This is a genomic window from Burkholderia sp. ZZQ-2, assembly GCF_050768715.1.
GTDB lineage: Bacteria > Pseudomonadota > Gammaproteobacteria > Burkholderiales > Burkholderiaceae > Burkholderia > Burkholderia cepacia.
This window is the reverse complement of record NZ_LDVA01000249.1, coordinates 1-55609: the sequence shown is the minus strand read 5'-3', so window position 1 is coordinate 55609 and position 55609 is coordinate 1. Positions and strand designations below refer to the sequence as shown.

Below are 55609 nucleotides of genomic sequence, written 5' to 3'. Positions count from 1 at the left end.
ACCTCACGCTCGTTGATGTCGCGCCGGGCGACGACGGCGAGCCCACCTTCACGCGTGTCGGCGTCGGCAACCACCTGATGCTCGGCGGCGACAACATGGACCTCGCGCTCGCGCGCCTGGTCGAGACGCGGCTGACCGAGCCCGGCACGCGGCTGTCGGCCGCGAGCCTGTCGCAGCTCGTCGAGCGCTGCCGTGCGGCGAAGGAGCGGCTGCTCGGCGACGATGCGCCGGCGTCGGTCACCGTCACGCTGCTCGGCGCGGGCAGCAGGCTCGTCGGCGGCGCGCGTTCGGCCGAGCTGACGCGGCAGGAAGTCGAGCAGATCGTCATCGACGGGTTCTTTCCGCAGGTCGAAGCCGGCGAGCTGCCGCGCCGTGCGCGTGCCGCGATCGTCGAATTCGGGCTGCCGTATGCGAGCGACGCGGCCGTCACGCGGCATGTCGCCGCGTTCCTGCAGCGCCATGCGGACGGCCCGGTGCCCGACACGCTGCTGCTCAACGGCGGCGTGTTCCGCGCTGGCGCGCTCGCCGGCCGTCTCGCGCAGACGCTCGGCGCATGGCGCGGCGCGCCGCTCGACGTGCTGCACAACGCGCATCCGGACGTGGCCGTCGCACGCGGCGCGGTCGCGTACGGGCTCGCGCGTGCCGGGCATGCGCCGCGCATCGGCGGCGGGTCCGCGCGCAGCTATTTCCTCGTGCTCGACGACGGCGCGGCCGATTCCGCCGCGCGCGGCGTCTGCCTGCTGCCGCGCGGTGCGGAAGAGGGCCGCGAGATCCGGCTCGACGATCGCACGTTCGCGTTGCAGCTCGGGCAGCCGGTGCGTTTTCACTTGATGTCGACCGTGGCCGAGACCCCGTACCGGCCCGGCGATCTCGTCGACCTCGACGGCGGCGATTTCGTGCGGCTGCCGCCGATCGCGACGGTCGTCGACGCGAAGGCGGGCGGCGACGCACGCGAAACGCCGGTGAAGCTCACCGCGTCGCTGACCGAGGTCGGCACGCTCGAGATGCATTGCATCGCGACCGACGATGCGGCGCGCCGCTGGAAGCTCGAATTCCAGTTGCGCGGCGATGCGCCGGTGCACGGCGACGACGCCGCGCCCGCGCGACATCCGCGGCTCGATCAGGCGATCGAGCTGATCGAGCGCTCGTTCGGCAGCAAGGCAGCAGGTGTCGCGCCGAAAGACACGCGCCGGTTGCGCGCACAACTCGAACAGGTGCTCGGCGCGCGTGAAGCGTGGGACGTCGCGCTCGCGCGCGAGCTGTTCGACGCGCTGCTCGCGCGCGCACGCCGCCGCCGCCGCTCGGCCGATCACGAGCGTGCGTGGCTGAACCTTGCCGGTTATTGCCTGCGTCCGGGTTTCGGTCATCCGCTCGATGCCTGGCGCATCGAGCAGCTGTGGCCGCTGTTCGACGACGGGATCCAGTACGTGACCGACGGGCAGGTGTGGTCGGAGTGGTGGACGCTGTGGCGGCGCGTGGCCGGCGGCCTCGACGACGATGCGCAGACGCAGGTACGCGACGCGATCGCGTTCCTCGAACCGTCCGACGACAAGCGGCGCAAGCTGCCGTTCGATCCGGGCAAGGTCGGCCCGGCCGACATGACGCGGCTGTCCGCGTCGCTCGAACGGCTGCCCGTCGAGCGCAAGGTCGAACTGGCCGAACGCCTGATCGCGCAATTGCAGAAGCCTGCCGAGCGTGCGCTGTGCGCGTGGGCGCTCGGGCGCATCGGTGCGCGCCGGCCGTTTTACGGCAGTGCGCACAGCGTCGTGCCGGCGGAAGTCGCCGGTGGCTGGCTCGATGCGCTGTTCGCGCTCGACTGGAAGCAGGTCGAGCCGGCCGCGTTTGCCGCTGCGCAGATTGCGCGGATGACCGGAGACCGTTCGCGGGATTTGCCGGACGTGACGCGCGACGCGGTAATCAAGCGCCTGTCGGCTGCGAATGCATCGTCGGCGTGGATCGACATGGTGCGTGAAGCGATCGCGTTCGACGAAGCCGACACGGTGCGCGTGTTCGGCGAGACGCTGCCGGCCGGGTTGAAGTTGCTGGCGGGGTGAGCGGCGCGCTGGGGCGACGGTATCGTCCGGATGCCTGAGCATGTCGTCGATGCTCACGGATTCGACGACCTAGAAAAAACGGCTGCCGATGCATCGGCAGCCGTTTTCGTTTGTACGGGGCGTGCGCCGGTCAGACCTGCGCCATCGCTTCACGCAACGATGCGGCCGACTCCACGGCGATCGCGTCCGGCGCAATGGCGCGCCGCGCGAGATGAATTCCCGCGAGCATGCAGCGTACCGACCCGCCGGCCAGCTCGATCGTCGGCACGTCGAGCGGCAGCAGCCGCGCGGAGCGCTCGATTACGGTGCGCTGGTCGCGCGTGAGGCAATCGAACGCGCGCCGCGACAGCGCGAGCACACGCCCGCCCTTGCCCGACAATTCCAGCGTATTGCCCGCGAAATTCGCGATCTGCGAGGGATCGAGCGCGATTACCGCGCGCCCCGTTTCGGTCAGGCGTTGCGCGATTTCGCCGCGACGCCGGCTGTCGGCGATCAGGTCGAGGCCCACCATCGCGAATTCGGTCGCGACGCTCATCATCACGTTCGTGTGATAGATCGCGCGCCCGTCGGCATCGGCCGTGTCGAAGCAGATCGGCTCGAAATTGAAGTGCGTGCAGAAGCGTTCGAGCGCGACCGGATCGGCGCGGCGCGAGCGCGCGGTGTAAGCGATCCGCGCGACGTGGTCGAGCACCATCGCGCCCGTGCCTTCGAGGAACACGTCGTCGTATTCGAGGCCCGAGTAGTCGATCACGTCCTGCACGCGATATTCGGCCTTCAGCATCTCGATCACGTCCGCGCGCCGCTCGCGGCGGCGGTTCGGGCTGTACATCGGATACAGCGCGATATGGCCGCCCGGGTGCGTGGAGAACCAGTTGTTCGGGAATACGGAGTCGGGCGTGTCGCGCTCGCCGTGGTCGTCGAATACATGCACGCGCACGCCCGCATCGGCGAGCGTCTGCGCGGCGGCCGTGACTTCGTCGCGCGCGGCGGCCGATACCGACGGCAGGTCGGGCGCGCCGTTGCCGGCCGTGCGCTGGAAGGCGTTGTCGGCAGCGGTCTGCGGGTTCGGCAGGAAGCGGTGCGGCCGGATCATCACGACGGCGGCCGGCGCCTGGATCGATACGAGATTCATGACAGGCAGGAACGAAGGGCAGAAAACGGGCGGCGCACCGGCCGCCCGGGCATCGCGGTCAGCGCGCGAACGCGGTGACGGCTTCGGTCACGTATGCCGCGTGACCCTGCGCGATCGCGGCCGGGTCGTCGATCAGCGCGAACAGGTTCTTCGGGTCGACGGCCGGCGGAATCAGCGCGATCTCGACGCCCGCGTTGTGCTGCTGCGCGAGCGCATAGAGGTAGCGCAGCGCCGAATAATCCTCGAGCGCGAAGCCGACCGAGTCGAACACCGTGACTTCGTCCGCGCGTTCGCGGCCAGTCGTCTCGCGTTGCAGCACGCGCCACAGCTCGGTGACGGGGAAGTCGGCCGGCATCTGCTGAATCTCGCCCTCGATGCGCGACTGCGGCTCGAATTCGACGAACACGCGGCCCGCATGCAGCACGCCCGCTTCGAGCTCGGTCTTGCCCGGGCAATCGCCGCCCACGGCGTTCAGGTGCATGCCGGGCTCGATCATGTCGGCCGTGACGATCGTCGCGTATGCCTTGTCGGCGGTGACGGTCGTCACGATGTCGGCGCCGCGCACGGCATCGGCGGTCGATGCGGCACGCACGACGCGCAGTGCCGGGTACGCGGCGAGGTTCCGCACGAGCTTGTCGGTCGCGCGCGGATCGACGTCGAACACGCGGATTTCGTCGATGCCGAGCAGCGTATGGAATGCGATCGCCTGGAATTCGCTCTGCGCGCCGTTGCCGATCAGCGCCATCGTGCGCGCGTCGGGGCGGGCGAGTACCTGTGCGGCGAGCACCGACGTGGCGGCCGTGCGCAGCGCGGTGGTGAGCGTGAGTTCGGCGAGCAGCAGCGGATAGCCGGTGTCGACTTCGGCGAGCGCGCCGAACGCCATCACCGTGTGCATCCCGCGCGCGGCGTTGACGGGGTGGCCGTTCACGTACTTGAACGCGAACAGCGATGCGTTCGCGACGGGCATCAGTTCGATCACGCCGTCGCGCGAGTGGCACGCGACGCGCGGCGACTTGTCGAAATCGGCCCAGTGCAGGTAATCGGCGCGCAGCGTGTCGACGAGTTCGCGCAGGAACGTCGTGACGCCGGTTTTGGCGATCAGTCGGGCGGTGGCGGGAACGTCGAGGAAGCGGGTCATGCGTCTGTCTCCATGTTCTCAGTGCCGGTACGGATGTCCCTGGCGTTCTGGTCGACCGGGCGGTGCTTCGGCGCGGCGCGGGCTTGCCGGAAAGCGGCGGCGCGGCGTGTCCGGCCGGTCGATACGTCATTATTTCCGCGAGTCGAGCCAACAAATAGACAGCAAAAGTGGCAGATTTATCGATAGACTTGGCAGAATGCCAGCCATATCCGGCAATTTGACAAGTTTCGCTGGCGCGGAATGCGCAGCCTCCGGCACGCTGGGGGCCGGTTCACGTTCAACAGGATGGTCCACCCATGATCACGCTCGACGATGTCGACCGGCAGCTCATCGCGCTGCTGCGCGACAACGCGCGACTGCCCGTCGTCGCGCTGGCGAAGGCATTGCGCGTCGCGCGCGCGACCGTGCAGAACCGGCTGACGCGGCTGGAGAAAAACGGCGTGATCGTCGGTTATACGGTGCGGCTCAAGCCGGCGGCGGAACGCCACCGGATCCGCGCGCTGATGTCGATCGCCGTGCAGGGCAACCGCGGCGCGGAAGTGGTGAAGGTGCTGCGCGGGCATCCGAACGTGACGTCGATCCACAGCACGAACGGGCGCTGGGATCTCGTCGCCGAGCTGCATGCCGATTCGCTCGAGCACTTCGATCGCGTGCTCGGCGCGATCCGGTTGATCGACGGGATCGCGAATACCGAGACGAGTATCTTGCTGTCGACGCACAAGGCGTGACGCGGGCGGCGCCTGCGTCAGCCCGTGTTCGGGTTGGGTCGGGCGTCAGGTGTCAGGCGAGTGGCGCCGGTTCCGGAAACACCGGCTCGCCTAGCGTCAGCATCAACCGGTTCGCCCACGCGAAGATCGCGACCGCGTGCGACAGGTCGAGAATCTCCTCATGGGTCAGCCCTTCGGCTTCCAGCGCGGCGACATCGCTCGCGTCGACCGTTTCGGGCCGCTCCGTCAGCGCGATCGCATAACGGACGATCGCGCGTTCGCGCGCCGTCGTGCCGGCCGTCGCCGGATCGTCGAATACCTGCTCGATCGCGTCGGTGCGTTTCGCGAGCTGCGCGAAGCGCTGCGCATGCACGGATGCGCAATACACGCAGCCGTTCACGCGCGACACGGCCGTGCTGGCGAGTTCGCGCTCGGCGCGCGACAGCCCGCCGGGGCCGTACATGATCGCGTTGAACACGCCCGAGCGCTGCCGCAGGATCTCGGGCAGGTGGACGAGCAGCAGGTAATAGTCGGACGTCTTCGCTTGCGGGTGGCTCGCGTCGAGCACGGCCAGCTGCTCGGGCGTCGCGGCATCGAGCGAAACGGTGTCGAGCCAGGCGCGCCAGCCGAGCGTGTCGGACGTGAAGCCGTGAGCGGTCGTCGTCATGCGGCCTCCGTTGCAGTACGTGCCTGAAGCGCCTGCGCGGCGACGGCGACGCGGAACTGGTACGCGACGAACGCCACGAGCTGCGACAGCGCGACGATCGCGGGCGTCGTGAGCCCGGCCGACTTCAGCGCGTCGAGATCGGACGGGCGCGCATCGACAGGGGCGAGCGTCAGCAGGCGTGCATGCGCAAGGATCGCGCCGATGCGTCGAGGCAGTGCGTCGAACGCATCGGCGTCCGCGCGTGCGATATCGTCGAGCGTGCCGCCCGCGTCGATCAGCCGTGCACGATAGGTGTCGGTCAATGCCGGCGCCTTCGACTTGTGCGCGACATACCGGGCCGTGTGCAGTCTTTCGATCAACGAAAGATCGGGCAGCGCGGGATCGAACAGGGCAGCCTCGCTCAGCCGCGTATGAAGCAGCACCTTTTCGCGCGCGCGGCGCAGTGCGGCGATCGCGCCGCCGTCGCGCAGGCCGGCCGCCGCATCGATCGTGTCCGGCGCATCGGCCGGCGTGATGGATTCAGTCATATCGTTCGGGATTCCTTGGTCGTCTATGGGGTCGATGGACGCGCGCTCATGCATCGGCGTCGCGCCATTCGTCGCCTTGCAGTTCCGCGTTCGCGTATGCGACGAGCGCGTCGTAGTGGCGATCGCGATCCGCGTCGAACAGCCGGCTCGCGATGCCGCGCGCGAGCCGCTCGGCGCCCGCGCTGATCGCCGGGATATCGCCGGACAGCTTGCCGTGGCTCAGGCTCGCCGCATGGTTGAAGCAATGGATTCGCGTGACGGCCGGGCATGCACCGGGCTCGCGTTCCTGGAACGAGAATGCGGGGCCGAGATCGGGCGATTCCGCGAGTTCGTCGAGCCACAAATCCGGCGCCGGCCGATAGCGATCCTTCCAGCGCCGCACGTGCGAGCCGAACGACGCGAATTCCGCGCGCGTCGTCCAGTCCGAATGAAAGCCCGTCGCGAAGATCAGGAAATCGACGGTGTAGCGCCCGCGCGGTGTCGTCACGTCGAGGCCGTCCGCATGTTCGGCGAGCGTCTCGATCGGGCTGCCCGCATGAAAATGCGCATGTTCGTGGCGCGACACGCGCAGCACGCTGTCGCGCGGCGGCGGTGTCTGCGACGTTAGCGCGTAGTGCATGAAGCGCCACTTCGTCGCGTCGTCGAGATCGGCGTAGCCGTGCACGAGGCCCGGGCTGCCGATGCCCGTCAGCTTGTTGATGCGCGGAATGTCCGCGCGGCGGAAAAACAGGTCGACGCGCGCGGCGCCGGCTTCGAGCGCGGTACCCGCGTTGTCGAACGCGGACGCGCCCGCGCCGACCACGCCGATGCGCTTGCCCGCGAGCGCCGCGAAGTCGATCGGCTCGGACGAATGGGCCCACCGCGCGCGCGGCGCGCGGTGCGCGACGGGCGGCACGTACGGGCCGCCGAGCCCGTCGCGGCCGGTCGCGAGCACCACATGCCGCGCGAGCAGCGTCTGCGCTTCGCCGTTGCCGCGCACGTCGAGCGCGAGCAGGCCGTCGTCGCGCGGGCGCAGCGCGACGAGCGTGGTGTCGTTGCGCACCGGCAGGTCGAGCACGTGCCGGTACCAGCGCAGGTAGTCCATCCATTGCGTGCGCGGAATCTTGTAGAGCGCGTCCCATGCGTCACGGCCGTATTGCGCTTCGAACCAGGCGCGGAACGTCAGCGCGGGCAGGCCGAGCGCGGGGCCCGCGAGCTGCTTCGGCGAGCGCAGCGTGTCCATCCGCGCGAACGTGACCCATGGTCCTTCGTAACCCGCCGGCGCGCGGTCGATCACGCACTGGTTGTCGATGCCGAGCAGGCGCAGTTCGGCGGCAGCCGCGAGCCCGGCCATGCCGCCGCCGACGATCGCGACATCGAGCACGCGTGTGCCGTCGGCCTCGCGCGGCGGCACCCACGACGGCGCGGGCAGGTCGAGCCAGCGCAGGTCTTGAGCGAGCCGGGTTTCGAGTGCGTGGAGTGCATCGGCGGGCATCGTCATGCGGCCTCCGGGCGCGTGCGGCGCGATCGTGCCGTGCGTGGCGGGCTTGCAGGACTTGAAGGACTTGAAGGACGTGACGGGCGCCCGGCACGCAGCCGGTCGCCGCGCAGCAGCGCGTCGTGCGCGGCGGCGTCGTGAAAGATCACGTCGTCGAGCAGTGTGCGCGTCGTCCGGTGCAGCGCGTCGAGCAGCGCATCGACGGCCGCCGTGCGCGCCTTGCCGGCCGGCGTCGCGACGCCGAACGCGAACGGGATGTCGACGTCGAGCGGGCGGGCGACGACGCCGTCCACCGGCAGTGCGACACCGGTGGCCGGATCGACGATGCCGATCCCGATGCCGGCACGCGCCGCCATCACCGCATTCAGCGACGCATTGGTTTCGATGAAGACGCGTGCGTCGACCCGCGCGGCCGCGAATGCCGCATCGATCCGCTGGCGCAGCCGGTGCCGGTTCGCGACCGTCACGATGCGGCGGCGCGCGAGATCGCGCAGCGCGATGCGCGGCTGCGCCGCGAGCGGGTCGCCGGCGGGCAGCACGGCGACGCAGGGCGTCTGCGCGATCCAGTGCACGTCGAGCCCCGCATGCGCCATCGGCAGCGTGACGACGCCGATGTCGGCCGTGCCGGCCAGCACCTCGTGCACGACATGCTCGGCCGATTCGCTGCGCAACTGGTAGTGCGGCGCCTGCGCGCCGTCGGGCAGCGCGGCGAGCGCGGCCGGCACGAGCGTCGCCGCGAGCGAAGGCGTCGCCGCGATGCGCACGGGTTCGGCGGTTTCGTCGCCGAGCGCCCGTGCGCGCGCCTCGATCGCACGCAGGCCGACCAGCGAGCGCTCGACTTCCTCGTAGAGCAGGAAGGCGCGCCGCGTCGGCGTGACGCGCGGGCCGTGCCGGTCGAACAGCGCGTAGCCGAGATCGGCTTCGAGCTCCTGGATCTGCCGCGTGACGGCCGGCTGCGAGCGGCCGAGCAGTTCGCCCGCGCCGGTCACGCTGCCGGCCGACATGACCGCGGAAAACGCTTCGAGTTGATGCAGCTCCATGACACCTTCCGATGATGCGATTTGCGCATTGTAGGAGTGTGAGCATGCGTGATTCATATAATGAATTTTGCTATCGACAGCGCGAAAACTGCGAAGCGCACGATCGTCGCGATGGCCGGAGGGGCGCGCGTGCGCGCCGGTGGCGACGCGTGACGTACAGGAAACGCCAATCGAATCAACGCGATGCGATGCATGCCGGCTCATCGCGCACGGCAGCGCGTGCGGGCGACCGTTCGCGGGCGTCGCCGGTTTCGCGCCGCGCCCGATATCGATATACGCAAAACTTCGTTGGATCGTCCTGAACCGGATGGTTACATGCCCTCACTCTTTTCGACTGACTGAAGCTGGGGGACGCATGAACGTTTCGGGGAACGACGCACGCGGCGCATGGCGGCGCGTGCTGGGCACGGTGGCGGCGCTCGCTGCCGCATGGGGCTTGTCGACGGGCGGCGCGCTCGCGGCGGGCGTATCGGGCGAGCCGGTGGTGGTCGGCGTGAGCGGGCCGCTCACGGGCCAGGACGCGCAATACGGCGAACAATGGAAGCGCGGCTTCGATCTCGCGCTCGACGAGATCAACGGCAGCGGCGGCATCCATGGCCGGCCGCTCGCGATCGACTTCCAGGACAGCCGCAGCGACCCGCGCCAGGCCGTCGCGATCGCGCAGAAGTTCGTCGCCGATCCGCGCATCGCGATCGAGCTGGGCGACTTCTCCAGCGCGACGTCGATGGCCGCATCGCCGATCTACCAGCGCGGGCAACTGATCCAGTTCGGCTTCACGAACTCGCATCCGGACTTCACGAAGGGCGGCGACTATCTGTGGAGCACCGCGCTGAGCCAGGCCGAGGAGCAGCCGCTGCTCGCGCGCTACGCGGTGAAGGAGCTCGGCTTCAAGCGGATCGCGGTGCTGTACCTGAACACCGACTGGGGCCGCACCAGCAAGGACATCTTCGCGAAGGCGGTGGCCGGGCTCGGCGCGCAGGTCGTCGCGGCCGAAGGCTATCAGCCGGCGGAGAAGGATTTCCGTTCGACGCTCGTGCGCATCGGCGAATCGAAGCCCGATTCGATCGTGCTGATCTCGTACTACGCGGACGGCGCGCAGATCGTGCGGCAGGCGCGCACGTCGGGCGTCACGCTGCCGATCGCGGCGGTCGGCTCCGTGTATTCGCCGAAATTCCTCGAGCTGGGCGGCGCGGCCGTCGACGGCGTCTATACGGAATCGAACTTCTTCCCGGCCGAGCCGCGCCCCGAGGTGCAGGCGTTCGTGCGGCGCTATCGCGCGAAATTCCATGCCGATCCCGATTCGTTCGTCGCGCGCGCATACGACGCGCTGATCCTGTCGGCGGAAGTGCTGCGCCGCTACGGCACGACGCGCCAGGCCGCGCACGACGGCTTCGCGAAGATCAGCGACGTGCCGAGCGTGATCTTCGGCAAGGTGCGCTTCGATCCGCAGACGCGCCGCGTCGCGGGCGCGCGCACCGTGTATCTCGTCGTGAAGCAGGGGCAGTGGGCGCTGTGGGACGGCGCGAAACCGCAGCTCGCCGCGCGCTGACCCTGAACCGCATGCACGTGACGGACGCATCGTGATGGCTTCCTGGCTCGACTACACGCTCAACGGCCTCATCGTCGGCAACATCTACGCGTTGCTCGCGGTCGGGCTCGCGTTGATCTTCGGCGTGTCGCATCTGATCAACTTCGCGCACGGCTCGGTGTACATGGTCGGCGCATTCATCGGCTGGCTGTGCCTGACGCGCTTCGGGCTGCCGCTGCCGGTCGCGCTCGCGGCGGTCGTCGTCGGCTGCGGCGCGCTCGGCGTCGCGATCGAGCGGATCGGGTTGCGGCCGCTGCGCCACGCGGCGCGCATCGCGCCGCTGCTCGCGACGATCGGCATCAGCTTCATCCTCGACCAGCTCGCGCAGCTCGCCTTCGGCGCGGACCCGCGCGCGGTGCCGACGCCGCTGCCGGACTGGCATCTGCGCATTGCCGGCGCGACGTTGGGCTCGCTCGACCTGCTGATCGCGGGCATCGGCATCGCGGCGGCCGCGCTGCTGTACGGCTTCCTGCGTTTCACGCGGCTCGGCTGGGCCGTGCGCGCGACCGCGCAGGATCGCGACGCGGCGCTGCAGATGGGCGTGGACGTCGACCGCGTGAACCAGACCGTGTTCGCGATCGCATGCGCGCTCGGCGGCGTGAGCGGGCTGCTGGTCGGCATGTACTACAACAGCATCGATCCGGCGATGGGCTTCCAGGCGACGCTGAAGGGCGTGGTCGCGCTGCTGATCGGCGGGCTCGGCAACGTGCCGGGCGCGATCGCCGGCAGCCTGCTGCTCGGCCTCGTCGAGAGCTACGGCGTCGCGCTGTTCGGCACGAGCTACCGCGACCTGTTCGCGTTCGGGCTGCTGATCGTGTTCCTCGTGTGGCGGCCGAACGGCCTGTTCAGCGCGAACCGCGCGCTGCCGCCCGAACCGATGACGGGCACCTTCCTCGCGGCCGCGAAGGCCGTACGCGTGCCGCGTCCGGTGCTCGTCGCGCTGATTGCATTGGCCGCCGTGCTGCCGTGGCTCGGCGCGTCGCCGTACGTGCTGCAGACGCTGACCAACGCGTGGCTGTACGGGCTGCTCGCGCTGAGCCTCACGCTCGTCGCGGGCACGGTCGGGCAGATCTCGCTCGGCCACGCGGCGCTGCTCGTGATCGGTGCGTATGCGTCGGCGCTGCTGTCGTCGGATCTCGGCTGGTCGCCGGCCGTGACGATCCCGTGCGCGGGTGTCATCACGGCCGTGCTCGGCACGCTGCTCGTCTATCCGGCGTTTCGCCTGCGCGGGCACTACGTGTCGATCGCGACGCTCGGCATCGGCGAAGTGGTGAGCCTCGTGATCCTGAACTGGGATGGCCTCACGCGCGGCCCGCTCGGCATCACCGGCATCGCGCCGCTGCCGTGGGCGAGCACCGCGCGCGCCGTGTACTGGTTCACGTTCGCGGTGCTCGTCGGGTTCGCACTCGTGCAGGTGCGGCTGCTGCGCTCGCATCTCGGCCGCACGCTGCGCGCGGTGCGCGAGGATGACGTCGCCGCGCGTGCGCACGGCATCGCGCCGAACCGCTACAAGGCGATCGCATTCGCGGTCGGCGGCGTCGCGGCCGGTGTGAGCGGCGGCATTGCCGCGCACCTGTACAGCTACATCAATCACCAGACCTTCGATTCGCAGGTGTCGATCCTCGCGCTGACGATGGTGATCCTCGGCGGGCTCGGCAACGTGCTCGGCGGCATCGCGGGCGCGATCGCGCTGATCGGGCTGCCGGAGCTGTTCCGCTGGGCGGCCGATTACCGGATGCTGATCTACGGCCTCGTGCTGCTGCTGCTCGTCCGGTTCCGGCCGCAGGGCCTGCTGGGTACGGTGTGAGGAGGCATGCGATGACCATCAATCGACCCTTGCTCGACGTGCAGGGCCTGACGCGCCGCTTCGACGGCGTGACCGCGCTCGACGGCGCGAGCCTGACGCTCGCCGACGGCGAACTGTTGAGCGTGATCGGCCCGAACGGCGCGGGCAAGTCGACGCTGTTCAACCTGATCGCGGGCGCCGACCGGCCCGACGCCGGCCGCGTGACGTTCGACGGCCGCGACATCACGGGCACCGCGCCCGAACGCCTCGCGGCGCTCGGCATCGCGCGCACGTTCCAGCACGGCCGCGTGTTCGGCAACCTGAGCGTGCTCGACAACGTGCTGATCGGCGCGCATGCGCGGCTGCGTGCGGCGCGGCCGGGCTGGCCTGCACTCGGTGCGGCTGCCGAAGTGCTGCGCGCGCTCGTGCGGCCCGCGTCGGTGCGACGCGAGGAAGCCGCGCTGCGCGACGAGGCGCGCGACATCATCGCCGGGTTCGGCGAACGGCTCACCCCGCGCATCGATCATCCGGCGCACAGCCTGTCGTATGCGAACCGGCGGCGCGTGGAGATCGGCCGCGCGCTGGCGCTGCATCCGCGCTTGCTGCTGCTCGACGAACCGACGGCCGGGATGAACGAGACGGAGACGGCCGAGATGCTGCAACTGATCCAGTCGCTGAAGGCGCGCGGCCTGACGATCCTGCTGATCGAGCACAAGCTCGAACTCGTGATGCGCGTGTCCGACCGCGTGATGGTGCTCGACAACGGCGTGAAGATCGCCGAAGGCGCGCCGCGCGACGTGCGGCACGATCCTCGCGTGATCGAGGCGTACCTCGGCCGCCGCCATGCGGGCGGCACGCCGGCCGACCGCGCGGCGCAGGCAGCCGCATGAGCGCAACTTCTTCCGGATTGCAAACGACCATGACCGATGCGCTGCTGAAACTCGAACACCTCGACACGTTCTACGGGCCGGTGCAGGTGCATTTCGACGTGAACTTCGAAGTCGGCCGAGGGCAGATCGTCAGCCTGCTCGGCGGCAATGCGAGCGGCAAGTCGACCACGATGAAGCTGATTCTCGGGTTGATGCGGCCGAAGCGCGGCGTCGTGCGCTTCGACGGCGACGACGTGACGGCGCTCGCGACGCCGCAGCGCGTGCGGCGCGGGATCGCGGCCGTGCCCGAGGCGCGGCGGCTGTTCGGCGACATGAGCGTGCGCGAGAACCTGCTGATGGGCGCGTACACGCGCGGCGACCGCGCGGCGGTGGCCGAGGACTACGAACGCGTGCTCGACCTGTTTCCCCGGGTGCGCGAGCGGCTGACGCAGCGCGCGGGCACGCTGTCGGGCGGCGAGCAGCAGATGCTGGCGATGGCGCGGGCATTGATGGCGCGGCCGAAGCTGATCTGCATGGACGAGCCGACGATGGGGCTGTCACCGCTCTATGTCGACAAGGTGCTCGAACTGATCGACGCGATCAACAAGCAGGGCGTGACCGTGTTCATGGTCGAGCAGAACGCGAGCCTCGCGCTGGAGATCGCGCATTACGGGTATGTCCTGCAAACGGGGCGCGTCGTGCTCGAAGGGCAGGCCAAGGCGCTGCTCGACGACGAGCGCGTGCGCGATGCGTATCTCGGTGGCGAGGCGGTGGCGGCGTAGCGGGCGAGGCTGATGGCGGTGCCCGGATCCGGCCTCGCGAAAAACTGCGAGGTACACCGAATTGTCAGGTAGATTACGCGCAGTCGCCATTACCGCCACCGGGAGCGCCGCGCCATGTTGACCTACGCCATTCAGAAAACCGGCTACGACTACACTCAACTCGACCCTCAGGGCGCGACCGACTACGCATCGTTCACGCGTGCCTTCGACACGTTCCCGTGGGCGGCGCAGCACGCCGAATGGGACGACACGCAGGAAGGGCCGTTGCCCGCGCTCGTGCTGCAGCACGCCGACGATCAGCGCGAATTGTGGGTGACCGCGCTGAGCGACGCGCATGCGGACGGCTTCCAGTTGAATGCCGTTTCGATGCGGATGAAGAAGGGGCTGTTCGGGATCGGCAAAGGCAAGCTGGAACGGCATGTCGACACGATCGACGTCGACACGCGCGCGGAAGTCGACACATTGTGCCGGCTGTTCTGCGATCGTCGGTATGACGAGCTGGACCAGTTGGTCGCGCGGCATGCGGAGCGGAACCGCCTCGACGACAACGACGACGACTGAGCGCCTGCCGCGCCCGATCCGGCACCGGTCCGTCCGTTCATGCCTGCGCGGCGCCGATCCCCGCCGCACGCGGAAACGTCAGCACCACCGCGAACCCGCCCGCATCGGGAAACGCAAACCCGATGCGCCCGCCGTGCGCCTTCATCACTTCCTGCACGATCGCGAGCCCGAGGCCCGACCCCGTGCGCCGCTCGCTGCCGTCCGGTGCGATCCGCACGAACGGCTGCAGCGCGGCATCCCAATGCTCGCGTGGAATGCCGCGGCCGTTGTCGGTGACGGTCAGCGTCACGGTATCGCCTGCGTTGCCCTTCGTCGCGACCGACACGACGATGTCGTCCGCATGCCCGTGCAGCAGCGCGTTGTGCAGCACGTTCGACAACGCTTCCTGCAGGCTGATCGCGTCGCCGTCGATCCAGGCGAGCGGCGCGTCGCTCGCGAATGCGACGGCGACATCGCGCTCGCCCGCGAGCGGAATCGCGCGGCCGAGCACGTCCTTCGCGAGCGCGACGAGGTCGACCGGCTGCAGCGGTACGGCTTCGGTGCGATGGATCACCATTGCGTGATTGAGCAACTGGCCGGTGAGCCGGCCGACGTCCGAAGAGGTCGCGCGTAGCGCGTCGAGGCGTGCCGCATGGCGCGCGGGATCGGATTCGCCGTCGAGCAGCTCGATCTGCGCGTCGAGTCGCGCGAGCGGCGTGCGCATCTGGTGCGCCGCGTCGGCGATGAAGCGCTGCATCGCGTTGATGCGTTCGGCCAGGCGGTGTATCAATCCGTTGATCGACCCGATGATCGCGTCGATCTCGCTCGGCGTGTCGACGGCCACCGGCCGCAGGTCGGCCGGGTCGCGCGCGGCGATGATCGTGCCGATCTGCGCGAGCGGGCGCAGGCCGCGCCGGATCGCGAGGCCGCTCGCGCCGATCGCGAGCACGCTCATCAGCAGGATCAGCGTCCACACCTTGAGGCTCATGTCGTTCGTGAGCTGCTGGCGCGCGTTGGTGGTTTGCGCGACGGTTACGAACGCCCAGCCCGGCGTGCTCTCTTCGGGCATGTAGCGCGCGATGGTCGCGGTGCGGATCCGGTGCCCCTGGTACAGGCCGTTCGCGAACGCCGGGCCCTGTTTCGCGGCGGCGAGCGTCACGGGGCTCGCGAGATCGTTGTAGCCGGCCACGACGATGCCGCGCGAATCGACGACCTTGTAGTAGACGAGGTCATAGCGTGACAGCGTCGACAGCGCGGCCACCGGCGGATTCAGCGCGAGCACGCCGCCCTGCACGTAGAGGTTTTCCGCGACCTGGATCGACGCGCCGGCAAGCAACTGGTCGTATGCGCGTTCGGCCGCGACGCCCGCGTAGTAGCGCGCGATCGCCGCGAGCGCGAGCGCGCCGGACGCAACCACGAGCGCGATGAAGAGCAGCGTGCGCCCAAACAGCGTCTTCGGGAACCAGTCAGTGCGCCGCAATCTGATACCCCATCCCGCGCGCGGTACGGATCTCGACCGAGCTGCCCTGCAGCTTCCTGCGCACGCGTGTCACGTACTGCTCGACCGCATTCGCGGTCGGCTCGTTGCCGAAGCTGAACAGCTGGTTCAGCAGTTCGTCCTTCGAGAAGATGCGTTGCGGGCGGCTCGCGAGGATTTCGAGCAGCGCGAATTCCTGGCGCGACAGCGACAACGGCTGGCCGTCGAGTTCCGCCAGGCGGCTGCTGCGGTCGATCACGAGGCCGCCGAGCGTCAGCACGTCGTTCGCGTGGCCGCTGTTGCGGCGCAGGAGCGCCTGCACGCGCGCGTCGAGCTCGCGGTAGTCGAACGGCTTCACCAGGTAGTCGTCGGCGCCGAGGCCGAGGCCGCTCACGCGGTCGTCGATCGCCGAGCGTGCGGTGACGAGCAGCACGGGTGTCGTGCTGCCCGACGCGCGCAGGTGTCGCAGCACGGTGAAGCCGTCCATGCCGGGCAGGTTCGCGTCGAGCACGACGAGGTCGAAGCGCTCGACGCGCAGCAGCCCGTTCGCGGTCGCGCCGTCGGTTTCGAGATCGACGGCATGGCCGAGCCGCGCCAGGCGGCTGCGGATCGCCGCGCCGATTTCGGCATCGTCCTCCACGACGAGAATGCGCATGGTGCCGTTTCGCAGATGGGTGGGTTAGGGGTTTTCCCGGGGCCGGGATGTCAGCATTTTCTCAGACTCGGTCGATAACCTGTGTCGAGCCGGATGCAGTACGCAAGGACGGCATTAATACCAGAAATATTCAAGGAGACGGCAACATGCAGCATGTCACGGGCACGACGAACGCGCGGCGCAGCGCGACGCGGGTTTTCGCGTGGCCGTTTGCCGTCCGTCGCACGGCGGCCCGCGCATGACGACGTCGCCGCGCCGCCGCGCGTTGATCGCCGCCGGCATCGGCATGCTGGCCGCGCCGCCGCTCGTGCGCGCGAAGCCGCGCACCGTCCGGATCTCGAAAGGCTTCGGGGTGCTGTACCTGCCGCTGCTCGTGATGGAGAAGCAGCGGCTGTTCGAGCGGCACGCGGCGCGCCACGGCGTGCGCGACGTCGCGGTCGACTGGGTGCTGCTCGACGGCGGCAATTCCGTCAACGACGCGATGATGGCCGGCACGCTCGATTTCGCAGGCGCCGGCGCTCCGGGTTTCATCGAGCTGTGGGCACGGGCGCGCGGCATTCCGAACGTCGAGGTGATCGGCATCAGCGGGCTGTCCACCACGTCGCTGTCGCTGAACGCGAACCGCACGGGCCTCGTGTCGCTGCGCGACTTCACGCCGTCCGACCGGATCGCGGTGCCCGGCATCCGCACGTCGCTGTCGGCGGTCGTGCTGCAGATGGTCGCGAGCCGGCAGCTCGGCGCGACGCATTTCGCGCAGCTCGATTCGATCACCGTGAACCTCCCGCATCCGCAGGCGATGCAGGCACTGATCCGGCGCGAGAACGGCGTGACCGCGCACTTCACGTCGCCGCCGTTCTCGACGCTCGAGCTGCGACAGCCGGGCATTCACCGCGTCGTGAATTCGGTCGACGTGCTCGGCCCGCTGACGCTCGACGTCGTATTCGCGCCGAAGCGGCTCGTCGATACGGACCCCGCGCTGGCCGTCGCGTTTCTCGGCGCGCTCGACGAAGCGAACCGCCTGATCGCGCAGGACCCGCGCGCGGCGGCCGCGCTGTATGCGGCGTCGTCGGGCGTCGGCGTGTCGCACGACGACGTGATGCGGATGCTCGCCGCGCCCGACACGCGTTTCTCGGTACTGCCGAACCAGCTGATGGACTACGTCGAATTCCTGTACCTGGCCGGCACGATCAAGGCGAAGCCGCGTGCATGGCACGAGATGTTCGCGCCGATGCTCGACGACTACCGGTCGCGCTGATGCCGCCGCTTCCTTTCCCCGACATGCCCCGCACCCGCGCGATCGTCGCGCGCGGCGCCGATTCAAACGACATGCAACCGCTGTGCAACCGATTCACGCAAGGAGCCTGAAGTGAATGCTACCGACACCCTGGACCCCGCGTCCGCCGAAGAACAGCGCATCATGTCGAAGATGGCGCGGCGCCTGCTGCCCATCCTCGTCGTGATGTTCCTGATCGCGTTCATCGACCGGCAGAACGTCGGCTTCGCGAAACTGCAGATGGTGCACAGCCTCGGGATGACGGAAGCCGCGTTCGGGCTCGCGTCGTCGCTGTTCTTCATCGGCTACCTGCTGTTCGAGGTGCCGAGCACGCTCGCGCTGCATCGCTACGGCGCGCGCGTGTGGCTCGCGCGGATCATGCTGACGTGGGGGCTGATCACGGTGCTGATGGGCTTCACGACGTCGATGCCCGCTTTCTGCGCGTTGCGCTTCGTGCTCGGCATCGCCGAGGCCGGCTTCTATCCGGGCGTGATCTACTACCTGACGTTGTGGTTTCCCCAGAGCTATCGCGCGAAGGTGCTCGGCATCTTCACGCTCGGCAGCGCGCTCGCGAACATGCTCGGCTCGCTGGTCGGCGGCGTGTTGCTGAGCCTGAACGGCGTGTGGGGGCTCGCGGGCTGGCAGTGGGTGTTCGTGGCGACGGGCATCCCGGCGGTGATCGTCGCGATCGTCGTGTTCCGCGTGCTGCCCGCGTCGGTGCGCGACGCCCGTTTCCTGGACGACCGCGAGAAGCAGATCGTCGAGGCCGCGCTCGAACGCGAGAAACCCGCGCAGGCCGAGCACGGCCAGCCGTGGAAAGCGCTGCTCGACCCGCGCGTGATGCTGTTCGCGGCGACCTACATGCTGATGTCGACGTCGCTGTACGGCGTGACGTACTGGCTGCCGACGCTCGTGAAATCGTTCGGCGTGTCGAGCACGACGAACGGCTTCCTGAGCATGCTGCCGTGGGCGCTTGCCGTGCTGCTGCTGGTGTGGCTGCCGGGGAAACTGCGCCGCGCGAAGAGCATCCTGCGCACGATCGCGATCGTCGCGGCGCTTGGCGCGCTCGGCTTCCTGCTGAGCCTCGTGCTGCCGTCGACGCCGCTGCGCTTCATCGCGCTGGTGCTCGGCGGCGCATGCATCCCGCTGCTGTATCCGTGCTTCTGGTCGATGCCGCCGCGCTACTTCACCGGCGCGCGGGCGGCGGCGAGCGTCGCGGCGATCAACTCGATCGGCAACCTCGGCGGCTTCTTCAGCCAGAACCTGATGCCGTTTGCCGGCAAGGTGACGGGCACCGCGTTCGGGCCGATGATCGTGCCGATCGTGTGTCTCGCGCTGCTCGGAATCGGCGCGCTGGTCGCGTGGACCCGCTCGGAGCGGGGGATGGTGGCGATGCGGGCGTGAGGTGTGCGGCGCGGCCGGATTGTGGTCCCGGACACGTTGGTTAGGCCAAATGGCCGACTGCACGTGTAAAAGAGGGTTTGCTACCATGGATTACATATGTGATCCATGGAGTGTGCGATGAAAACCGCGATCATGCCGGCGCTGCGTGTCGATCCGCAATTGCGGGAGGCGGCAGAGTCGGTCCTTGAGGAAAACGAGACGTTGTCTGCGTTCATGGAGTCGGCGCTTCGCGATGGTATCGCGCGTCGTCGCCTGCGGCGCGAGTTTGTCACCCGTGGCCTTGCATCGCGCGACGAGGCGCGCCGTACCGGCGAATACGTCGACGCCGCCGACGTGCAGGCCGAACTCGAGGGCATGCTGAACGCTGCGAGAACAGCGAAGGCGGCGGATTGATCTATCGGGTCCGATATACAAGTGCGGCCCGTGAGGATCTGGTGCAGATGCATCGATACCTGCTCGAACGTGATACCGATGCAGCGGCAGCGGGCTGCGGACGCGATCGAACAAGGTATCGCCATGCTCCGAATGTTTCCGTTCACATGCCGCAAGATCGACGACGGGAATCCGTTTCTGCGTGAGCCGATCGCGTCTTTCGGCACGTGGGGCTACGTCCTGCCGTTCGAGATTGAAGCGGCCGGGCAAGTCACGATTCTGGCCGTGCGACATCAACGGGAAGACGACTACCACTGACGCATGATCGACGCGGCGGCCGGCATTTGCCGATATTGCCGCCTCGATCAGCGATCGATCCTCGAACCTCCATTCCCGCCATGCGCGACCGCAGCAGGCGCAGGCGACAGCGGAATCTCGACCTCGATCGTCGTCCCCTCGCCGAGCGTCGTTGCGATCCGCAGCGTGCCGCCAACGAGATACGCACGCTCGCGTAACCCGACCAGCCCGAACGATCCCGATTTGCGCGGCACGCCGGGATCGAATCCCGCGCCGTCGTCGCGAATCGTCAGCTCGATCGCCTGGTTCGCCTGCACGAGCGCGACGTTCGCATGCGACGCGGCCGCGTGCCGTGCGACGTTCGCGAGCGCTTCCTGGGCGATGCGGAACACCGCCGTCGCGTAAGGCTCGTCGAGTTGCAGTTCGGGCGGGTCGACATGCAGCGCGCATTCGATGCCGTGACGGTGCCGGAAATCCTCCACGAGCCATTGCATCGCGGCGGCGAAGCCGAGATCGTCGAGCATCAGCGGGCGCAGGTCAGACGCGATGCGGCGCGTCGCGGCCACCGCGCCGCGCGCCAGCGTGTGCATCGCCGCGATCTTGCGCGCCAGCAGTGCATCGTCCTGCGGCACGCGATCGATCAGCCATTCCAGATCGTTCTTCAGCGTCGCGAGTGTCTGCGCGAGTTCGTCGTGCAGCTCGCGTGCGATGCGGCGCTGCTCGGCTTCGCGAGCGCTCGCGCTGATCGCGGCGATCTCGCGCAGCTCCTCGCGCGACGCCTGCAGCGCTCGCTCGGCGCGCACGCGTTCCTCGACTTCGCGCCGCAGGTCGCGGTTCGACGCGCTCAGTTGCGCGGTGCGTGCGGCAACGCGCTGTTCGAGCCGCTCGTTCGCGTCGTTCAATTGCGCGCTCTTCTGCACGACGAGCAGATGCTGGTAGCGCGCGCCGGCCAGCGCGCGCACCGTCTGCGCATGCAGTCGGCCGTTTTCGAACAGCATCGCGAACAGCACGACGCCGGACGCGACCAGACCGTACGCGCGCCCCGCGTAGAAGCCGAGATCGTAGCGCCCGTGATTCAGCATCGCCGACAGCGCGATGTCGAACAGCCACGCGACGAGCACCGTCATCACCCACAGGTCGAGCACGGAATGCCGCCGCCGCCGCTGCCACATCAGCATCAGCGCCACCAGGTTCAGCCCCCAGACGATCGTGATCGCGTTCGTCATCGTCGCGGCCATCCGGTTGCCGTTCATGATGCGCGGCAGCAGGTCGTGGCCGGCCGTCGCGAGCAGCGCGAGCGCGGCCGTCGCGCCGAGCGCGGCCGCGATGCACAGCACCACGGGAATCGCCGCGCGGCGTTGCGGAGCCGGGATCGGGCCCGCGGCAGGCGATGCCGCGCGCAGCAGCGCGTACGCGGCGACCGCCAGCGGGAAGCCGCCGTGCCAGAACAGGTAGAGCCAGGCGGTGGTCTGGTCGCCGGCGCCGAGCAGGCCGGTCGGCGCGAACAGCCCGGGAAAGGTCAGCATGTGGGAGCCGGCCATGAAGCCCGTGAACAGGTAGCCGCCCGCGAGCACGAGCAGCGGCTTCTCGCGCAGGATCGCGTACTGGCCGAGCAGCAGGCCGGCCGTCACCATGTCGTTGACGACGATCGCCGACTGGTACACGGGGATGAACGCCCAGCCCGGCGCAAGCGGCCTGCCCGCGAAGGGCGCAAGCGCGGCGAAGATCACCGCGGACACGAGCACGGTCGCGAGCGCGAGCCGCCGTTCGCGCCGGCCCGGCGGCAGCGACGACATGAACAGGCGCGACGCGTCGGAGGTGTCGTCGTCCGGGGGGGAGGGCGGGAGGTGGAAGGCGGCCGTCATGCGTCGCCGCCGGGGTCGAGGTCGTGGCGCACCGCGTAGCGGACCAGCGCGGCTTCGTGCGGCAGTTCCATCTTCTCGAGGATCCGTGTCTTGTAGGTGCTGACCGTCTTCGCGCTCAGCGCGAGTTCGGTCGCGATCTGCGTGACGGTCTGGCCGGCGACGATGCGGCGCATCACGTCGAGCTCGCGCGCGGACAGCCGTTCGTGCGGCAGTGCCGCGGCCGGCGCGCGCAGCGTGAGCGCGAGGCTTTCGGCCGCCGACGGGCTCACGTAGACGCCGCCCGCCGCGACCTTGCCGACCGCCTCCACGAGCTCGGCGGTCGCGCTGTCCTTCGTCAGGTAGCCGGTTGCGCCGGCCTTGAACGCGCGCGCCGCGTATTGCGCCTCCGCGTGCATCGTCAGCACGAGCATGCGCAGCGACGGCGCGTGGTGCTTCACCAGCCGGATCAGCTCGATCCCGGTCGGCGCGGGCATCGACAGGTCGAGCAGCAGCACGTCGGCGGTACCGCGCTCGACCAGCGCGAGCGTGGCCGAGCCGTCGCTTGCCTCGCCGACGATTTCGAAACCGCCGGCCGTTTCCAGGATGTGACGCAGTCCGTCTCGCATGACTGCGTGATCGTCAGCCAGAATTACCCTGATCATCTAGCGATCCTCTTCGGGATGACGCCGCGCCCTGCTGTCCGGTGGTCGCCGCGGCCGTTCTTCTGACCAATATATTCCGCCGAATCCGAAAACGATACACATCCGGTAAATTTTCGAGACAGGTTTTCGATGAATGTGCACTGAAACGAAATAATTCCCGAGAAAACATACGCGGCGGGGCGGGCGCGAATCAGGGTATTCCCGGGTGGTCGCGGCGGCGGGAACCGGGCGGCGCGGCGGGTCGCCAGCCGCCCCGCGAACCGCCCGGATTCGGGACTAAACTGGTGCCCGATGCCACGACACTAACGAGGAGCCCCGTGATGATCGATCTTGCCGATATCCTGCCGTCCGCACTGCCTGCCGCCGTCGCGTGGGCCGAAGCGGAGGCGGCGCGCGGGATCGCGCAGGGTGCGCCGCTGACGCCGGCGCAGGCCGACGACGCGCGCACGGTGGGTGTCGCCCAGCCGGAGCGGATCCGCGTGGTGATCGTCGAGCGCATGCCGTTTCCGGAGACGCCGACGCTCGCCGCGATCGCCCGCGACACGGGGCTGTTGTCGCCGGGGACGATCGGGCTCACGCTCGGTCATGCGGTGTACGTGCTGCGCGGGCAGGACACGCGCCGCCTGCTGACCCATGAATTTCGCCACGTGCATCAGTACGAGGCCGCCGGATCGATCGGCGCGTTTCTCGCGCGCTATCTGCAGGAGATCGCGACGGTCGGCTACCACGACGCGCCGCTCGAGGCCGACGCGCGGCAGCACGAGTTCGATTGATCCGCCACGCCGGCGCGACCGCGCGCACCGCCCGATGAACGCTCCCCATGCCAACGCCGGCCCGGTGTTCTCACGCCGGGGCGTTTCGCCATGGAGCGTGCAATGAGCGACACGATCCACGCGTGGATCGGCGCGATCGGCGCGCATCCGCTGCTCGTGCTCGCGGTCGTGTTCGTGACCGCGTGCGCCGAGGCGATCGCGCTGATCGGCACGGTCGTGCCGGCCGGCGCTGTGATGTTCGCGGCCGGTGCGCTGATCGGCGCGGGCGCGCTCGACGGCTGGACGACGATCGGCGTCGCGGCAGTCGGCGCCGTGATCGGCGACGGCATCAGCTACGAGCTGGGGCGGCACTACCGCGGAATGATCCGCAACGCATGGGCGCGCTTCGGTTATGCGAACGCCTACGGGCGCGGCGAGGAGTTCGTGCTGCGCCATGGCGTGAAGAGCATCGTGCTCGCACGTTTTCTTGCGCCGGTGCGTGCGGTCGTGCCGGTCGTCGTCGGCTGCGCGACGCTGCCGCGCCGGTCGTTCTATCCGGTCAACGTCGTCTCGGCACTCATCTGGGCGCCCGTGCACGTCGCGCCGGGCATCGTGTTCGGCGCGTCGGCCGCGCTGGCCGCGGCGATCAGCGTGCGGGTCGCCGTGATCCTGCTGGTCGTCGCGGCGCTGGTCGCGCTCGTGTGGATCGGCGTGCGCGTCGCGCTGCGGCGCGGTTGGCCGCTGTTGCGTCGTGCGCTCGTCGAAGGGGTGCACGCATGCGCGCACCGCTGGCCGCGGGTCGGCGCGCGGCTGCACGACGCGATCGCGTACGTGCGCGGCCTGCCGGGCGCGGTGCCCGCGCTCGCGCTGCTGTTCGTCGGCTGCGTGTGGCTGTTCGCGGGCCTTGTGCAGGATGTCGTCGCGAACGATCCGTTGACGCACGCTGACATCGCGCTGTACGCGTTCCTGCAGAACCTGCGCACGCCGCCGGTGGACGCCATGATGCGCGCGCTTGCCGTATTGCACGGGCACGATACGGGGCTGATCGTCGCGGCCGCGTTTCTCGTCTGGCTGATGATCCATCGCTGCTGGCTGACCGCCGCGTGGTGGCTCGCGACCGTCGGCGTCGCCGTCTTGCTCGTGCCGGCGTTCGGTGCGGGCGTACCCGGCGCGACGCCCGCGAGCCTGCCGCCCGGCGCGCTGCACGTACCGCTGCCCGATGCCGAAGCCGCGTTCGCGATTCTCGCAAGCAGTGGCCTCGGCTGGGTGCTGACGCGTGACCGGCCCGCGCCGTGGCGGATCCCGGTCGTGACCGCGGTGGTGCTGTGGATCGTGCTCGGCGGCTTCGCGCGGCTGTATGTCGGAGACACGTGGCTGTCGGGCCTGCTGGGCGGCTGGAGCCTCGGGCTGGCCTGGTTCGCGTTGCTGGCCGGCGCCTACGCGTACTGGCGCGTGCGCGAGCATGTGCAGCCGAGGGGCGCGCTCGTCGCGGTGACCGTGGTGCTCGCGACGGCCGGCGTATGGACGGTTCCCGCGCAATGGCAGCTCGACCGCGCGGCGCGCCCGCATGTCGGCGACGTGGTCGCGATGACCGTCGACCAGTGGCTGCGCGGCGGGTGGCAGCGCGTGCCGGTGCGGCGCACCGAGATCGGCGGCGACCGCGAGGAGTATCTGCCGCTGCAATGGAGCGCGACGTCGGACACGCTCGACCGGCATCTCGCGCAGGCCGGCTGGCAGCGCGCGACGCCGTGGTCGCCCGCCACCGCGCTGCGCTGGCTGCTGCCGCAGGCGCCGGCCGAGGCGCTGCCGGTGCTGCCGCGTTACACGCACGGCGAAAGCACGCGCCGCGTGTTCGTGCGCGTCGATCCGGGCCAGCCGGAAAGCCGCCTCGTGCTGCGGCTGTGGCGTTATCCGTACGTGTTGCAGGACGCGCTCGGCATGCGGCCGCTGTGGTACGGCGCGCTGTATCGCGAGACGCTGCATCGGCCGGCGCGGCTGATGACGATCGTGCGCTCGACGACGATCGACGATGCGGCGTCGATTGCGAAGGCGCTGGCGGTCGAGCCGACGATCGGGCATCCGCCGGCGGGGACGACGGCCGCGCCGGCCGAGATGCTGCTGGTATGGATGGTCAGGCCGTGAGCGGGCCGTGCGCCGCTTACGCGTGCGCCGGCTGCGCGGGGACGACGGACAGGCGCAAGCCGACAGTCTTGAGCACCGCGAGCAGCGTTTTCAGCGTCGGGTTGCCGTTGGGGGACAGCGTGCGGTACAGCGATTCGCGGCTGATGCCGGCTTCGGCCGCGACCGCGCCGAGCCCGCCGTACGCTTCCGCGACGGTGCGCAGCGCGAGCAGGCCGGCCGCGCGGTTGTCGGGATCGTCGAGCGACTCCATCGCAACGCGCAGATAGGCCACTGCGAGTTCGCGGTCGGCGCCGAGTTCGGCGACTTCCGCGTCGTGGTGCGATACCGCACCTTTGAGCTTGGTCATGTTTGCCTCCGTTTCCAGTTCGACCAGTGTTCCTTGGCGCGCCTGATGTCGTCGGGTTGGCTGCTTTTGTCGCCGCCCGACAGCAGCAGCACCAGTGCGCCGCCGTACCGCCCGAAATACACGCGATAGCCGGCGCCGACGTGGACGCGCAGTTCGATCACGCCTTCGCCGACAGGCTCGCAATCGCCGAAGTTGCCCGTCTGCACGCGGCGCAGGCGTTCGCGAATCCGGGCCTGTGCAAGCTTGTCGCGCACGGCGTTCAACCATTCGGTGAAGGGCTCGCGACCATCGTCGCGCTGGTAGCGAAGAAGTTCGAACTTGGAGAGCATTGTAACTTATAAGCTACAAAAAGGGGGAATGAGAAAGGAGGCGGTCGTGCGAGTTGCCGGGTGGTGTGCGCAGGGGCGTGCGCGCATTGGCGAGTCGGAACGACACAGGACGCCGCATGCGTGGCAGTTGCCGTGCAGGCAGCGAAACCGGCTTCCCGGACGAAGATCATTCTTTCATCCGGTACCTGGCGTGGCGATTCGGCCGAATGGCCGGTGTCGATGGCGCGTGTGGAGGGCACGCGCCATGAATGGGACGTGAGGCAAGTGCGCGAACAGTCCGACGGCGGGCGCGTCGCGCGGCGCGCCCGCCGGAAAATCCTCGTGCGTTACCGTTGCATCGTCATGCCGTCGCGGCAACGCATGCCGACGCAAACTCCGCCAGCGTGCGCAACGCGTCCCGCGCCGAGCGCAGGTAAAACGACTGCAGATGAAACACATGCCAGCGCGCCGCATGAATCTCCAGCCGGCACGGCACGCCGCAGGCCTGCGCGTGACTGGCCAGCCGCTGCGCGTCCGACAGCAGCACTTCCTGGTCGCCGGCCTGGACGAGCATCGGCGGCAGGCCGCGCAGGTCGGTATCGAGCGGGCCGCGGGCCGCCGCCGATCCGGCGCCGTGATACCAGCGCAGCCCTTGCTCGAGCCAGCCGCGGCGGATCATCGGATCGTCGTGGCGGCGCGAGGCCAGCGTCGCGCCGCCGAGCGCGGGATCGGTCACGGGCGAGATCAGCAGCAACGCGGCGGCGGCGGGCTCGCCGCGCTCGCGCAGCGCGATGGCCAGTGCCAGCGCCAGCGCACCGCCGGCCGAATCGCCCGCGATCGCGATCCGGTGCGGAGCGTGACCCTGCGCGCGCATCGCGTCATAGACGGCCAGCGCATCGTCGAGCGCGGCCGGGCCCGGATGCTCGGGGGCCAGCCGGTAATCGGGCACCCACACCGGCAGGCCGGCATCGTTCGCGAGCCGCGTCGTCACGCCGCGATGCGTATGCGGCCCGCCGAGGCAGAATGCGCCGCCGTGCAGATAGAGGATCGCGCCGCCCGTGTCGCCGCGTTTCGGCGCAACCACTTCGACCGGCACGCGGTGCGCGTGCGTACGGTAGCGCAGCGTGCCGCCCGTGCCGGGCATCAGCGGCGACAGCAGCGCGACGACGCGGCGTTGCATGCGTGCGCCGAACGGCGGCCCGATCAGCGGCCGGAACGCCACGCGCAGGAAACCGCGCAGCGAGGCGGCCGTGAGCGCCTCCAGCGGGCCGGCGGGTGGCGCGACTACGACGTCGCGTGTCGGGGCAACCGATTCGGGCGCCGGATGCGTGAAACGGTAGGCGGACATCCCGGTGAAACGGGTGATCCACCGGTAGGTCAGCGTGAAGCCCGGCCAGTTCGTGCTGTTGTGTCCCGATGCATCGACATACCAGCTCTTGCAACTGTTCCACACCGATCCTTCGAGCCGCTGCTGCACATGCGCGTTGAAGCGCCGGTAGCGGCGCGCGTCGACGTCGATCTCGCGTGCGCCGTTGCGCCGCATCGCGTGCAGGCAGCGCATCACGTGCGCGATCTGGCTTTCGAGCATGTAGACGATCGAGTTGTGGCCGAGATTGGTGTTCGGGCCGTACAGCATGAAGAAGTTCGGAAAACCGGGCACGGTAAGCCCGAGATACGCCTGCGCGCCGCGCCGCCATGCGTCGTTCAGGTCGAGCCCGTCGCGGCCCGTGATGCGCATCGGCGACAGGAACTCGGTCGCCGCGAACCCCGTGCCGTAGACGATGGCATCGACCGGATGATGCACGCCGTCGACGGTCTCGATGCCGCGCTCCGTCACGCGCCGGATCCGCTGCGTGACGAGTTCGACGTTGTCGCGGCTCATCGCGGCCAGGTAGTCGCTCGACAGCAGGATGCGCTTGCAGCCGATCGGGTAGTCGGGCGTGAGCCGTGCGCGCAACGCGGCGTCCGGCACGTCGCGCGCGAGCAGCTTGCGGAACGGCCGGCCGACCGCGACCTTCATCAACCGGTGCAGGCGCGTGAACGCGATCGCGCGCGATTCGTAGCGCAGGTAGATCGATGCGCGATGCAGCTTCATCGCCCACGGAAGCGTGCGGAACAGCGCCTTCTCCCACGGGCGGTACGCGCGGTCGGGGCGCGGCATCACGTAGGCCGGCGAACGCTGGAATACGGTCAGGCGCTGCACGTCGCCGGCGATCGCGGGGACGAACTGGATCGCCGACGCACCGGTGCCGACCACCGCCACGCGCTTGCCGGCGAGCGCATAGTCGTGATCCCAGTGCGCGGAGTGGAATGCGCGGCCGCGGAACGTGTCGATGCCGGGCAGGTCGGGCATCGCGGGGCGGCTCAGCTGCCCGGTGCCGCTGACGAGCACGGCGGCGCTGAGTGTCGTGCCGTCGGCGAGCGTGACGCGCCACAGCGCGGCGGCTTCGTCGTAACGCGCATGCGCGACGTCGGCGCCGAAGCGCAGGTAGCGCGCGAGGCCGTACTTGTGCGCGCAATGCTGGAGGTACGCATGGATTTCGGGCTGCGGTGCGAACACGCGCGACCAGGCCGGGTTGGGCTCGAACGAAAACGAGTACAGGTGCGAGGGCACGTCGCACGCGGCGCCCGGGTAGCTGTTGTCGCGCCACACGCCGCCGACGTCGTGCGAGCGTTCGACGATCGCGAAATCGTGGATGCCGGCACGTTGCAGCGCAATGGCCATGCCGATGCCGGCGAAGCCGGCGCCGATGATGATCGCCGCGAGCGGTGCGGTGGATTCGGTCAGGCGGGCAGCGTCACGCGACGACATGGCGGGTCTCCTCAGGCTGGACGGCTTCGTGCGCGGCGTGCGAAGCGGGAGCGGAATCCGTCGCTGTCCTGACGGTTTCGCGCTGCGGCCGTGCTGGCGTGCGGCACACGCCGCGAATCAGGTCGACGGCCTTCTCGGCGATCATGATCGTCGGTGCGTTGGTGTTGCCGCCGACGAGCGTCGGCATGACCGACGCATCGACGATGCGCAGCCCCTGCAGGCCGCGCACGCGCAGCTGCGGATCGACGACGGCGAGCGTGTCGTGCCCCATCCGGCACGTGCCGACCGGGTGGTACACGGTGTCGGTACGCCGCCGCAGCACGTCGCGGATTTCATCGTCGGTGTCGACGTTCGTGGTGAACAGGTCGCCCGTGGTCCAGCTGGCGAGCGCCGGCGCTTCCATCAGCCGCCGTGTGAGCCGGAAGCCCGCGACCATGTCGTCGAGGTCGCGCGGATCGTCGAAGAACGCGGGGTCGATGCGCGGTGCCGCGAGCGGATCGGCGCTGTCGAGCGTGACCGAGCCGCGGCTGCGCGGCCGCAGCAGGCACACGTGGCACGACAGCCCGTGGCCGGCGTGCAGCTTGCGCGCGTGATCGTCGACGAGCGCGACGACGAAGTGCAGCTGGATGTCCGGTGCGTCGAGGTCCGCGCGGGTCTTCAGGAAACCGCCGCCTTCCGCGAAATTCGACGTCAGCATGCCGCGCCGCTCGCGGCGAAAGCGCGTGAGCTCGCGCAGCATGCGCATGCCGCCGCGCGCGGATACGCCCATCGTGTCGACGCTGCGCGTGCGGTAGCCGAAGATGAAATCCGGATGATCCTGCAGGTTGCGGCCGACGCCGGGCAGGTCGGCGTGCACCGCGATGCCCCGTTGCCGGAGTTCGCTGCCCGGGCCGACGCCCGACAGCATCAGCAGTTGCGGCGTTTGCAGCGCGCCGGCCGCGAGCACGACTTCACGCCGGGCGCGCAGTGTGCGGACCTCGCCGTGCTGCCGGACTTCGACGCCGGTCGCGCGCGTGCCGTCGAACAGGATGCGCAGCACCTGCGCGTGGGTCTCGACCGTCAGGTTGTCGCGGCGGCCGATGTACGGCAAGAGGTACGCACGCGCCGCGCTCCACCGTTCGCCGTGCTTCTGCGTGACCTGGTAGATGCCGATGCCTTCCTGCTGCGCGCCGTTGAAATCGTCGGTGAGCGGCAGGCCGGCCTGTTGCGCCGCTTCCAGGTAGCGCCCATGGAACGGGTTGCCGGTGCGCAGGTCGCTTACCCACAGCGGGCCGTCGCGGCCGTGCCACGCATCGTCGAAGCGCTCGTTGTGCTCGCTCAGGCGGAAGTACGGCAGCACGTCGTCGTAGGCCCAGCCTTCGTTGCCGAGCGCGGCCCAGCCGTCGTAGTCGATGCGATGGCCGCGGATATAGACCATCGCGTTGATGGCCGACGAACCGCCCAGCGCCTTGCCGCGCGGCTGGTAGCCGATGCGCCCGCCGAGGCCGCGCTGCGGCACCGTGTCGAAGGCCCAGTTGTTCACGCGGGTCGGCATCATCGCGACCGCGCCGGTCGGCACGTTGACGAGCGTGCCGTCGCCGCGGCCGCCGGCCTCGAGCACGCAGACGGTCACGGCCGGGTCCTCGGTCAGCCGCCCGGCGACGACGCAGCCGCCCGACCCGCCGCCGACGACGATGTAGTCGAAAGTCCTGCTCATGGGTTCATCCTCCGATGGTCGATGGATCAGGCGGGGTGCGGCAGCGCGCACGGGCGGCCGGCGCTTGGCCGGGCAGGGGCAAGGGTTCGTGCAGGCACGGCGCGCCGGCGTGCGAAGCGGGCTGCGGGATCGGTCGGGCGACTGCGTCGCATGGTGTCTCCTCCGGGGGCGTTGGCGTCGTTCGGGCGACGACTGGATGACGCCGATGGTGCTGGCCGCATGGGAAAACACCAATGCTGCTTCGGGACAATTGTTTTAGTATTTGGGCCAAATCGGCGCTTCGAGGGTTTCTCCGCATGAGCTTCTGGGACTTCACCCGGAGTCCGGCCAGCGCCCGGCTGCTGGTCGATTTCGGCGACGAACGCGGCGTGCCGCACGCGACGCTGCTGGCCGGCACGGGGCTCGCCAACGCTCAGCTCGACGATCCGAAGGTCGAGGTGACGGCCGCGCAGGAACTGCGGCTGACCGGCAACCTGCTGCGCGCGCTCGGGCGGGCGCCGGGCCTCGGGTTCGAGGTCGGCCTGCGCTACCACTTCTCCGCGTACGGCGTGTGGGGCTACGGGCTGATCGCGAGCGCGACCGCGCGCGACGCACTCGCGCTGGCGATGCGCTTCCTGCCGCTCACCTATGCGTTCACCGTGATCACGTATCGTGAAGAGGACAGCACGTGCGTGCTCAGTTTCGGCGCGCCGGAACTCGATGGCGCGCTGAACCGGTTCCTCGTCGAGCGCGACATGACGGCGGCGGCCGTATTGCTGCGGGAAATCGGCGGCGACGCATTCGAGCTGTCGCGCTTCACGGTGCAGGCGACGCGCGCGCCGTCCGTGCCGGTGCCGCGCATCGCCGGCGTCGAACCGGTTTTTTCGGCGCGCGCGAACAGCCTCGCGTTCGACCGCGCGTTGCTCGACCGGCCGCTGCCGCACGCGAATCCGCTGACGGTGTCGATGTGCGAGCAGATGTGCGGCCAGCTGCTCGAAGCGCGGCGCGCGCGGGTGGGCACGTCGGAGATGGTGCGCCAGTACCTGGGCGCGACGCCCGGCCCCGCGCCGTTCTCGCTCGAGGACATGGCGCGGCTGCTGAACACGAGCCCGCGTACGCTCAAGCGCCGGCTGCAGGAGGAGGGCACGACGTTCCGGGCGCTGCTCGCGCAGGCGCGCGGCGCGATGGCCGAGACGCTGCTCGGCGACGCACGCCTGTCGCTCGCGGAGGTGGCCGAGCGGCTCGGCTTCAGCGACCTGTCGAGTTTCTCGCAGGCGTTCAAGCGCTGGTACGGCGTGCCGCCGGGCGCGTATCGCAGCGCGGCGCAACGGGACGGCGGCCGTTCCTGAATCACGCCACGATCGCCGGCTGTCCTGCCGGCATTCCAATCAAGAGAGAACCCGCATGATCACGATTCGCCCGATGACCGACGACGATTTCCCGCGCTTCTGGCCGACCTATCGCGCCATCGTCGCTGCTCGGGAAACCTATGCATTCGATCCCGATGCGACACCCGAAGCGGCGCGCGCGTTATGGCTCGATGCGCCGCTCTGCACGTGGATCGCCGAGGAGGACGGCGTGGTACTGGGCTCGTACTACCTGAAGGCGAACGCGGCCGGCCCCGGCAATCACGTGTGCAATTGCGGCTACATGGTGAGCGAGGCCGCGCGCGGTCGTGGCGTCGCGCGCCTGATGTGCGAGCACTCGCAGCAGGTTGCGCGCGAGCGCGGTTTCCTCGCGATGCAGTTCAACTCGGTCGTCTCGACGAACGAGGTGGCGGTCGCGCTGTGGCAGAAGCTGGGATTTGAAATCGTCGGGCGGCTGCCGCGTGCGTATCGTCACGCGCGGCTCGGGTTCGTCGATTGCCTCGTGATGTTCAAGTGGCTCGGCGACACACCTGCCGCCGGAGCCTGAGCGCGCAACTGGCGAATCAGACGGCGAACGCGCCGTCGAACACGATCCGGTCGTCGAGCGCGAGCGTGCCGCGCGCGAAGATCAGGTCGAGATGGTGGCTGCCGTTTTCGCCGCCGCCGAGCCCGAGGTGCAGGCCCGGATGACGTTCCTCGAACCCCGCATTGCGGCCGTACAGCCCGCGAATGCCGAGGTTCGTGCCGATGCCGAATTCCTCGATCCGCCGGTGATTCGGATGCCGGTCGAGATAGGCCGAGAAATCGCGCCGGAAGCCCGTGTCGTCGGTATCGAAACCGACGATCGTGCTGTTCTCGACCTGCAGCGTCGCGAGCCGCTCGGCCACCTTGTACTTGATCGCGAACGGCACGGTGCCGAGAAACGTGCCGCTGAAGACGATCGTGCCGTTGAGATCGGTCACGTGCGTCGCGATCTCGCCGGGCACGACGTCGAGGTTGCCCATTCCGTCCACGCTCGTCCATTTCTGGTCCGGCGCGAGCGAGCCCGTCAGCGTGTTCCCGGCTTCGTCGATGAAGCGGATCTGCGATGCGCGCGCGGCCGCGTCGATCAGCCGACCGTTGCGTGCCGCGATGTCGTCGAGCGATTCGGCGAACGCCTCGTCGAGATGCGGGCCGTAATCCTTGAACAGCACCGACTTGCTCCAGTGCTCGACGATCGCCGGGCGGATCGCGGCGAGGAACGGCGGCCCGCTCGGCGACGGTGTCGGCAGGCACGACGAGTCGTACAGCAGCACGAACAGGTCGGCTTCATCGAGTGCGGCGGTGATATCGGCGGGCGGGGTGCTTTCGAGGCAGAGGGTCGTGGCGTCGAGTGAATCGGGCAGGGCGGCAAATGCGCGCAACGCGATGTCGCGGTTGCGGGTGTCGTGGCCGACCAGCAGTTTTCCCGATTCGCCGCGCGCCAGTTTGTCGCGCAGCGCGGGGTGGAAGCCGAGTGCGCGGTGCAGGTTCAGCATGCGTGTCTCCGGAAGCGGCGGAAGGGCCGCGGCCCTTCCGCGAGAACGGGTGGCCCGCTCAGACCGGCCAGAGCGCGGTGCCGAACGGCACCACGGCGTCCTCGACCATCATGTCGATGGCCTCGGGGTGCGTGTCTTCCTGCATCCAGTCAAGCAATTCGATCTGCTGGGTGTCCTGCATGTCAATTCTCCTGTGGTGAACATGAGTGTTTCAACATGAAAGCGCGGCTAAAAAGTTGCCACTCCTCATCAGGCATTTCGTGAATGCCGGATGAGTGGCGTTGATATTAGTCTGACGAATTTACGAATGCAATGCGTTGCAAGGATTTTAGCCTCGGCATGCTAAACAACGGGGATTGACGAGGCGCGCGCGGTAAAACGCGGGTAAAGGGTGTGACGTATTCCAAGTCATTTTTTCAATGAAATGACTCGGAATCGATGCATTGCATTCGGCGAATTTTTATCGGGAATTCGATGGCCTCGATCGTGGCGCGGGCGTGGCGGCGGCCCGATGCCGTGTCAGCCGAGCAGCGCCTTGCCAAGCGGTTTGACCGGCTCGGAGCGGAGCACCAGCGACGTCGTGACCGCGCCGAAACGGGCAATCGCGTCGATGATGGTTTCCAGTTGCCCCGGTGTCGGCACGAGTACCTTCAGCAAGAAGCAATCCTCGCCGGTCATCCGGTGGACCTCGATGACGTGCGGCATCTCGGCGAATGCGCGCAGCGCGGGCTTGATGTGTTCGTGTGTCGTCTTCAGCCGGATGATGGCCATCATCCCCAACCCCAGCGCCGCGGGGTCGATGCGCGCGCCGTAGCCGGCGATGATGCCGCGTTCTTCCAGCCGCTTGACGCGCTCCGACGTCGCAGGCTGCGACAGCCCGATGCGCCGGCCCACCTCGGACAGCGGCATCCGCGCGTTTTCCTGTAGTGCCTCGAGGATCGAAAGATCCAGGCGATCGAGCTCTCCATTCGACATGTCCGTTCTCCCGCTCCGTTAATTCATCGGCATATTGTCTCAATAACCGATGACTTGCCATTCCCGGCCGGTTTCCGGCAGACCAGACTGAGCGCTCGCCTGTTCATGGAGACGGAGATGGAGATGGACCAAACGATCGTGATCGTGCCGGGGATCGGCAACTCGGGACCGGATCATTGGCAGAGCCACTGGGAGGCCGCGATTCCGGGCGCCATCCGCATGGCGCCTGCGTCATGGGATGCCCCCGACCTGCGTGACTGGATGGCGGCGCTGGATGAAGCCGTCGCGCAAGCCGCGGCGGCGCCGGTGTTGATCTGCCATTCGCTGGGGTGCCTGCTGTTCGCGCACTGGCGCGCGGCGTCGGCGCGTGTCGTGTGCGGCGCATGGCTCGTTGCGGTGCCCGATCCGGGCGGCCCGCGTTTTCCGGCCGCGGCGCGTGCGTTCGCGAACGTGCCGGGCGGCGATTTCGGCGGTTTGCCGGTGCTGGCGATCGCCAGTTCGGACGACGGGTACGACCCGTCCGGGCGCGGCATCGCATGGGCGAGCGAACGTGGCGCGACGCCGCTGCGGCTCGGCCCGCGCGGCCACCTGAATGCGGAAGCGGGATTGGCGCAATGGCCGGAGGGGCGTGCGTTGCTGACGGCCTTCGTGGCCGGATTGCCGCGCTAGCGCCGGCAAGCGGCTGCCGTCGTTCCGCGCGTGCTGCCTGCCGGCGCGTGCCTGGCCGTGACGGCTCAAGTATGATCGGTCGACAGAATCGGAAGCCTCGACGGACAGTCGGGACCGGTGCGTGAGAAACGCCGGTTCCGTCGCGTCGACTCCCCCGGCTTCGAACGACAAAGGAGACACGCGATGCGCGCAGCGCCGCAACCGGAGCCTGCCGGCCCGTCGCAGCCGGACACCGGCGCGACCCGCCATACCCCCGAACGCGACCCCGATCGCATGGCCGCGTGGCGGCTCGCGATCGGCCTGTCGCTCGGCAGCGCGATCGCGCTCGGCCTCGCGCGCTTTTCGTATGCGCTGCTGCTGCCGCCGATGAAGGCCGATCTCGACTGGACCTTCGCGCAGGCCGGCGCGTTGAACACGGCGAACGCGGCCGGCTACCTGATCGGTGCGCTCGTGTTTCCGTTGCTGTCGCGGCGCTGGCGCGCGGGCACACTGCTCGCGGCCGGGTGCGTGCTGACCGCGTTGCTGATGGCCGCGTGCGGGCTCACGTCCGGCATGCACGCGCTGCTCGCGCAGCGGCTCGCGACCGGCGTCGGCAGCGCGCTGATCTTCATCAGCGGCGGCGTGCTGGCCGCGCGGCTCGCGTCGGCGTCGCCGCGCGATGCGGGCCTGCTGCTCGGCCTCTACTACGGCGGCACCGGATGGGGCATCGTCGCATCGTCGCTGCTCGTGCCGGCGACGCTCGCGCAGGGCGTACATGGCTGGCAGCCCGCGTGGTTCGCGCTCGCGTTCGCATGCGTGCTGTTCTCGGCGGTGGCCGTGTCGGCCGCGCGCCGCATCGAGCGTGTGCACGCGGCACCCGCCGCGCCGCGCGACGGTGCGGTGCCGGCCGCGACCGCGAGCCTCGTGCGTTTCGCCCTCGCGCTGGCCGGCTACGGCCTGTTCGGCGTCGGCTACATCGGCTACATGACGTTCATCGTCGCGCTGCTGCGCGGCGCGGGAATGAGCGGCACGGTGGTCGCCGCGTTCTACGTGATGCTCGGCGTCGCGACCGTCGTCTCGGCACGGCTGTGGTCGGGGCTGCTCGACCGGATGCGCGGCGGCCAGGCGCTGGCCGTGCTCAATGCGCTGCTCGGCATCGCGACGCTGATGCCGGCGATGTTCGTGCATCCGGTTGCCGCGTTCGCGTCGGGCGTGCTGTTCGGCGCGACGTTCCTGTCGGCCGTCGCGTCGACGACGGCCTTCGTGCGCCACAACCTGCCGCCCGACGGCTGGGCGAAAGGGATCAGCGCGTTCACGACGGTCTTTGCATTCGGGCAGATTGCCGGGCCGGTCGCGATCGGCTGGGTGTCGGACAGCGCGGGGCTCGCGCGCGGGCTCGTGTATTCGGCGCTAACGCTGTTCGCGGGTGCCGCGCTCGCGGCCGGGCAGCGCGCGTTGCGGGCCGCCGCGTAGTCACGCGCGGTTCACCGCACGCACGCCGTGCGCGACACGCGATGAAACGCACGGCCGAAGTAGATCAGGCTGTCGCCGTCGTCGCGCACGCGGATCGACGTCGCCTCGATGAACATCACCGAATGCGACCCGACTTCCTTCATGTCGGCGATCGTGCCCTGCAGGCTCGCGAGCGCGTCGCGCAGCACGGGCACGTCCTGCTCGCCGCGATCCCACCCGGGCAGTTCGAAGCGCCGGTCCATCGGCAGCTCGGTGAGCCCCGCGAAGTGTCGCGCGAGCTGTTCGTGTTCGGCCGGCAGCACGTTGATGCAGACGTGGCGATTGCGTTCGAACGTCGCATGCATCGCGCTCGACCGGTTGAGGCACACGAGCAGCGTCGGCGGCGTGTCGGTGACGGAGCACACGGCGCTCGCGGTGATCCCGCAGCGGCCGTGCGGCCCGGCGGTGGTGATCACGTTGACGGCCGCGCCGAGGTGGGCCATCGCTTGCCGGAAGGCCTTCTGCGCGTCGGTCGGCTCGACGCGTGCCGGTCGCTGGATATCGGTCGTGGAAGACATGGGCGCTCCTGGTTGGACGAGAGCGGCGATCGTGCGGCGCTGCGGGTGCAGCGCCTGATCGCCGACGATGACCCAAGCGTACGTCGCGAAAAGGCTGGCGACCATTCGCACGATTGACGATGGAGATGGCGTTCTCGCCAACGCGTCTAAAGGTTCTACCTAGGGACGCGGCGCGACGCGCGAAAAAAACCGGGAATGTGCGTTCGTGCGGCCCGTGAAGGGGTTTTCAGCGGGTTTTCGGCTCGTTATGATGTGCCGCACATCCCCAGCGAACGACGTGCGCGACGCGCCGGCAACCGGCCCCCGTATGCGGCGCGTGCGATACCCATACCGATATTCAGCGAGACCCCCGCGATGACGTCACCCGCACCGATCGTATACATCGTCGACGACGACGGCGGCATGCGGACATCGCTCGCCTGGCTGCTCGAATCGGTCGGCATCGCGTCCGAGGGGTTCGCGAACGCCGCGGATTTTCTCGCGCGCTTCGACGTGAACCTGCCCGCGTGCCTGGTGCTCGACGTGCGGATGCCGGAGAAGAGCGGCTTCGACGTGCAGGCCGAACTGAACGCGCGGGGCGCGACGCTGCCGGTGATCTTCGTCAGCGGGCACGGCGATATCCCGATGTCCGTGCGCGCGCTGCAGAACGGCGCGATCGATTTCGTCGAGAAGCCGTACAACTCGCAGCAGATGCTCGAGCGCGTGCAGCGCGCACTGCGGCTCGCGCAGCAGCGGCACGCGGTGAGCCAGCGCCACCGCGAGCTGCGCCAGCGGCTCGATGCGCTGACCGCGCGCGAGAAGGAAGTGCTGCGCGGCGTGGTGGACGGCAAGGGCAGCAAGCAGATCGCGTCGGATCTGTCGATCAGCGTAAAGACCGTCGACGTGCATCGCGCGAGCATCAAGGAGAAGCTCGGCGCGACGTCGATCGCCGCGCTCGTGCGGGACGTGATGGTCGTGTGGGGCGACGACGGGGAGTCGTCGCGATAGGGGGCTGTGGGCACGCCGACGTTCGCCTGCTTGCACGAGTTCCGCACGAGTTCCGCACGAGTTCCGCACGAGTTCCGCACGAGTCCCGCACGAGTCCCGCACAAGTCCTGCGCGCTGTACCGGTCGACAGCACACGCGATGCAGGCCGCCGCTCAGCGCATGTACAACCCGCCGTTGATGTCCCAGCACGCGCCGTTCGCGAAGTGCGCGTCGCCCGACGCGAGCAGCACGGCCGCATCCGCCACGAAACCGGCCGACCCGAGCTTGCCGCCCGGCAGGCTCGCGAGCACCTGGCGCAGCTTCTCCGGTGCGACGCTTTCATGCACGATCGGCAGGTCGAGCGGGCCCGGCGAGATCGCGTTGACGGTCACGCCCCGCGCGGCGAGATCGCGCGCGAACACCTTGGTCAGCGTCAGCGTGCCGCCCTTCGCGGCCGCGTAGTGCGCACCCGTCGCCGAGCCGCCGTTCTGGCCGGCGAGCGATGCGATGTTGACGATCCGGCCCGCGCCACGTTCCGCGAAATACTGGCCGAACACCTGGCAGCCGAACAGCACGCTGCGCAGGTTCACGTCGATCACCTGGTCGAACTGCTCGGCGGTGATCTCCATCGCGGGCACGACCTTCGACGCGCCCGCGTTGTTCACGAGCACGTCGATCGTGCCCCAGCGCGCGACGAGCGCATCGCGCGCCGCTTCGAAATCGCGTTTCGACGTGACGTCGAGCGGCAGCGCGATCGCGCGTTCGCCGCCCGGGTCGAGTTCGCGCGCATGCGCATGAATGGCGTCGGTGGCGATGTCGGCCAGCGCGACGCGATAGCCGGCCGCATGGAAACGGTCGGCGATGACGGCGCCGAGCCCGCGTGCGGCGCCGGTAACGAGGACGACTCGGTCTGACATGGTGCGTGATTCCCTGGTTCGCGGGCGCGTGAAGGGTGAAGCCGCGCCCGCTTCGTGGTTCATGCGGCGAGGGCCGCTTCGAAGTGTGCCGCGATCGCGCAGACCCGCTCGTCCGCGCCCTTGCGCCCGACGATCTGCAGGCCTGCCTTCAGCGGCGAACCGGCCAGCGGCAGCGGCAGGCTGAGCGCCGGATGGCCGCTCAGGTTGAACGGCCGGATCAGCGACGACATCGCGATCACCGATACACCGTCGCGCGCCTGCTGCAGCGTGATCGGCAGCGCGGGCAGCGTCGGCAGCACGAGCACGTCCGCGAGTTCGAGCGCGGCGTCGACCTGCGCGGTGAAGCGTGCGCGTACGGCTTCGGCTTCCGCGAGGGCGGCGGGTGTCGTCGTCGCGGCGGTGCGCAGCCGCGCATCGAGATCGGCGCCGAGCTTGCCGGTGTCGACCAGATGGCCGAACGCGCGCGACGTTTCCGCGTTGATCACGGTGAGTCCCGCCGCGAATGATGCCGGCATTTCGTCGAGCACGAGCGCGTGCGAACGCAGACCCGACGCGCGCACGGCCGCATCGAGTGCAGCGGCGATCGCCGGATCGGCTTCGACGCGGATCTGCGCGATCGTGCAGCCAGCCACGGAGGCCGCCGCTTGCGCACGATCGAAGCCCGGCGCGATCGCGGCCATCACCGCGGCCAGCGTGCGGATATCGCGTGCGAACGGCCCGACGCAATCGAGCGAGGTATCGGCCGGCGCGACGCCGCGCCGCGACACGCGGCCGAACGTCGGCTTCAGTCCGGCTACGCCGCAGCACGCGGCCGGCCCGCGAATCGAGCCGCCGGTGTCGGTGCCGAGCGCCGCCTCGACCGCGCGGAGCCCGACGAGCGAAGCGGAACCGCTCGACGAGCCGCCCGGGATGCGCGTCGCGTCCTGCGGATTGATGGGCGTGCCCGTGTAGTCGTTGATGCCGGTCATGCCGAACGCGAGCTCGTGCATGTTCGCCTTGCCGGCGATCTGCCAGCCCGCGTCGAGCAGCAGGCGGACGACGTCCGCGTGTTGCGCGGCCGGCGGTGCATCGGCGAGCGCGCGGCTCGCCGCGCGGGTCGGATGGCCCGCGATGTCGATCGTGTCCTTGATCGCGATCGTGGGGCCCGGGCCGCCGAGCGTGAAGGTGTCGATGAAGCCTGTCATGGTCGATATCGTGCGGAAGCGGTGGAAAGCATCAGGGCCGTGGCGCGGCGGCGAGCGGCCACGGGCCGTCGAGCACGCGTTCGGTGCGAAAGTGCCGGATCAGCCAGGTCGCCCCGTCGCCGGCCGGCGTGAAATCGACGGTCAGCCGCGCGGCGATCAGCTCGGCCGTGCCGTTCGCGTAGCGCGACGCCTGCAGCATGATCCAGCGGCCGCGCGCGCTCGTGTTGCCGGCGCCGATCTCGATCGACTCCGACGTCAGGAAGTGCAGGTTCGCCGAGAAATGTGGATCGGGCGGCAGGTAGCGGCCCAGCATCGCGATGATCGCGGCCGTGCCCTCGAGGCGGCCGAACTTCTGCGCGTATTGAGGACCGATGCCTTCCCACACGGCGTCGGGTGTGAACAGGCCGGCGAGCCGCGGGCCGTCGCCGGCGTCCTCGGGCACGTCGCACAGCGCCATGTAGCGCGTCATCGTCGCGCGCACCGCGCGCTCGGCGTCGAGCGCCGCCACGCGCTGCGCGAGTGCATCGATCAGGCCGGGGGACAGGTCGTTCATCGCGCGCCTCACGACGCGGGTTTCGCGGCCGGCGGCACGGTCAGCGCGCGGCCGACCCGCGCTTCGATCTTGCCGTAGCGCCACAGGTTGTATTCGCCGACCGGCGTCGTGCGATACAGATTGCACACGGCGACCGTCGTGTCGAAATCGGCGACGTCGGCCATGATGTAGAAGGTCCACGGCGCGCCGTCGGCCTGGCCGACCACGAGGCGGTCGTCGTCCATCACGCCGAGCACGCGCACGCCGGGCATCGCCTCGACGGCGGCGAGCATCGCGCCGTACGCCTGCCACACTTCGCCGATCTTCTCGCGCGGCAGGTCGAAGAAGTTCTGCGACACGCCGCAGCAGAACAGGACACGCAGCGGCAGCGGATTCGAATCGGACATCTCGGGTTCTCCAGGGGAAACGGTTGGGCGCATGCGCCGGCCGGTAGCGGTGCTTCGGCATCGGCGCCATGCACGTTCGGGAAACAGCGCCGCCCGGGCGCGGGTTGCGCGGGTTACAGGTAGCCGGGAAACGGCGTGACGCCGGTGAATACCGCGCCCGCGCCGTCGAAGTTGCTTTCCGCGAGAAACGCGTGCTGCGTGACGACCATCGCGTCGCGCAGCAGCCGCTGAAGCGGATGCGTGCGATAGATCGCCGCCGTGCCGCCGAGGCGGTACGCGCGTTCGACGACGCTCGCGCCTTCGCGTGCGACATGCGTGGCCGCGAGCCGCAGCAGGCTGACCTGGTCGGGCGTCACGGGATTGCCCGCGAGGATCGATTGCCACACCGTGTCGGTTGCGTCGTAGAAGAACGCGCGTGCCGAGCGCAGTTGCGCTTCGGCCTTCGCGAGCTCGATGCGGAAATACGCGCGATCGGCGAGGCGCGGCGCGCCGGTCGTCGTCTGCCGGCCGCCCGACATGCGGTTCGCGACGTCGAGCGCCGCGCGCGCGAGGCCGAGATTGACGACGGCCAGCACCTGCGCCGCATACGCGACGGTCGGGTAGCGGTACAGCGGCTCGTCGACGGTCGGCTCGCCGCCGCGCACGAAGGTCCACGCTTCGGGCACGAAGCGGTCGTCGACGCGCAGGTCGTGGCTGCCGGTGCCCTGCATGCCGACCACGCTCCAGTTCTCGACGATCTCGACGTCGGCCGCGCGGAACACGGCCGTGCGCGGCTTGTTCGGCGCGGCGTCCTGCGCGCCGGGCACGGCGATGCCGACGCCGAGCCAGTCGGCGCCCTTGCAGCCGCTCGCGAATTTCCACGTGCCGTTCACGCGCCAGCCGCCCGGCGCGGCCTGCGCCGGCTGCACCGGGAACAGGCCGCCCGCGAACACCTGGTCGGGGCCGCTCGCGTACAGCTCGGCCTGGGTCTCGAGCGGCAGCGCGGCGAGATAGACGTTCGCGGAGCCGAAGCTCGCGACCCATGCGGCCGAGCCGTCGGCGGTCGCGATCCGTTCGATCATGTCGAGGAAGGCGGTCGGCGCGAGCGCGTCGCCGCCGAAGCGGCGCGGCGTGCCCGCGCGATAGATGCCGGCCTGCCTGAACAGCGCGATCACGTCGCGCGGCACGTGCGACAGGCGATCGAATTCGTCGCGGCGGGCGGCGACGGTTTCGATCACGGCGTCGAGCGGCGACAACGGCGCGGCCGCGGTGCCTGCCACGGGCTGGGAGGACGGCGCGGGTTCGATGGCGAGGGCGGCTTGCGGCATGGTGGTCTCCTGGACGGATAGGGGTTCGGATGCGGGGCGGCATGCGTGCTGTCTCGGGTGGCAACACGACGATGCGACCAGTCTAGAAACGCCGAAAACACGCAGCAATTGGTGCGTTGGGCCGCGCGACTGGTGAGGTTCCGTGCCGGCCTAAAGAAATCTTCAGATGCGATCGGCGCGCGCCGGTGCTATGTTGGCTTTCCTGCCGCGCGACGCCGCGCGCCTTCACCCGAAGCCGATCATGAGTTTCCCTGACGAAGACGATTTCCACCGGCTGCTCGACGCGCTGACCACCTGCGTGCTGCTGCACGACGCGCAGACGAAGGCGATCGTGTGGGCGAACCGCGCCGCGTGCATCGCGCTCGGTTTTTCCGTCGAGGAACTGCTGCCGCTGAAGGCGCCGGACATGACGCGTCCCGAGCCGAAATACCAGCGCGAGATCGCCGTGAGCGCATGGGATCGCGCGCTCGTCGACGGGCCGCAGGTGTACGAATGGTGCTACCGGTCGCGCACGGGCGTCGACATGCTGTCCGAGGCGACCGCCACCTACGTGCCGCTGCGCGGGCGCGACGTCGTGATGGTGCAGTTCCGCGACATCAGCGCGGAAGAGGCGGTGCGCCGGCAGCTGCGCCGCTACGAGGCGCGGCTGCGCGAGTTCATGCAGGATCTCGACGAAGGTATCGCGGTCGTCACGCCGCGCGGCGGCGTGCAGTTCATCAGCGAGTCGGGCCGCCGCGTGCTCGGGCTCGCGCCCGACGAAGCGCTCGGCGAGGTGCTCGACTACTGCTCCGAGGTCGATCGCGACCGGCTCGTCGCGCAATTGCACGATGCGCCGTCCGCGTGCCCGTCCGCGCCGCAGCGCTACCGGATCGTGCGGCGCGACGGCTCGCCGTGCTGGCTGCGCATCCTGTGCCGGCAGGTCGAGATCGAGGGCGACCTCGACGGGCTGCTCGTGCAGTTCCGCGACGTGAGCGACGAAGTCGCGATCGAGGACGCGCGCCGCGCCGAAGCGCGCATGCTCGAACACGCGGGCCGCTACAACGCGATGGGCGAGATGGCGAGCGTGATCGCGCACGAGCTGAGCCAGCCGCTCGCGGCCGTGCGCAATTTCATCGAAGGGGCGGTGCAGCGGCTGAACGGGCGCGGCGCCATCGACGACGCGATCTGGGGGCTGCGCAGCGCGGACCGCCAGGCCGAGCACGCGGCGCTGATCATCAAGAGCGTGCGCGAATTCATCGTGAAGCGCGAGCCGGTCGTCGCGCTCGCCGACCTGCGCGACATCCTCGCGGACGTCGCGTATTTCATCGAGCTGCGTGCGAAGGAGGCCGGCGTGACGGTCGCGATCGTGCAGGCCGATGCGCCGCTGCCGATCCGTTGCGAGCGCGTGCTGATCGGGCAGGTGATCCTGAATCTCGCGTTCAATGCGATCGAGGCGTTCGCCGGTTGCGATCGCGTGCCGCGCATGCTGACGCTCGGCACCGCGAACGTGGCCGGGCACGCCGAGCTGCGCGCGATCGACAATGGCCCGGGCATCGCGGCCGGCGCGCACGGCCGGCTGTTCGACGGCTTCTCGTCGTCGAAGGCCGGCGGCAACGGGATCGGACTGTCGCTGTGCAAGAGCATCGTGACGCGCCACGGCGGCCGGATCGGCGCGAGCCCGGCCGAAGGCGGCGGGCTCGACTGCCGCGTGACGCTGCCGCTCTCGGGCGCGTAGTCGTAGCCGCTGCATCGCGTTAAGGCCGCAATGGACATCACGGACATCATGGCGCGCCCGCGGCGCATGATGGAGCGACGCCCGGCCCATGGTCAGCGCCCCAGCGCCCGCGCGGTCCGGCCGCCGATGCCGAAGTCGGTGTTCGGGATGTCCTTGATGATCACGCGCGTGGCCTGCAGCGGTGCATCGAGCACGTTCGCGCCCGCGTCGGACAACGCGGCGATCAGCGCGCGCTTTTGTTCATCGGTGCGGCCGGCGATCAGGATCGCGACGATCACGGGCAGCGACGGCGGCGCGCCGTCGGCGGCGGTGCGCCCGCCAAGGCCGATATGCGTGGCGGGCAATTCGGTGAGCAGCACGCGCACCGATTCGAGCGGTGCACCGATCGCGTCGACGGTCGCACCGCTGAGCCGCGCGATCAGTTCGGCCTTGCGTGCATCGTAATGGCCGGCGGGCAGGAATACTTCGAGTGTGGGCATGGTCGTCCGGAAAGGTGAAGGTTGCCGGCTCACCTTTGCGCTTGCAGCGGCGAACCGGCCACGGCTCACAGCAGGAAGCCGATCGCGCTGAGCGCTTCGGTCGAGTCGATCAGGCGCACGACCTTTTCGGCAATCCGCATCTCGCCTTCGGCATCGACGTGCAGCGTGTGCGTGACGTCGGCCGCGAACAGCGTCGTGACGCCGCGCTTGTACGCGACGACGACCTGCGCCGATTTCAACTCGACGGTGCCGGCGCTGCCGCTTTCCAGCGTGAAGCGCGACACGGTGCGCACCGTGCGCGCCGCGTCGGCGGCCGACGCCGAGTAGCCGGACACCATCCGCTGCACGCGCTTCTCGCGCATGTCCTGGTCGTCGAACACGTAGTTCAGCGTCGCGGCGAAATCGGTCGTGTCGGGATCGATCGGCACCACGTAATGGCCGGCCGGATCCCACAGGTCGAGCCATGCGCGATAGTCGCGGCGGTCGAGCATCTCGGCTTCGCGCCACACGAATTCGACCGCGCGGGCGAAGGTCTGCTCGGAAAAGAGGGCGTTGCGGTCGTCCATCATTGCTGCTCCATCATCTTGCGCCATTGCTGGTAGGCCTCGCGCATGCCGGTTTCGTCGGTCGCATGGGCGGTCTTTTCGCCGTTCGCGGCGGTCGTCTCGCGGTTCAGCCCGCGATTCACGAGGATCGGCACGTCGGGGCCCGCGTGCGCGCCGCGCTGCACGCGCTCCCACGCTTCCGCGTCGTCGGGGCTCCCGAAGCCGAACGGGCCCTGGAAGTGCTCGTGAATGCGCAGCCGCTCGCGGTTCGCTTCGTCGGGGCCGCCGTCCATCGCGAGCGCGACGTGGCGGATCTCGGTCTCGTTCGCCGAGATCGGCCGCAGCACGCGGAAGAACGCCATCGACAGCGCGAGGTTCGGGAACAGGTTCAGGTTGAAGCCGACACCCATCAGCGAGCGCACGATGCGACGCACTTCGTCCGGCGAGTGGCGCTCGGCGAGCTTCGCCGCGAGCGGCGCGAAGCGCTCGGGCAGCGGTGCGCCGTCGTCTTCGTCGAGATCGATCAGCTCGGGCATCAGCACCGCGAGGCTGTGGCCGTTGCCGAGCCCGCGGCAGAACGCGTCCTCGCTCGTCATGAAGCTCGTGATCGCGGCGGCCGTCTCGTCGTCGATCGACTTCATCCACGACTTGTGCACGACCGGGAAGTGATAGAGGTCGGTCGTGTTCTCGAGCTGGATCTTCCAGTTGCCCTTGAACTTGAACTTGTGCTCGCCGTTCGCCTTGATCGGGTAGCCGGCGCCCTGTTTCATGAACAGGTCGATCCACGGCTTCGCGCCGCCGAGGAAATCCTCGAGCGGCTCGATCGTGTCGTTGAAGCTCGCGAAGACCAGCCCCTGGTACACGCCGACGCGCAGCTTCACGAGCGGCAGGTCGCCTTTCTCGCACACGCCTTCGTAGCCGTCGCCGTACGGCAGCGCGCGCAGCGTGCCGTCGAGCGCGTACGACCAGCTGTGATACGGGCACGTGAAGCCCTTTGCGTTGCCCTTGTGCGATTCGCAGACGGTCGCGCCGCGATGGCGGCAGCGGTTCTGCAGCACGTTGATTGCGCCGGTCTTGTCGCGCACGACGATCACCGGCTGGCGGCCGATCGTCGTCGTGATGAAGTCGCCCGGGTTCGGCAGCTCGCTCTCGTGCGCGACCCAGATCCAGGTGCGGTAGAAGATGCGCTCGAGCTCGGCTTCGAACAGCGCGGGATCGTGATACATCGCCGGCGCGATGCGGTCGGGTTGCGCGAGGCCGTGCAACGCACGGGTGTCGATCGTCTGGTAGGGAATGTCGCTCATCGTTGTCGTGGGGAAGAGTCGCGAAATCGGGCCGCGCAGCGCACGGTATCGAGCACCCAGTCTCGTCTCCCGCTATATATCCGTCAAATTGATCTAAAATTGGCGACTCAATAAATACGGCAAATGATGGAGGCTACGATGACGTCGGTCGATCATCTCGATCTGAACCTGTTGCGCGTATTCCAGGCGATCGTCGAGGAACGCAGCCTGACGAAGGCCGGCGAGCGGCTCGCGCTGTCGCAGCCGGCCGTCAGCTATTCGCTCGGCCGGCTGCGCACGCTGTTCGACGATCCGCTGTTCGTGCGCACGCGCTCGGGCATGCAGCCGACGCCGGTCGCGCTCGAACTCGCGGGCATCGTCGGCAAGGCGCTCGACATGGTGCGCGTGGCGCTGCGCTACGCGGAGCGCTTCGATCCGGCCACCAGCACGCGCACGTTCCGGCTGTCGTTGTCGGATGCCGGCGAGATGGCGTACCTGCCGGCGATCTGCCAGGCGCTGCGCGCGCGCGCGCCGCGCGTGACGCTGAGCGTGCAGCCGCTGCCGGTGGAAGAGATCGAGGAAGCGCTGCGCGCGAGCCGGCTCGATTTCGCGATCGGCAACCTGCCGGAACTGATGCCGCGTACGCGCCACCAGGTGCTGTTCGAGGAAACGTATGTGTGCATGACGGGCCGCCGGCGCGGGTTGCCGAGCGGCGGCGCGCTAAGCCTCGAGCAATTCGTGCGCGCCGCGCACGTCAACGTGAAATCGGTCGAGCACAGCCACCACGCGCTCGACGACGCGTTGCGCGCGCAGGGTGTGGGCCGCAACATCGCGCTCGAGGTGCCGCACTTCGTCGCGCTGCCGAGCGTGCTGTCGGTCACGGATCTCTACGCGACGCTGCCGAAGCGGCTCGCGCGGATCCTGAACCGCGACAACGCGTTCCGCCTGTACGACCTGCCCGTCACGCTGCCGCCCGCGCCGGTGACGATGCACTGGCACGAGCATTTCCATGAAGACGAAGGCAACGCGTGGATGCGCACGCTGCTGGCCGAGCTTGTCGAGGGGTTCGACAACGCGTGACGGCGGCCGGCGCGTGCCGGATGCGTCAGAGATCGAGTACCAGCACCGCCGAGCGCGCGCGCGACACGCAGCAGCAGATCACCGCGTTGCTCGCGCGCTCGGCCTTGCTGAGGCAGTGGTCGCGATGATCAGGCTCGCCGTCGACGACAGGCACCATGCAGGTGCCGCACACGCCTTCGCCGCACGACGTGTCGACTTCGACGCCGATGCGCGCGAGCGCGTCGACGATCGACGTGTCGGGCGTGACGCGTACCGATTGCCCGCTGCGTTGCAGGCGCACTTCGAATTCATCGGCAGGGGTGGGGGCGGCATCGGCGGCGACCGGTTCCGCCGCGAACCGTTCGAGATGGATCGAGTCTTCGGGCAAGCGCGTCGCGGCTGCCGCGACGACCGCCTCCATGAACGGCCCCGGGCCGCACGTGTAGACGTGCGCATGTGCGTCGACCGGTTCGACGCAGCGGCCCAGCGCGGCCGCGAGCGCGTCGGGTTCGACGCCGTAGTGGAACGTCACGTGCGACGCGAACGGCTCGGCCGACAGTTCGTCGACGAAGGCCGCGTGCTCGCGGCTGCGCGCGAAATAATGCAACCGGTAGCGCGCGCCGCGCCGGTGCAGCGCATACGCCATCGACAGCAGCGGCGTGATGCCGATGCCGGCCGCGATCAGCACGTGCTCGCTCGCGTCATCCGTCAGACGAAACAGGTTGCGCGGCGTGCCGATCGACAGCTCGGCGCCGACCTGCACATCGTCGTGCAGCGAACGCGAGCCGCCGCGCGACTGCGCCTCCTTCTTCACCGCGAACAGGTAGCTGCCGCGTTCGTCGGGGTTGCCGCACAGCGAGTATTGCCGCGTGACGCCGGACGGCGCGGTGACGTCGATATGGGCGCCGGGTTCGTACGCGTCGAACGGCTGGCCGTCGATGCGCGAAACCCGGAAACAGCGGATGTCCTGCGCCGCGTCGATCAGCGCGTCGATCCGGACCTGGTGGCGATTCGCTTGCATGGGAAATTCCGTGGGGTACGAGGAAAGCGGCGCGGCAGACACCGCGCCGTCATGCGATCGAGAATAGGGACGGGCATCGCATAAATCAAATCGATTAAAAAGCGATGCCTGAATCAGTGGGGCGGATGATGGTCGGCGACGGAGCGCGCCCGTCGTTCAGCGCGCGGCGATTGCGTTGCCCGCCTCGGCCGCCTGCGGTGCCGCTGCCGACGCGTGGCCGCGCTCGCGATCGAGGCTGCGGCGATAGTGCCGGCAACCGGCGGCGAGCAGCAGCGCGGCGAGCGTGGCCGCCGCGACGTTGACGATCGACATCGAATGGCCGACCGCCGCCGGCGCGCCGAACACGCGATCGGTGAACAGCGCGACGACGGTCGTACCGATCCCGAGCGCGATCAGGTTCGACACGAGCAGGAACAGCGCGGAGATCTGCGCGCGCATCTGGTTCGGCGCGAGCGTCTGCATCGCGGCGGTCGACGTCGGCATCGGGAACGACGCGAAGAACATCGCGACGACGAGCATCGCGAGCGAAGCGGGCAGCGAGTCGAGCTGCGTGAACAGCGTCGCGGGAATCACCATGCACGCGGCGCCGATCGCGCCGGCGCGCATCGGCGCATCGCTGCGGCCGCGCCGCAGCATCCAGTCGTTGAGCCAGCCGCCGCAGAACACGCCGGCCGTGTTCGCGACCAGCAGCACGATGCCGAGCGTGTAGCCGGCTTCGACGGCCGTCATCCCGAAGCGGCGGATATAGAACGCGGGCGTCCAGCTCAGCAGGCAGTACAGCGTCATCGCGTAGAACGAGAAGCCGAGGTAATGGCACGCGAAGGTCGCGCGATGCGTGCCGACGAAGCGCAGCGAGTCGCGCATCGACACGCGCCGCACGGCGCCCGAGCGATCCTGCGCGAGCCCCTTGCGCTGCGGGTCGCGCACCGTCGCCGCGAACAGCAGCGCGACCAGCAGCCCCGGCAGCCCGACGATCAGGAACGTGACCTGCCACGCATGCACCTGCCCGACCACCGGCAGCGTGAACGCGCTCGCATGCTTGAGCAGCGCGATCACGTACCCGCCGATCAGGAACGCGACGCCGCCGCCGATGAACGAACCGAGCGAATACACGGCGATCGCGCGCCCGAGCTTCTCCTTCGGGAAGTAGTCGGCGAGCATCGAATACGCGCCGGGCGACAGCGCGGCCTCGCCGACGCCCACGCCCATGCGCGCGATGAACATCTGCACGAAATGCTGGCTGAGCCCGCACGCGGCGGTCGCGACGCTCCACAGCGCGATGCCGAGCGAGATGATCCGCGGGCGCGCGTAGCGATCGGCGAGATACGCGACCGGCAGCCCCATCACCGCATAGAACAGCGAGAACGCGAAGCCGTTGAGCAGGCTGAACTGCGTGTCGGACAGGTGCAGGTCGCGCTTGATCGGCTCGATCATCAGCACGAGGACCTGGCGGTCGACGAACGAAAAGACGTACGCGAGCATGCAGATGACGACGACATACCATTCGTACGTATAGCGCTTGCCGTCGGCAGCGCGGGCCGTGGATGCGGACATGCGGATTCTCCAGGAGCGGGCGGTGGGGATGCGCGGCAGCGGCCTGGCGGGCCGGGCGCCGTCGCGGCGCGAAAGCGTGCGGGGGGCACGTGTCGGAGACGCAGCGTAGTCGGCCAAATCCGGCCGCCATAGCCGGAGTGACAGCCGCGCCACACGGGCATCTACCGACCCGGATAAAGAAAACACCAGGGTCTCGCGCGCCGGCCGCCGCGCGGCGCGCTTGCAGCGGGGCGCGCACGCATCATGCGGCACATCTATAAGCGTTATAGAGCGCATTGCGTCGACGTCCGAAATTGTCGTTCCTAGACTCGGCCCGTTTTTGATCGGCTGCGTTGGCCCTTCGCGGCGAACGCGCTTCACACCAGCCGGCGCGATACCGACAGGCGCCGGAACCTCTACGGGACGACGACGATGACTCAACCGAACGGGCGGGCCGACCGGCTTGCCGTACCGCTTGCCGCGCTGCTGGCCTGCGCGGCGCTGCCCGCATTCGCGCAATCGAGCGTGACGCTCTACGGCCGCGTCGACACCGCGATCGAATACGCGAACGCCGGGCCGAACCACGTGACGCGCATGGGCAGCGGCAACCTGTTCGCGTCGCAATGGGGGCTGAAGGGCGTCGAGGATCTCGGCGGCGGCTACGCGACGATCTTCAAGCTGGAGGACGGCTTCAACGCGGCCAGCGGCGCGCTGTCGAACAGCAGTGCGCTGTTCGGCCGCGAAGCGTGGGTCGGCATCACGGGGCCGTTCGGCGGCGTGCAGTTCGGCGAGCTTTACACGATCCTGCACACGACGCTCGTCACGTACAGCCTGCCCGGACTCGGCGCGGGGCTCGCGTGGGGCAACGCGACGAACAACTTCGTCGGGCCCGCGTTCCTGCGCGTGCGCAACTCGATGCGCTATACGTCGCCGCGTTACGCGGGCCTCATGCTGCGCGCGATGGCCGCGCGCGGCACCAACGGCGCGGCCGGGCAGCCGGCGACGCTTGGCGATACGTACGGCGCGGGGCTCAACTACGTGCGCGGCGGCCTGTCGGTCGACATCGACTACATGCAGCAGAAGTTCAGCCCGGTGGCCGCAGCCGCGCTCGGCGACACGAGCCCGGCCGCGAACGGCAACTACACGCTCGGCGCGATTTCGTACGACTTCAATGTCGTGAAGGTCGCCGCGCTGTACCTGCGCCATCGCGGCGGCCCCGACGTCGCGACCGCGATCGACAGCCAGAGCGCGTATCCGCACAGCGACATCATGGAGCTGAGCGCGACAGTGCCGATCGGGCGTGCGTCGCTGCTGCTGAGCGTCGGCCATTACCGCAAGGTCGCGGACAGCGACGGCAACGCCGATTCGTACGGCATCCGTTTCGACTATCCGCTGTCGAAGCGCACGGTGCTGTACACGGGCGCCGCGATGGTGCGCAACGGCGCGCATGCGCGCTTCGTCATCAACGGCGCGGCGGGCGGCGGCGTCGCGGTCGCCAAGCCGGGCGCGACCGCGAGCTCGATCGTCGCGGGCATCCTCACGTCGTTCTGAGCGGCGCGCGCCGCTGCCCGCTTGCGCCGCTCGCATCGTCATGCGCAGGCGGGCGGTTGCGGCGCGAGCCATGCGTCGAACGGCGCCAGCTCGCCGATGTGGAACAGCTCGAGCAGCAGCGCGCGCAACCAGCGATGGCCGGGGTCCGCGTCGAAGCGCCGGTGCCAGTACGCGTTGACGGCCCATTCGCCGGCACCGGCGATCTCGTACAGCGCGCACGGCTGCCGCGCCGCGAACGTGATCGCGATCGTCTCCGGCAGGATCAGCGCATAGTCGCCGTCCCGCAGCAGCGCGGGCACCACCATGAAATCCGGTAGCGCCGCGCGCACGCGCGGCATCAGCCCGTGCCGCTCCAGCAGCTGCATCGATTGCGGATGCGACGTGACCGCGACGAAGCGCAATGTATCGGGCGCCGCGCCATCGAGCACGTAATCGTCGGGGAGCGCGACGCGCTGCGCGGTGCGGCGCGGCATCAGCAGCACGCAGCGCTCGTGCAGCAGCGCGGTGCGCTGGAAGTGGCTCGACGCGTCGGCGAAATGCCCGAGCGCGAAGTCGATGCGCCCCGATTCGAGCGCGACGTTGAGCTGGCATTCGTCGACGTGCAGCGTCTCGATCACCGCGCCCGGCGCGCGGCGGTCGAACGCGGCGAGCAGCGTCGGCAGGAACGCGCTCGCGGCGAAATCGCTCATGTGCAGGCGGAACACGCGCTGCGTACTGTCGGGCGTGAAGCGCGACCCTTCGTCGAGCACGTCCTGCAGGATCGCGAGCGCCTTGTCGACCGAGATCGCCAGCCGCTGCGCGCGCGGCGTCGGCTCGACGCCGGTGCCGGTGCGCACGAACAGCGCGTCGCGGAACATCAGCCGCAGCCGGCCGAGCGCATGGCTGACGGACGGCTGCGTGACGCCGAGCCGCAGCGCCGCGCGGCCGACATGCCGCTCCTCGTAGACCGCGCGAAACGTCTTCAGCAGGTTGAGGTCGAGATCCTGCACGCGCAGTTCCGACAGGTCGCTGTCGTGCGGCGCGGAATCGGCGCGGGTCGGGGCCGCCGGGCGGCCGGTTGCGGCGTGCGTCATCGGGATTGCCTCGCGGTGACGGAAGGCGCATGGCCGTAACGCCGCGCATACGCCTTCGCGAAATGGCCGAAGCCATGGATGCCGTGCGCGATCAGCACGTCGGTCACGCTGCACGTGCCGCCGCGTTGCAGCGCCGCGTGCACGGCGGCAAGCCGGCGCTCGCGCACATACGCGGCCGGCGTGGTGTGCAGGAACGCGCGAAACGCGTGCTGCAGCGTGCGGGGCGCGACGCCCGCGACGGCCGCCAGCGCGGCGAGCGCAAGCGGCTCGCCGAGGTGCGCGTCGACGTGATCGCACGCGCGGCGCACGTGCGCCGGCAACGGCTGCGTGCCGCGCGCGAGCGCGTCGCTGTACGAGTGCGGCAGGTGCGTGAGCAGCAGCGACATCAGCCATGCGGTGAGATCGGCGCCGAAGAGGGGCGAGGCCGTGCCGATGCGCGGTTGTGCGCCGAGCTTGCACAGGTATTCGAAGGTCGGCAGCACGAGCGCGGCGCCCGTGCCGGTGCCGCCGGCCGCGAGGTCGAACTGCAGCGGCCGCGTGAGCGTTGTCCGCAGCATGTGCTGCAGCTTGCGTTCGAGCGCGCCGCGTTCGAGCCGCAGCACGAGGTTGCGGCAATCGGGGCTCGTGCTCAGGCGGCTGGCGAGCGCGGGCGACGATACGGTCAGCTTGCCCGGGCCGGCGCGCGCGACGACGCTGCCGGCCTGCAGTTCGCAGGCGCCGGCGAGCGTCAGCCTGAACAGGAAGTGACCGGCATCGTCGCCGAAATCGATGCGCGTTTCGCGGCCGTAGCAGAGTTCGAGCAGCGCGCCGTGATGCAGCGGCACTTCGTACAGCTCCGCATGAAACGGATCGCGGCCGCGCGCGGCCATCCGGTGCGGCCCGAGCCGGTGCGCAACCGCGCGTTCGACTTCGTCGGGGGCGTGCAGCGTGCCGAGCCGGTTCGGCGCATGGCGGGAAAGGGCGATATCCATTCACGGACCTCGTATCGGATGCAGGGGCGCGGTTTCGTGCGTGCCGCCCCGATTGCTTTGCGCGAACGGGCGTGCCGTTGCGCGTTTTGAAGCGACGCGGCAGGGGCGGACGCGTAGTCTCGGAAGCACTCATTCACCGGGAGAAGACGATGAAGGTATGTGTTCTGGGCGGCGGCCACGGCTGCCATGCGGCGGCCATCGACCTGTTCGAGAAGGGCCACGACGTGACGTGGTGGCGGCGCGATCGCGAGCCGCACGCGCGGCTGCGCGAGCTTGGCGTGCTGAACGTGACCGACTATCGCGGCAAACGGACGGTGCCGCTCGGCGACGCGCCCGGCGCGATCCGCCTGACCGGCGATCTCGCGGCCGCGCTGCGCGGCGCGCGGCTCGTCGTGGTGCCGCTGCCGGCCACCTCGCACGACGCGCTCGCCGCGCAGGTCGCGCCGCTGCTGGAGGACGGCCAGGTCGTGTTCCTGCCGCCCGGCACGTTCGGCAGCATCGTGTTCGCGCGGGCGGCGGCCGATGCAGGCAACCGTTCGCGCGTCGCCTTCGCCGAGACGGGCACGCTGCCGTATCTCGTGCGCAGGCACGGCGACAACGACGTCGTGATCAGCGCGTACGCGACGCGGCTGCCGACCGGCGTATTTCCGGCGAACGCGGCCGGCTGGGCGTTCGACGTGTTGCGCGCGGGTTATCCGTCGGTCGAACCGGTCGAGGACGCGTTGTCCGGCGCGTTGATGAACGCGGGCCCCGTGATCCATCCGCCGCTGATCCTGATGAACGCCGGGCCGCTCGAACACTTCGACGCATGGGACATCCACAACGAAGGCACGCAGCCGTCGATCCGCCGCGTGACGAACGCGCTCGACGCCGAACGCATCACGGTGCGCGAAGCGCTCGGTTACCCGGCGCCGCATTTCCCGCTCGCCGATCACTACGCGACCGACGGCGACGAATGGATGTACGGGCGCGGCGCGCACGGCAAGCTGACCGATAGCGGCGACTGGCGCGAGAAGATCGATCTGCGCACGCATCGCTACATGCTCGAAGACACCCGGCTCGGGCTGTCGTTCATCGTGTCGTGCGGGCGCCGGGCCGGTGTGCCGACGCCTGTCGCGCAGGGGCTGCTGAGCATTGCGAGCGCGGTCGCGGTGCGCGACCTGTATGCGGAAGGCCGCACGCTGGAGCGGCTCGGGCTCGCCGCGCTGTCGAAGGACGCGATGCGCGCGCTGCTCGACGCGGGGTACGCGGCATGAAGGCGGGCGCCGATGTGACGCGCGTCCACGTGCTCGGCGCGGGGCGCATGGGGCAGGGGATCGCGCTCGTGTTCGCGTTCGCGGGGCTCGACGTGACGCTGATCGACTTCAAGCCGCGCGACGCGGCCGGATGGCGTGCCTTCGAGGCACGCACGCGCGACGAGATCGAGAGGCCGCTGCACGCGCAGGTCGCGCTCGGCCGCATCGACGCCGCGCAGGCCGAAACCGTGGTCGCGCGCATCGCGCTCGTCGCCCGGGACGGTGCGGCCGATGCGGTGCGGCAGGCCGGCATCGTGTTCGAGGCGTTGCCCGAAGTGCTCGATGCGAAGGCCGACGCGCTGCGCTGGCTCGGCGCGCATGTCGGTGCGCATGCAACGATCGCGTCGACGACGTCGACGTTCGTCGTCACCGAACTGCAGCGCCACGTCGCGCATCCGGCGCGGATGCTGAATGCGCACTGGCTGAACCCCGCGCTGCTGATGCCGCTCGTCGAGATCAGCCGCAGCGATGCGACCGATCCGGCCGTCGTCGAGTCGCTTGCCGCGTTGCTCGAACGTGTCGGCAAGAAGCCGGTGATCTGCGGGCCGGCGCCCGGTTATATCGTGCCGCGCATCCAGGCGCTCGCGATGAACGAAGCCGCGCGGATGGTCGAGGAGGGCGTCGCGAGCGCGGCGGACATCGACACGGCGATCCGCACCGGTTTCGGCCCGCGCTTCGCGGTGCTCGGGCTGCTCGAATTCATCGACTGGGGCGGCTGCGACATCCTGTACTACGCGTCGACGTACCTGGCCGGCGAGATCGGCCCGCGCTTCGCGCCGGCCGCGAGCGTCGTGCGCAACATGGAAGCCGGGCGCGACGGCGTGCGCACGGGCGCGGGCTTCCACGACTACGCGGCGGTCGACGTGCCCGCGTACATGCGGCAGCGGCTCGGCGAATTCGCGCGGCTGC

At 69.4% G+C, this 55609-nt stretch carries 52 protein-coding genes and 1 pseudogene (1 of these 53 cut by a window edge); 23 read left to right on the top strand and 30 right to left on the bottom strand.

Annotation, left to right across the window (positions count from 1 at the left end; all coding sequences use genetic code 11):
• Positions 1 to 2054, top strand: the 3' portion of a protein-coding gene (locus ABY44_RS17590; protein WP_060171385.1) for an Hsp70 family protein. The gene continues 697 nt to the left of window position 1, outside the view; only the last 2054 of its 2751 coding nucleotides appear in the window; its start codon lies off the left edge, out of view; it ends in the stop codon at positions 2052 to 2054.
• Positions 2055 to 2184: 130 nt separating this feature from the next.
• Here ABY44_RS17590 and ctlX read toward each other — a convergent pair whose 3' ends face one another.
• Positions 2185 to 3186 (bottom strand): citrulline utilization hydrolase CtlX, encoded by a 1002-nt coding sequence (gene ctlX / locus ABY44_RS17585; protein WP_060171384.1) that lies wholly within the window; start codon positions 3184 to 3186, stop codon positions 2185 to 2187.
• 58 nt (positions 3187 to 3244) lie between these two features.
• Complete coding sequence (locus tag ABY44_RS17580) at positions 3245 to 4324, bottom strand: ornithine cyclodeaminase (protein ID WP_060171382.1); 1080 nt, start codon at positions 4322 to 4324, stop codon at positions 3245 to 3247.
• 296 nt (positions 4325 to 4620) lie between these two features.
• On the opposite strand from ABY44_RS17580, the gene ABY44_RS17575 reads away from it, so the two are divergent.
• Positions 4621 to 5052: an Lrp/AsnC family transcriptional regulator gene (locus ABY44_RS17575; protein ID WP_027790799.1), complete on the top strand. Its 432-nt coding sequence runs from the start codon at positions 4621 to 4623 to the stop codon at positions 5050 to 5052.
• A 52-nt stretch (positions 5053 to 5104) separates the two neighbouring features.
• Here the strand turns inward: ABY44_RS17575 and ABY44_RS17570 are convergent, their stop codons facing one another.
• Genes ABY44_RS17570 through ABY44_RS17555 form a run of 4 tightly spaced genes read right to left on the bottom strand, consistent with a single transcriptional unit; the run spans position 5105 to position 8742 of the window.
• Positions 5105 to 5698 (bottom strand): peroxidase-related enzyme, encoded by a 594-nt coding sequence (locus ABY44_RS17570; RefSeq protein ID WP_060171380.1) that lies wholly within the window; start codon positions 5696 to 5698, stop codon positions 5105 to 5107.
• Entirely contained in the window at positions 5695 to 6225 is a 531-nt protein-coding gene (locus tag ABY44_RS17565) for a CMD domain-containing protein (protein WP_060171378.1), read from the bottom strand. The genes ABY44_RS17570 and ABY44_RS17565 overlap by 4 nt, the downstream gene beginning before the upstream one ends.
• A gap of 46 nt (positions 6226 to 6271) precedes the next feature.
• Positions 6272 to 7705: a flavin-containing monooxygenase gene (locus tag ABY44_RS17560; RefSeq protein WP_060086396.1), complete on the bottom strand. Its 1434-nt coding sequence runs from the start codon at positions 7703 to 7705 to the stop codon at positions 6272 to 6274.
• On the bottom strand, positions 7702 to 8742 hold the full coding sequence (locus tag ABY44_RS17555; protein ID WP_060171376.1) for a LysR family transcriptional regulator: 1041 nt from the start codon (positions 8740 to 8742) through the stop codon (positions 7702 to 7704). The genes ABY44_RS17560 and ABY44_RS17555 overlap by 4 nt, the downstream gene beginning before the upstream one ends.
• A 355-nt stretch (positions 8743 to 9097) precedes the next feature.
• Here ABY44_RS17555 and ABY44_RS17550 point away from each other — a divergent pair, with 355 nt between their 5' ends.
• From ABY44_RS17550 to ABY44_RS17530, 5 genes are all read left to right on the top strand, one after another.
• Entirely contained in the window at positions 9098 to 10291 is a 1194-nt protein-coding gene (locus ABY44_RS17550; protein WP_060171374.1) for an ABC transporter substrate-binding protein, read from the top strand.
• Between the two features lie 34 nt (positions 10292 to 10325).
• A complete protein-coding gene (locus ABY44_RS17545; protein ID WP_060171372.1) occupies positions 10326 to 12137 on the top strand; it encodes an ABC transporter permease in 1812 nt (603 codons plus the stop codon).
• 11 nt (positions 12138 to 12148) lie between these two features.
• Positions 12149 to 13006, top strand: coding sequence for an ABC transporter ATP-binding protein (locus tag ABY44_RS17540; RefSeq protein ID WP_059693745.1), 858 nt, complete (start codon positions 12149 to 12151; stop codon positions 13004 to 13006).
• The gene (locus ABY44_RS17535; RefSeq protein WP_060171370.1) at positions 13003 to 13767 is read left to right on the top strand and encodes an ABC transporter ATP-binding protein; all 765 of its coding nucleotides are present in this window, start codon (positions 13003 to 13005) and stop codon (positions 13765 to 13767) included. The genes ABY44_RS17540 and ABY44_RS17535 overlap by 4 nt, the downstream gene beginning before the upstream one ends.
• A 114-nt stretch (positions 13768 to 13881) precedes the next feature.
• The gene (locus ABY44_RS17530; protein WP_060171368.1) at positions 13882 to 14328 is read left to right on the top strand and encodes a hypothetical protein; all 447 of its coding nucleotides are present in this window, start codon (positions 13882 to 13884) and stop codon (positions 14326 to 14328) included.
• A 37-nt stretch (positions 14329 to 14365) separates the two neighbouring features.
• Here ABY44_RS17530 and ABY44_RS17525 read toward each other — a convergent pair whose 3' ends face one another.
• Positions 14366 to 15787, bottom strand: coding sequence for a sensor histidine kinase (locus ABY44_RS17525; RefSeq protein ID WP_060171365.1), 1422 nt, complete (start codon positions 15785 to 15787; stop codon positions 14366 to 14368).
• Entirely contained in the window at positions 15774 to 16439 is a 666-nt protein-coding gene (locus tag ABY44_RS17520; RefSeq protein WP_059521686.1) for a response regulator transcription factor, read from the bottom strand. The genes ABY44_RS17525 and ABY44_RS17520 overlap by 14 nt, the downstream gene beginning before the upstream one ends.
• 238 nt (positions 16440 to 16677) lie before the next feature.
• Between ABY44_RS17520 and ABY44_RS17515 the strand changes: the two genes are divergently transcribed.
• The 4 genes and pseudogenes from ABY44_RS17515 to ABY44_RS17500 all read left to right on the top strand — a co-directional run bounded on the left by ABY44_RS17515 (position 16678) and on the right by ABY44_RS17500 (position 19806).
• A complete protein-coding gene (locus ABY44_RS17515) occupies positions 16678 to 17694 on the top strand; it encodes an ABC transporter substrate-binding protein (protein WP_060171363.1) in 1017 nt (338 codons plus the stop codon).
• A 111-nt stretch (positions 17695 to 17805) separates the two neighbouring features.
• Complete coding sequence (locus ABY44_RS17510; protein WP_060171360.1) at positions 17806 to 19116, top strand: MFS transporter; 1311 nt, start codon at positions 17806 to 17808, stop codon at positions 19114 to 19116.
• 117 nt (positions 19117 to 19233) lie between these two features.
• Positions 19234 to 19509 (top strand): YlcI/YnfO family protein, encoded by a 276-nt coding sequence (locus ABY44_RS17505; RefSeq protein WP_060171358.1) that lies wholly within the window; start codon positions 19234 to 19236, stop codon positions 19507 to 19509.
• Positions 19506 to 19806: pseudogene (locus tag ABY44_RS17500) on the top strand (type II toxin-antitoxin system RelE/ParE family toxin). Before ABY44_RS17505 ends, ABY44_RS17500 begins: the two are co-directional and overlap by 4 nt.
• 47 nt (positions 19807 to 19853) lie before the next feature.
• Here ABY44_RS17500 and ABY44_RS17495 read toward each other — a convergent pair.
• A complete protein-coding gene (locus ABY44_RS17495; RefSeq protein WP_431641464.1) occupies positions 19854 to 21650 on the bottom strand; it encodes an MASE4 domain-containing protein in 1797 nt (598 codons plus the stop codon).
• The gene (locus ABY44_RS17490) at positions 21647 to 22291 is read right to left on the bottom strand and encodes a response regulator (protein WP_027790813.1); all 645 of its coding nucleotides are present in this window, start codon (positions 22289 to 22291) and stop codon (positions 21647 to 21649) included. Before ABY44_RS17490 ends, ABY44_RS17495 begins: the two co-directional genes overlap by 4 nt.
• 320 nt (positions 22292 to 22611) lie before the next feature.
• Between ABY44_RS17490 and ABY44_RS17485 the strand changes: the two genes are divergently transcribed.
• Positions 22612 to 23064 (top strand): hypothetical protein, encoded by a 453-nt coding sequence (locus tag ABY44_RS17485; RefSeq protein WP_027790814.1) that lies wholly within the window; start codon positions 22612 to 22614, stop codon positions 23062 to 23064.
• 102 nt (positions 23065 to 23166) lie between these two features.
• Entirely contained in the window at positions 23167 to 25185 is a 2019-nt protein-coding gene (locus ABY44_RS17480; protein WP_060171354.1) for a VTT domain-containing protein, read from the top strand.
• A 16-nt stretch (positions 25186 to 25201) separates the two neighbouring features.
• Here ABY44_RS17480 and ABY44_RS17475 read toward each other — a convergent pair whose 3' ends face one another.
• The 4 genes from ABY44_RS17475 to ABY44_RS17460 all read right to left on the bottom strand — a co-directional run bounded on the left by ABY44_RS17475 (position 25202) and on the right by ABY44_RS17460 (position 30347).
• Entirely contained in the window at positions 25202 to 25531 is a 330-nt protein-coding gene (locus tag ABY44_RS17475; protein ID WP_011356110.1) for a DNA-binding protein, read from the bottom strand.
• Positions 25528 to 25860: a type II toxin-antitoxin system RelE/ParE family toxin gene (locus tag ABY44_RS17470; protein ID WP_048020341.1), complete on the bottom strand. Its 333-nt coding sequence runs from the start codon at positions 25858 to 25860 to the stop codon at positions 25528 to 25530. The genes ABY44_RS17475 and ABY44_RS17470 overlap by 4 nt, the downstream gene beginning before the upstream one ends.
• A 340-nt stretch (positions 25861 to 26200) precedes the next feature.
• On the bottom strand, positions 26201 to 28651 hold the full coding sequence (locus ABY44_RS17465; RefSeq protein WP_060171352.1) for a flavin-containing monooxygenase: 2451 nt from the start codon (positions 28649 to 28651) through the stop codon (positions 26201 to 26203).
• Complete coding sequence (locus ABY44_RS17460; RefSeq protein ID WP_060171351.1) at positions 28638 to 30347, bottom strand: GMC family oxidoreductase; 1710 nt, start codon at positions 30345 to 30347, stop codon at positions 28638 to 28640. The genes ABY44_RS17465 and ABY44_RS17460 overlap by 14 nt, the downstream gene beginning before the upstream one ends.
• Before the next feature lie 296 nt (positions 30348 to 30643).
• On the opposite strand from ABY44_RS17460, the gene ABY44_RS17455 reads away from it, so the two are divergent.
• Both ABY44_RS17455 and ABY44_RS17450 read left to right on the top strand, forming a co-directional pair.
• Positions 30644 to 31675, top strand: coding sequence for an AraC family transcriptional regulator (locus ABY44_RS17455; RefSeq protein WP_060171349.1), 1032 nt, complete (start codon positions 30644 to 30646; stop codon positions 31673 to 31675).
• 55 nt (positions 31676 to 31730) lie between these two features.
• The gene (locus ABY44_RS17450) at positions 31731 to 32240 is read left to right on the top strand and encodes a GNAT family N-acetyltransferase (protein WP_059693755.1); all 510 of its coding nucleotides are present in this window, start codon (positions 31731 to 31733) and stop codon (positions 32238 to 32240) included.
• Positions 32241 to 32256: 16 nt separating this feature from the next.
• Here the strand turns inward: ABY44_RS17450 and ABY44_RS17445 are convergent, their stop codons facing one another.
• From ABY44_RS17445 to ABY44_RS17435, 3 genes are all read right to left on the bottom strand, one after another.
• Positions 32257 to 33210, bottom strand: a complete 954-nt coding sequence (locus ABY44_RS17445; protein ID WP_027790821.1) for a leucyl aminopeptidase (aminopeptidase T) — start codon at positions 33208 to 33210, stop codon at positions 32257 to 32259.
• Positions 33211 to 33268: 58 nt separating this feature from the next.
• A complete protein-coding gene (locus ABY44_RS17440; RefSeq protein ID WP_021158412.1) occupies positions 33269 to 33391 on the bottom strand; it encodes a hypothetical protein in 123 nt (40 codons plus the stop codon).
• A gap of 338 nt (positions 33392 to 33729) precedes the next feature.
• The gene (locus tag ABY44_RS17435) at positions 33730 to 34185 is read right to left on the bottom strand and encodes an Lrp/AsnC family transcriptional regulator (protein ID WP_027790822.1); all 456 of its coding nucleotides are present in this window, start codon (positions 34183 to 34185) and stop codon (positions 33730 to 33732) included.
• A 123-nt stretch (positions 34186 to 34308) separates the two neighbouring features.
• On the opposite strand from ABY44_RS17435, the gene ABY44_RS17430 reads away from it, so the two are divergent.
• Positions 34309 to 34854: an RBBP9/YdeN family alpha/beta hydrolase gene (locus ABY44_RS17430; protein WP_060171696.1), complete on the top strand. Its 546-nt coding sequence runs from the start codon at positions 34309 to 34311 to the stop codon at positions 34852 to 34854.
• Between the two features lie 183 nt (positions 34855 to 35037).
• Positions 35038 to 36306 (top strand): YbfB/YjiJ family MFS transporter, encoded by a 1269-nt coding sequence (locus ABY44_RS17425; RefSeq protein ID WP_060171347.1) that lies wholly within the window; start codon positions 35038 to 35040, stop codon positions 36304 to 36306.
• An 11-nt stretch (positions 36307 to 36317) separates the two neighbouring features.
• On the opposite strand, the gene hpaC is transcribed toward ABY44_RS17425, so the two are convergent.
• On the bottom strand, positions 36318 to 36863 hold the full coding sequence (gene hpaC / locus ABY44_RS17420) for a 4-hydroxyphenylacetate 3-monooxygenase, reductase component (RefSeq protein ID WP_059693798.1): 546 nt from the start codon (positions 36861 to 36863) through the stop codon (positions 36318 to 36320).
• A 354-nt stretch (positions 36864 to 37217) separates the two neighbouring features.
• Between hpaC and ABY44_RS17415 the strand changes: the two genes are divergently transcribed.
• Positions 37218 to 37850, top strand: coding sequence for a response regulator transcription factor (locus ABY44_RS17415; RefSeq protein ID WP_027790826.1), 633 nt, complete (start codon positions 37218 to 37220; stop codon positions 37848 to 37850).
• A 152-nt stretch (positions 37851 to 38002) separates the two neighbouring features.
• Here ABY44_RS17415 and ABY44_RS17410 read toward each other — a convergent pair whose 3' ends face one another.
• The 5 genes from ABY44_RS17410 to ABY44_RS17390 form a co-directional block, all read right to left on the bottom strand.
• The gene (locus ABY44_RS17410; protein WP_124840247.1) at positions 38003 to 38746 is read right to left on the bottom strand and encodes an SDR family NAD(P)-dependent oxidoreductase; all 744 of its coding nucleotides are present in this window, start codon (positions 38744 to 38746) and stop codon (positions 38003 to 38005) included.
• A 59-nt stretch (positions 38747 to 38805) separates the two neighbouring features.
• The gene (locus tag ABY44_RS17405) at positions 38806 to 39930 is read right to left on the bottom strand and encodes an amidase (RefSeq protein WP_060171342.1); all 1125 of its coding nucleotides are present in this window, start codon (positions 39928 to 39930) and stop codon (positions 38806 to 38808) included.
• 31 nt (positions 39931 to 39961) lie between these two features.
• Positions 39962 to 40483, bottom strand: coding sequence for a nuclear transport factor 2 family protein (locus ABY44_RS17400; protein ID WP_060171340.1), 522 nt, complete (start codon positions 40481 to 40483; stop codon positions 39962 to 39964).
• An 8-nt stretch (positions 40484 to 40491) separates the two neighbouring features.
• The gene (locus ABY44_RS17395) at positions 40492 to 40869 is read right to left on the bottom strand and encodes a hypothetical protein (RefSeq protein ID WP_021161073.1); all 378 of its coding nucleotides are present in this window, start codon (positions 40867 to 40869) and stop codon (positions 40492 to 40494) included.
• 113 nt (positions 40870 to 40982) lie between these two features.
• Positions 40983 to 42176: an acyl-CoA dehydrogenase family protein gene (locus ABY44_RS17390; protein ID WP_060171338.1), complete on the bottom strand. Its 1194-nt coding sequence runs from the start codon at positions 42174 to 42176 to the stop codon at positions 40983 to 40985.
• Positions 42177 to 42342: 166 nt separating this feature from the next.
• On the opposite strand from ABY44_RS17390, the gene ABY44_RS17385 reads away from it, so the two are divergent.
• Positions 42343 to 43890 (top strand): ATP-binding protein, encoded by a 1548-nt coding sequence (locus ABY44_RS17385; protein ID WP_060171336.1) that lies wholly within the window; start codon positions 42343 to 42345, stop codon positions 43888 to 43890.
• A 92-nt stretch (positions 43891 to 43982) separates the two neighbouring features.
• Here ABY44_RS17385 and ABY44_RS17380 read toward each other — a convergent pair whose 3' ends face one another.
• The 3 genes from ABY44_RS17380 to ABY44_RS17370 form a co-directional block, all read right to left on the bottom strand.
• Positions 43983 to 44369 (bottom strand): tautomerase family protein, encoded by a 387-nt coding sequence (locus tag ABY44_RS17380; RefSeq protein ID WP_060171335.1) that lies wholly within the window; start codon positions 44367 to 44369, stop codon positions 43983 to 43985.
• A 65-nt stretch (positions 44370 to 44434) separates the two neighbouring features.
• Positions 44435 to 44938, bottom strand: coding sequence for an aromatic-ring-hydroxylating dioxygenase subunit beta (locus ABY44_RS17375; protein WP_060171333.1), 504 nt, complete (start codon positions 44936 to 44938; stop codon positions 44435 to 44437).
• The gene (locus tag ABY44_RS17370; protein ID WP_060171329.1) at positions 44935 to 46218 is read right to left on the bottom strand and encodes an aromatic ring-hydroxylating oxygenase subunit alpha; all 1284 of its coding nucleotides are present in this window, start codon (positions 46216 to 46218) and stop codon (positions 44935 to 44937) included. Before ABY44_RS17370 ends, ABY44_RS17375 begins: the two co-directional genes overlap by 4 nt.
• Before the next feature lie 138 nt (positions 46219 to 46356).
• On the opposite strand from ABY44_RS17370, the gene ABY44_RS17365 reads away from it, so the two are divergent.
• Positions 46357 to 47277 carry a LysR family transcriptional regulator gene (locus ABY44_RS17365; RefSeq protein ID WP_060171327.1) on the top strand — a complete coding sequence of 307 codons (921 nt, stop codon included), beginning with the start codon at positions 46357 to 46359 and terminating at the stop codon, positions 47275 to 47277.
• Between the two features lie 25 nt (positions 47278 to 47302).
• Here the strand turns inward: ABY44_RS17365 and ABY44_RS17360 are convergent, their stop codons facing one another.
• Positions 47303 to 48277 carry a PDR/VanB family oxidoreductase gene (locus tag ABY44_RS17360; protein WP_060171325.1) on the bottom strand — a complete coding sequence of 325 codons (975 nt, stop codon included), beginning with the start codon at positions 48275 to 48277 and terminating at the stop codon, positions 47303 to 47305.
• Between the two features lie 156 nt (positions 48278 to 48433).
• Positions 48434 to 49831 carry a spinster family MFS transporter gene (locus ABY44_RS17355; protein ID WP_059693766.1) on the bottom strand — a complete coding sequence of 466 codons (1398 nt, stop codon included), beginning with the start codon at positions 49829 to 49831 and terminating at the stop codon, positions 48434 to 48436.
• A gap of 411 nt (positions 49832 to 50242) precedes the next feature.
• Between ABY44_RS17355 and ABY44_RS17350 the strand changes: the two genes are divergently transcribed.
• Positions 50243 to 51361: a porin gene (locus ABY44_RS17350; RefSeq protein WP_060171323.1), complete on the top strand. Its 1119-nt coding sequence runs from the start codon at positions 50243 to 50245 to the stop codon at positions 51359 to 51361.
• Between the two features lie 38 nt (positions 51362 to 51399).
• Here the strand turns inward: ABY44_RS17350 and ABY44_RS17345 are convergent, their stop codons facing one another.
• Both ABY44_RS17345 and ABY44_RS17340 read right to left on the bottom strand, forming a co-directional pair.
• Positions 51400 to 52434: a LysR family transcriptional regulator gene (locus tag ABY44_RS17345; protein ID WP_060171321.1), complete on the bottom strand. Its 1035-nt coding sequence runs from the start codon at positions 52432 to 52434 to the stop codon at positions 51400 to 51402.
• On the bottom strand, positions 52431 to 53405 hold the full coding sequence (locus tag ABY44_RS17340) for an AraC family transcriptional regulator (RefSeq protein WP_060171319.1): 975 nt from the start codon (positions 53403 to 53405) through the stop codon (positions 52431 to 52433). The genes ABY44_RS17345 and ABY44_RS17340 overlap by 4 nt, the downstream gene beginning before the upstream one ends.
• A gap of 149 nt (positions 53406 to 53554) precedes the next feature.
• On the opposite strand from ABY44_RS17340, the gene ABY44_RS17335 reads away from it, so the two are divergent.
• Both ABY44_RS17335 and ABY44_RS17330 read left to right on the top strand, forming a co-directional pair.
• Positions 53555 to 54661 (top strand): NAD/NADP-dependent octopine/nopaline dehydrogenase family protein, encoded by a 1107-nt coding sequence (locus ABY44_RS17335; RefSeq protein WP_060171316.1) that lies wholly within the window; start codon positions 53555 to 53557, stop codon positions 54659 to 54661.
• Positions 54658 to 55609 (top strand): 3-hydroxybutyryl-CoA dehydrogenase (locus ABY44_RS17330; protein ID WP_431641458.1); only part of this gene is annotated, 952 nt, incomplete at its 3' end. The genes ABY44_RS17335 and ABY44_RS17330, both read left to right, overlap by 4 nt.

Bases quoted from the DNA above. Each gene is read 5' to 3' on its own strand.
- ABY44_RS17495 (WP_431641464.1), bottom strand. From the start codon at position 21,650: ATGACGGCCGCCTTCCACCTCCCGCCCTCCCCCCCGGACGACGACACC.
- ABY44_RS17445 (WP_027790821.1), bottom strand. From the start codon at position 33,210: ATGCTGAACCTGCACCGCGCACTCGGCTTCCACCCCGCGCTGCGCGAC.
- ABY44_RS17410 (WP_124840247.1), bottom strand. From the start codon at position 38,746: ATGTCAGACCGAGTCGTCCTCGTTACCGGCGCCGCACGCGGGCTCGGC.
- ABY44_RS17470 (WP_048020341.1), bottom strand. From the start codon at position 25,860: ATGCTCTCCAAGTTCGAACTTCTTCGCTACCAGCGCGACGATGGTCGC.
- ABY44_RS17555 (WP_060171376.1), bottom strand. From the start codon at position 8,742: ATGGAGCTGCATCAACTCGAAGCGTTTTCCGCGGTCATGTCGGCCGGC.
- ABY44_RS17400 (WP_060171340.1), bottom strand. From the start codon at position 40,483: ATGAACGACCTGTCCCCCGGCCTGATCGATGCACTCGCGCAGCGCGTG.
- ABY44_RS17360 (WP_060171325.1), bottom strand. From the start codon at position 48,277: ATGCAAGCGAATCGCCACCAGGTCCGGATCGACGCGCTGATCGACGCG.
- ABY44_RS17580 (WP_060171382.1), bottom strand. From the start codon at position 4,324: ATGACCCGCTTCCTCGACGTTCCCGCCACCGCCCGACTGATCGCCAAA.
- ABY44_RS17375 (WP_060171333.1), bottom strand. From the start codon at position 44,938: ATGATGGACGACCGCAACGCCCTCTTTTCCGAGCAGACCTTCGCCCGC.
- ABY44_RS17480 (WP_060171354.1), top strand. From the start codon at position 23,167: ATGAGCGACACGATCCACGCGTGGATCGGCGCGATCGGCGCGCATCCG.
- ABY44_RS17450 (WP_059693755.1), top strand. From the start codon at position 31,731: ATGATCACGATTCGCCCGATGACCGACGACGATTTCCCGCGCTTCTGG.
- ABY44_RS17465 (WP_060171352.1), bottom strand. From the start codon at position 28,651: ATGTCGTCGCGTGACGCTGCCCGCCTGACCGAATCCACCGCACCGCTC.
- ABY44_RS17335 (WP_060171316.1), top strand. From the start codon at position 53,555: ATGAAGGTATGTGTTCTGGGCGGCGGCCACGGCTGCCATGCGGCGGCC.
- ABY44_RS17570 (WP_060171380.1), bottom strand. From the start codon at position 5,698: ATGACGACGACCGCTCACGGCTTCACGTCCGACACGCTCGGCTGGCGC.
- ABY44_RS17565 (WP_060171378.1), bottom strand. From the start codon at position 6,225: ATGACTGAATCCATCACGCCGGCCGATGCGCCGGACACGATCGATGCG.
- ABY44_RS17340 (WP_060171319.1), bottom strand. From the start codon at position 53,405: ATGGATATCGCCCTTTCCCGCCATGCGCCGAACCGGCTCGGCACGCTG.
- ABY44_RS17490 (WP_027790813.1), bottom strand. From the start codon at position 22,291: ATGATCAGGGTAATTCTGGCTGACGATCACGCAGTCATGCGAGACGGA.
- ABY44_RS17485 (WP_027790814.1), top strand. From the start codon at position 22,612: ATGATCGATCTTGCCGATATCCTGCCGTCCGCACTGCCTGCCGCCGTC.
- ABY44_RS17435 (WP_027790822.1), bottom strand. From the start codon at position 34,185: ATGTCGAATGGAGAGCTCGATCGCCTGGATCTTTCGATCCTCGAGGCA.
- ABY44_RS17405 (WP_060171342.1), bottom strand. From the start codon at position 39,930: ATGACAGGCTTCATCGACACCTTCACGCTCGGCGGCCCGGGCCCCACG.
- ABY44_RS17370 (WP_060171329.1), bottom strand. From the start codon at position 46,218: ATGAGCGACATTCCCTACCAGACGATCGACACCCGTGCGTTGCACGGC.
- hpaC (WP_059693798.1), bottom strand. From the start codon at position 36,863: ATGTCTTCCACGACCGATATCCAGCGACCGGCACGCGTCGAGCCGACC.
- ABY44_RS17355 (WP_059693766.1), bottom strand. From the start codon at position 49,831: ATGTCCGCATCCACGGCCCGCGCTGCCGACGGCAAGCGCTATACGTAC.
- ABY44_RS17440 (WP_021158412.1), bottom strand. From the start codon at position 33,391: ATGCAGGACACCCAGCAGATCGAATTGCTTGACTGGATGCAGGAAGAC.
- ABY44_RS17345 (WP_060171321.1), bottom strand. From the start codon at position 52,434: ATGACGCACGCCGCAACCGGCCGCCCGGCGGCCCCGACCCGCGCCGAT.
- ABY44_RS17550 (WP_060171374.1), top strand. From the start codon at position 9,098: ATGAACGTTTCGGGGAACGACGCACGCGGCGCATGGCGGCGCGTGCTG.
- ABY44_RS17415 (WP_027790826.1), top strand. From the start codon at position 37,218: ATGACGTCACCCGCACCGATCGTATACATCGTCGACGACGACGGCGGC.
- ABY44_RS17385 (WP_060171336.1), top strand. From the start codon at position 42,343: ATGCGATCGGCGCGCGCCGGTGCTATGTTGGCTTTCCTGCCGCGCGAC.
- ABY44_RS17350 (WP_060171323.1), top strand. From the start codon at position 50,243: ATGACTCAACCGAACGGGCGGGCCGACCGGCTTGCCGTACCGCTTGCC.
- ABY44_RS17505 (WP_060171358.1), top strand. From the start codon at position 19,234: ATGAAAACCGCGATCATGCCGGCGCTGCGTGTCGATCCGCAATTGCGG.
- ABY44_RS17560 (WP_060086396.1), bottom strand. From the start codon at position 7,705: ATGACGATGCCCGCCGATGCACTCCACGCACTCGAAACCCGGCTCGCT.
- ABY44_RS17455 (WP_060171349.1), top strand. From the start codon at position 30,644: ATGAGCTTCTGGGACTTCACCCGGAGTCCGGCCAGCGCCCGGCTGCTG.
- ABY44_RS17460 (WP_060171351.1), bottom strand. From the start codon at position 30,347: ATGAGCAGGACTTTCGACTACATCGTCGTCGGCGGCGGGTCGGGCGGC.
- ABY44_RS17390 (WP_060171338.1), bottom strand. From the start codon at position 42,176: ATGCCGCAAGCCGCCCTCGCCATCGAACCCGCGCCGTCCTCCCAGCCC.
- ctlX (WP_060171384.1), bottom strand. From the start codon at position 3,186: ATGAATCTCGTATCGATCCAGGCGCCGGCCGCCGTCGTGATGATCCGG.
- ABY44_RS17475 (WP_011356110.1), bottom strand. From the start codon at position 25,531: ATGACCAAGCTCAAAGGTGCGGTATCGCACCACGACGCGGAAGTCGCC.
- ABY44_RS17535 (WP_060171370.1), top strand. From the start codon at position 13,003: ATGAGCGCAACTTCTTCCGGATTGCAAACGACCATGACCGATGCGCTG.
- ABY44_RS17425 (WP_060171347.1), top strand. From the start codon at position 35,038: ATGCGCGCAGCGCCGCAACCGGAGCCTGCCGGCCCGTCGCAGCCGGAC.
- ABY44_RS17545 (WP_060171372.1), top strand. From the start codon at position 10,326: ATGGCTTCCTGGCTCGACTACACGCTCAACGGCCTCATCGTCGGCAAC.
- ABY44_RS17380 (WP_060171335.1), bottom strand. From the start codon at position 44,369: ATGCCCACACTCGAAGTATTCCTGCCCGCCGGCCATTACGATGCACGC.
- ABY44_RS17365 (WP_060171327.1), top strand. From the start codon at position 46,357: ATGACGTCGGTCGATCATCTCGATCTGAACCTGTTGCGCGTATTCCAG.
- ABY44_RS17520 (WP_059521686.1), bottom strand. From the start codon at position 16,439: ATGCGCATTCTCGTCGTGGAGGACGATGCCGAAATCGGCGCGGCGATC.
- ABY44_RS17575 (WP_027790799.1), top strand. From the start codon at position 4,621: ATGATCACGCTCGACGATGTCGACCGGCAGCTCATCGCGCTGCTGCGC.
- ABY44_RS17530 (WP_060171368.1), top strand. From the start codon at position 13,882: ATGTTGACCTACGCCATTCAGAAAACCGGCTACGACTACACTCAACTC.
- ABY44_RS17515 (WP_060171363.1), top strand. From the start codon at position 16,678: ATGACGACGTCGCCGCGCCGCCGCGCGTTGATCGCCGCCGGCATCGGC.
- ABY44_RS17540 (WP_059693745.1), top strand. From the start codon at position 12,149: ATGACCATCAATCGACCCTTGCTCGACGTGCAGGGCCTGACGCGCCGC.
- ABY44_RS17430 (WP_060171696.1), top strand. From the start codon at position 34,309: ATGGACCAAACGATCGTGATCGTGCCGGGGATCGGCAACTCGGGACCG.
- ABY44_RS17395 (WP_021161073.1), bottom strand. From the start codon at position 40,869: ATGTCCGATTCGAATCCGCTGCCGCTGCGTGTCCTGTTCTGCTGCGGC.